Below are 56,730 nucleotides of genomic sequence, written 5' to 3' on the forward strand. Positions count from 1 at the left end.
AGGAGGAGATCGACTCGCATGCATTCCGCCCGGCGTGGACGGTGCTGGCGATCGACGACGCGACAGACCGCGTGGTCGGAGCCGCAATGAACTGCGCCTGGGAGCAGGACTGGGAACCACAGGGTTACACCGAGGGATACACCGACCAGCTCGGCGTCCTGAGCAGCCACCGCGGGCGTGGCGTCGCAAAGGCGCTGCTGGCCGAATCCATGCGCCGCTTCAAGGAGTCCGGCATGCAAGCGGCCGGGCTCGGCGTCGACACGGCCAACGCGTCCGGTGCGCTGGGCCTCTACGAAAGGCTCGGCTACCGTCCGTCTGCCAGCACCTGCATGCACCAGCTGACCCGGTGACCGCTCACTGAACGCGCTGCCCACCGTCTCGCCGCAGCGCGCGGATCAGCGGCCGGCCGCCGACGAGCAGACCCACGAGCCCGACCGCTCCGATGAGGAAGCCGCGGGTGCGGTGTTCGCGGTCCTGGTTGTGTGAGGGGTCGGACGGGTCGTACTTCACCGGCACCCGGTCGCCGACCTTCGCCTGACACGCAACGTCAGTCGGGTAGCGGACGCCGCCCACGGAGAAGACGCCGTGGCCACTCTTGGCCGCCTTGCTCCTGCAGACGCCCTTCGAGGTCACGGTGGCTGTGGCGGTCGCCGTCTCGTGCCCGACCCGCTGGGACGCCACGATCCCGGAGACCACTCCGCCGATCGCCACTCCACCGAAGAACAGGACGAAAACCGTCGCTGCGAACCACAGCAGGATCCGACGAGCCATGCGCGGACTCTAGCCGGGTCATATGAGCGCGACTGCCACACACCGCCCCGGTCGATCGGCGCGGACCTGCCCTCCGGGCATGATGGGCACATGGCTCGCGACGTGACCGGCACCTATCGGCTGCAGCTGCACGCAGGCTTCACGTTTGCGGATGCGGCGACACAACTGGACTACCTCGCGACCCTGGGTGTCTCCCACGTCTATCTCTCACCGATCCTGCAGGCGGCCCCCGGGTCGATGCACGGGTATGACGTGGTCGACCACTCGCGGATCAGCGACGAGCTGGGCGGACGTGGCGCGTTCGAGCAGTTCGCGACGGCGGCACACAGCCGGGGCCTCGGCATCGTCGTCGACGTCGTGCCCAACCACATGGCGATCAGCGCACCCGAGTCGCTCAACAAACAGCTGTGGGAGCTGTTGCGCGACGGGCGGGACGCGGCGACCGCGCACTGGTTCGACATCGACTGGAAGGCCGGCGGCGGCCGGATCGGCCTGCCGTTCCTCGGGAAACCGCTCGGGGAGGTGCTCGCCGACGGGGAGATCACCCTCGACCGGACCGGCGACGAACCGGTGCTGCGCTACTACGATCACAGCTGGCCGCTGTCGGTCGGCACCGACACCACCGACGATGTCGCCGAACTCCTGGAGCGACAGCACTACCGGCTCGCGCACTGGCGTGCCAAGGACGACGTCCTCAACTACCGACGCTTCTTCGAGGTGGACACGCTGATCGCGATCCGGGTCGAGCAGCAGGACGTCTTCGACGCCACCCACGCACTGCTCCTGGAGTTGAACGACAAGGGCCTGATCGACGGCTTCCGCATCGACCACCCGGACGGTCTCGCGGACCCCACCGGTTACCTGGAACGCCTGTCCGACAAGCGATCTCGCGGCACGAAGGTCTGGATCGAGAAGATCCTCGAGCCCGGTGAGACGCTGCCGCGCGGCTGGAAGTGCGCCGGCACCACGGGGTATGACGCGCTGCGCGTCATCCAGTCGGCGCTCGCCGATCCCGAGCCGGTGGCCACGCTGCGCTCGGCCTGGACGGCGGCCGGCGGGGATCCGGACTACACGCACGCAGTCGACGTGGCGAAGCGGCACGTGATCAGCCGGTCGCTGCAGCCCGAGGTGTCCCGGCTGACCCGCCGCGCGGCGGAGGCTCTGCCAGACCTGGAAGCGGGCCGGTTGCGCGAGGCGATCGTCGAACTCCTCGTCGCCAGCCCGGTGTACCGGGCCTATGTCCGTCCGGGACACCGCACATCGAGCGTCGCGCACGACCTGCTGGACGAGGCACACGCGACCGCCGTTGCGGCACGACCAGATCTGCGGGCCGAACTCGACGCACTGCAGCCGCTGACCATGCTCGGTGACGAGGGCGCGGCGGCCCTGGACTTCGCCGTCCGGCTCCAGCAGACCTGGGGCCCGGTGATGGCCAAGGGGATCGAGGACACGACCTTCTACCGCTGGGCCGAGTTCGTCGCCATGAACGAGGTCGGCAGCGACCCGAGCCGGGTGGGTGAGTCGGCGGCGGACGAGTTGCACACCTGGAGCACCCAGCAGCAGTCCAAGTGGCCGCTCACCATGACCACTCTGTCCACCCACGACACCAAGCGGAGCGAGGACGTTCGCGCACGGCTCATCGCGGTTGGGGGCGACCCCCAGTCGTGGCAGGCCATTTCGCGGGAGTCGCAGAAGGCCGCGAAGTCGGCCAAGGTCGACCCGCGCACCGCGCACTTCGTGTGGCAGACGCTCCTCGGCGTCGGCCCGATCGACGACGAGCGGCTGAGCGGCTATCTGCGGAAGGCGCTGCGCGAGGCGAGCCTGAAGACGACATGGACCGACCAGGACCCGGCCTACGAGCAGCAGGTCATCGATTTCGCGACGTCGGTGTCGGCCGGGGGCCCGGTGCGGGATGCGATCGATACAGCGATCGACCGTAATCGCAACAGCATTCGGGCGCTCACCCTCGGCGCCAAACTACTGCAGATGACGATGCCGGGAGTCCCCGACATCTATCAAGGGACCGAGCTGGTCGACCTTGCGCTGGTCGACCCGGACAACCGGCGGCCCGTCGATTTCGACGCACGTGCGGAGCTCCTGGTGGCTGACACGCCCACCGGCACCGACGCCGAGAAGCTGCACGTCGTCACGGCCGCACTGCATGCCCGACGAGCGCATCCACGCGTCTTCGGTCCGGAATCCTCCTACCGCCCGGCCGTTTCCAGCTCCGAGCACGTCGTGGGCTTCACCCGCTCCGCACCGCCGGGGCGGCTGACCGGGGCGATCGGCCGCGGCGGCCGGGAGACGTTCCTGGCCCTCGCGACTCGGGCGCCGGCACGCCTCGAACGGTCCGGCGGGTGGGCGGACGCAACCCTGGACCTGGCCTCCGGCGAGTGGCGCGACCACCTCTCCGACGTGACGCTGACCAGCGACGGCCAGCTCGCGGTCGCCGACGTGCTGCGTGACTGGCCGGTCGCGCTCCTGGAGCACCTGGTATGAAGCAGTTCCGCGTGTGGGCGCCGAATGCCCGGGACAGCGTCGAATTGGCGTTGGGCGACGCGCGGCTGCCGATGCGGCGCGAGGGCGACTGGTGGTGTCTGGAGGCGGATGCCCTCCCGGGCAACCGTTACGCCTTCGTACTCGACGGCGGCGATGAGCGGCCCGACCCGCGTTCGCTGTCGCAACCGGAGGGGCCGCACGCCCGCTCGGCCGTCGTCGACCTCGGCGCGCACGAGTGGACGGACGGCGACTGGACGGGCGTGCCGCTGCACGGCGGTGTGGTCTACGAGTTGCACGTCGGCACCTTCACCGCGGACGGCACGTTCGACAGCGCTGTCGAACGACTGGATCATCTTGCTGCACTGGGTGTTTCACTCATCGAGGTGATGCCCGTCGCGTCGTTCCCCGGCTCCCGCGGCTGGGGGTACGACGGCGTGGCGCCATACGCCGTGCATGAGGTGTACGGCGGCGCAGCTGCCTGTCAGCGCTTCGTCGACGCCTGCCACGCGCGCGGGATCGGGGTGCTGCTCGACGTGGTCTACAACCACCTCGGTCCGAGCGGCAACTATCTGCCGGAGTTCGGCCCGTACTTCACCGACCACTACTCCACGCCGTGGGGCACGGCGGTCAATCTGGACGACCGCGGCAGCGACGAGGTGCGCGGCTACTTCATCGACAATGCGCTGATGTGGTTGCGGGACTTCCATTTCGACGGTCTGCGGCTCGACGCGGTGCACGAGTTGCACGACGGTCGCGCCGAGCACCTCCTGGAGGAGTTGGCGCGGCGGGTCGACGCCCTTTCCGGTGAGCTCGGCCGATCGCTGACCCTGATCGCCGAGTCCGACCGCAACGACCCGCGCACGGTCGCACCCCGTGACGACTCGGGCGCCGGACTCGGCCTGACCGGTCAGTGGTCGGACGACGTCCATCACGCGTTGCATGTGGCACTGACCGGTGAAACCCAGGGCTACTACGCGGATTTCGCCGATCCGGATGCGTTGGCGAAGGTGCTGCGGACGCCGTTCTTCCACGACGGCACCTGGTCGAGCTTCCGCGGCCGGCACCACGGACGACCGGTCGACCTGGACCGCACACCGGCGTGGCGGTTCGTCGCATCGCTGCAGACGCACGACCAGGTCGGCAACCGCGCGACGGGCGACCGCCTCGCGCAGCTGGTCAGCCCGGGTCGGCTCGCCGCCGGTGCCGCGTTGCTGCTGACGGCGCCATACACACCGATGCTCTTCATGGGCGAGGAGTGGGGAGCGTCGACCCCGTGGCAGTACTTCACCGACCACCAGGAGGCGGACCTCGCGCGCGCAGTCTCCGAGGGACGACGCCGCGAATTCTCTTCCCATGGATGGGATTCGGATGTGCCTGATCCGCAAGCGGTTTCGACATACACCGACTCCAAGCTGAACTGGGCCGAGCTGCAGGACGCCGAGCACGCACGGCTGCTCGACTGGTATGCCGCACTGATCCGGTTGCGACGTGCGGTGCCGGACTTCACCGCCGCCGACGCGCCACGGGTGTACCGCAACGGCGCAGCGATCCGGGTGCACCGCGGCAACCACGTCGTGGTGGCCAATCTGGGGTCCTACGAGGCGGCCATGCCCGGCGAGCTGGTGCTCGCCTTCGGCGCGGTGACCGGCGGCGACGACACCCCCGTGAACATCGGCCCGGACTCCGTCGCCATCGTGAGAACGGCTCCATGAGAACGCTGCTCGTCCTGCATCACTCCCCCACGCCGCGGTTGCGCTCGCTGCTCGACGCGGTGCTCGCGGGCGCACAACACGAGGATCTACCGCCGCTCGAGGTGCACGTGGTCGAAGCGCTCCAGGTCACGATCGACGACTTCCTGTCCGCGGACGGCTATCTGCTCGGCACGCCGGCCAACTTCGGTTACATGTCGGGTGCGATGAAGCACGCGTTCGACTCGACCTACGACGACACCCGGGGCAAGGTGTCGCGCCGGCCGTACTCGTTCTGGATCCACGGCCGCTCCGACACCACCGGCGCGCGCCGGTCGCTGGAGTCCATCACGACCGGGCTCGAGTGGCGGCTGGCCGCGCAACCGGTGGAGATCCTGCGGGTCGAATCCGACGAGCAGCGCGAGGCGCTCACCGAACTGGGCGGCACCATGGCAGCCCTCGTCGCCGACCTCGGCTGACGCCGCACCCGCGACACCCGGGCACCCGCACAGCCGAAACTCAGGTGACGGTTGTCGGTCCCTCGTGGTCGACTGGCAGTTGTGTCTTTTACCCGCGTGCGCTCCGGACTCCGGCAGCTGATCCCACCGACTCCGCTGTCGCAGCGGCTGGCGCTGCAGTCCCTGCTGTTCGCGACCGGGGAAGGGACATTTCTCACCGGCAGCGCGGTGTTCTTCACCCAGGTCGTCGGCCTGTCGGCCGCGCAGGTGGGCCTGGGCCTGACCGTCGCCGGCGTGGTGTCGTTCATCGTGGCCTATCCGGCGGGTCGCGTGGTCGACGTGCTCGGCCCGAAGCGCATGTGGTCGGTGGGCGCACTCGTGGGGGCGTTGATGTTCGGGCTGTGGCCGTTCATGAACGGCTTCGCGCCATACCTGCTCATGGTGGTGGCCTTCGAGATCATCGGTAACGCGGGCGGCGCGGGCCGCAACGCCTACATCCTCGACGTCATGCCCGAGGCGGAGCGCGTCGAGACGCAGGCGTACATGTATTCCTCGCTCAACGTCGGTTTCACCCTCGGCGCCATCATCGGCGGCGTGGCGCTGGCCTTCGACAACCTCACGGTCATGCGCTGGCTCCCGTTGCTGACGCTGGCGATCGGAGTGCTCAACGCCTATTGGATCTCCCGGCTGCCACGCGCGTCGCACGACCTGCGGGTCGCCAACCGGGCGAAGCGAGCGGACCGCGATCCCACTGCGCGCCGCGAACGGATCCCGGGGAGAGGGCCGCTGCAGAACGTCGGGTGGATGGTCCTGAACCTCTTCGCCGGGACGATGTTCACCAACCAGGTGCTGCTCAACGTGGTGATCCCCTTGTGGCTGGTCGAGGCGACCGACTCGCCGCACTGGCTGCTGGCCTGGCTGTTCGGCACCAACACCGTCCTGTGCATCTTCCTCCCGGCATACACCTCGCGCGGGGTGCGCACGGTCGACCACGCGATCCGGGCGATCTGGATCTCCGCCGCCTTCTTCGTGCTGTCCTGCCTCATCACGATGGTCACGCACAGCACCACCGGGCTGCTCACGATCTTCCTGGTCTGGCTCGGGCACGTCGCCGTGACGGGCGCGGAACTGGCGAATTCGGCCGGCAACTTCGCGTTCGCGTCGCTGCTGATGGACCCTCGCCGGCGCGGCGAATACGGTGGGGTCGCAGAGGTTTTCGGGACGCTCGGCGGGCGCTGGGCACCGGCGGCATACACCTTCCTGGCGCTGAGCTGGGGTGGCCCCGGCTGGCTGGTCATCGCGGGCATCGTGGTGGTCGCCGCCCTCGGCACCGGGCCCGCAGCACACGCTGCGGAACGCTTCATCCAGCGTGAGCTGCCGGGGACCAAGGCGGCCACCGTCAGTGCTGCCGACGGCCCGCTCCCGGCGACCGACGATCCCCTCGTCGACTGACGATGTGGCTGGGCCGTCGCTCGCCGAGGAAGCCGTCACCGGCGGGCAAGGGGTGATGCGCGAAGATGGCAGGCGTGAACCCTTCCACCGCCATCGCGACCGTGCTGCTGGACGAGCTCATCCGACAGGGTGTGCGGGATGTCGTGCTGGCGCCGGGCTCTCGCTCCGCGCCGCTGGCGTATGCCGCCGAGGCGGCGGAGCGGGCCGGGCGGGTCCGGCTGCACGTCCGGGTGGACGAACGGTCCGCGGCATACCTCGCTCTCGGGTTGGCGAAGACCGCCCGTATGCCGGTCCCGGTCATCACCACCAGCGGCACCGCGGTGGCCAACCTGCACCCGGCCGTGCTCGAGGCGTCCCAGGGGTATGTGCCGCTCATCCTGCTGACGGCCGATCGACCGCAGGAGCTGCGGGGCACCGGTGCCAACCAGACCACCGACCAGGTCAAGATCTTCGGCTCGGCAACCCGGTGGTTCCACGAGTTCGGCACCCCCGAGCGTCGCGCCGGGCAACAGGGCATCTGGCGTTCGGTCATCGGCCGCGCCGTCGCGGAGTCGCGCGGTTACCCGTCCGGCGACCCGGGGCCGGTCCACCTCAACGTTCCGCTCCGCGATCCGCTCGTGCCGGATCAACTCGACGAGACCGACGTCGACTGGCCCGAGGGCCTGGACGGCCGGCCGCACGGTGAGGCGTGGCTCAGCCTGCGGCAGCCCGACTCGCACCCGCGTGGCGTGGTGACCGGTCCGGGCATCGCACCGGTGCCGCGCACCCTCGTGCTGCTCGGCCACCTGCCCACCCCCCACCACTCGTCCGAGCTGGCCGAACTCGCCGACGCGGCGGGCTGGCCGATCATGGCCGAGCCGTTCGGCGCCTACCGACGTGGCCGGGTGACGCCTAACGGGCCGCTGGTGTTGCGCGCACACGACTGGGTCGACCAGCACCTCCCGGAGCGGGTGCTGGTCGGCGGGCGCGTCACATTGGACCGGGAGGTGGCGCGGCTGTTGCGCAATCCCGCCGTCACGGTCGAGTCCGTCACGCCGCTGACCTCGTGGGCGGATCCAGGACATGTGGTGCGCCGCGTCCACGACTGGGACGACATCGAGCGGAGCCATCAGGCCGTGGCGTCCTGCGTGGATCGCGCGTGGGCGTCGCAGTGGCGGACCGCCGGACAGGTCGTCGCCGCGGCGGCCGAGCCGCTCATCGAAGGCAGCTGGCCGAGCGGTCCCGCGATCGCACGCACCGTCGTGCACAACCTGCCCGCCGAGTCGGGGCTGTACCTCGGGTCGTCGAACACCGCACGCGACGTGGACCTGGCCCGCGACCCGCGCGAGATCATGCCCGGCGTCGTCGCGGTCGGCAACCGCGGACTGTCCGGCATCGACGGAGTCGTGTCCTCGGCAATCGGCTTCGCACTCTCCCGCGCCCCGCATCCGTCGTTCGCGCTGATGGGCGACCTGACCTTCCTGCACGACACCAACGCGCTGCTGATCGGCCCGCGCGAGCCACGCCCCGACCTGACCATCATCGTGATGAACGACAACGGCGGCGGCATCTTCGGAACACTCGAACCGGGTCGCGAGTCACTCGCCGGGCCGTACGAGCGTATCTTCGCGACGCCGACCGACACCAACGTCAGTGAGCTGTGCGCCGCACACCACATCGAGCACGAGTATGTCGCTCAAGCCGACGTCCTGGCCGAGCGGATCTCCCGGCCCGCCAAGGGGATCCGGGTGTGCGAGGTGCCGATCGATCGGGCCGGTCAGCGGGAGTTCCGCGCCGAACTCGCCGCCGCAGCGGCAGCAGCGCTCACCCCCTGACCCCTCTTCACCGACAGGACACGAACGCACTCGAGAGGACACGAAAATCGGCTTCACGGGGCCGGTGCTTCGTGTCCTGTGGATGTGTTTTTGGTCCGTTCGGTCAGCCATGTGTCCGTTCGGGACAACTTCGACCGGCTTTTTGACCACGACCGCCACTTGTTCTGATCCCACTCGACCCGGCACCGTATATGAGAGATGATTCAGATAGCAGAAAGGTGAGTCGTGAGCGCCGTGCCTTCGTATTCGGCTCCCGAACCGGCGCTCGGTCGCATGATCGATACGTATGCCACGCTGTCGCCCGCCGCTCGCCGCGCGCTGGTAGCGATCGCGGATCATCTCGAGCCCAGCAGTGACGAGATCGCCGACGTCATGGTGATCAGCTACGTGCGGGAGATCCCGCAGTACGCGACCATCACCGACGAAGGCATGTTGGCCGATGTGCACTCCGTCTCCTCCGTGCTGGTGCGGTGCTGGCTGCGTATGCTGCGCAGCGGCAGCCCGGCCGACCCGGATCTGATGGCCCTCATCCAGGACGGTGCCCGCCGCCGAGCCGCGCAGGGCATGGACCTGAGCGCACTGCTGCGCGCCTACCGACTCGGCGTGCGCTCCATGTGGACCCAGATGACCGAGAGCCCGGACTGGCGGGCGTCCTCGAGCCTGCGCAAGTCGGCCGACCGCGTGACGGCGTGGGTGCTCGACTACAGCGACCTGCTGTGCACCCAGGTGGAGTCGTGCTACCTGGAGGAGTCCCACCGCGTCGCGCAGCAACGCGAGTACCGCCGCTCAGCGCTGCTGAACGCCATACTCACCAACACCGGTGACTCCGAGACGCGGAACTCCGAACTGTGCCGGCCGCACGTGCTCGCGGTGCTCGAGGTGGCCAACGATCGCAGTCTGTGCCAACTCGAGAGCCTCGGCCACACCATGGAGCGATCGGCCGGCGCGACCTTGTGGACCGTGCGCCACACCAGCGTGGTCGCAGCCGTCCCGATGACCTCTGTCGTGCATCGCAGCACGCTTCGTCAGCAACTGGAACACATTGTCTCGCAGGATGATTCACTGGCAGCAGGCCTTGGCGGCAGCGCCCGCAGCGGTCGCGACTCGCGCAGCAGTTACGTCGAGGCCACCGACGCGATCCGGGTGGGCCGTGCGGCCGACAACACCTCCCGTCGCGTCTACGACTACCTGGAGCTCGCGCCGCTGATCGAGTTGCTCCGCCATCCCGAACGCGCTCGACGCTTCGCCAGCGCAGTGCTCGAACCGTTCGGGCCGATCTCGCACCGGTCCTGGATGCTGCCGACGCTCGAGGCCTACCTCGTCCACAGCGGGCGACAACGTGACATGGCCGAAACACTCTCCGTGCACGTCAGCACGGTGAAATACCGCCTCAGCGAGATGCGCGCCTCCTGTCACGTGCAGCTCGAGGACGGGCGGCAATCGGGCAACCTGCTGCTCGCCATACGACTCCAGCAGGTGCTCAACACCGACAACTCCCCCTAGAAGACACGTACGCCACCGCCGCACGGGAGCGTCCCGTCCGGCGGCGATACCCCACGCCCTCCAACACCCTCGAAAGACAAGGCGAAAGATCATGATGCGCAAGAACCTCACCGCCGTGCTGGCTGCAACCCTGCTCGTCGGTCCGCTCGCAGCGTGCGGTAGCAGCGGCGGATCCGGAAGTGGCGCAGGCGGATCCGGCGGAAGCGTCACTGTCGGCGAGTCGACGTCACTGAGCGGGTCGATCGCGAACCTCGGCCAGACCGGCCTGCAGGGCCTGCAGATGGCGGTCGACGACATCAACGCCAAGGGCGGCCTGCTCGGCAAGAAGGTCAAGGTGGTCAGCGCCGACGACAACGCCCAACCGGCGACCGGTGCTGCCAACGCACGCTCGATGATCACCAAGGACAAGGCTGTTGCGCTCTTCGGCCCGGTGTCGAGTGCGGTCGCGTCGGCCGAGGAACAGGTCGCCGAGCAGTACAAGACGCCGATCTTCTTCCACACCTCCAACGACGTCAGCCTGATGACGAAGACCTTCACGCCGTACGCGTTCCAGAACGTCCCGAACACCACGATGGAGCCGCGCGCCGTCGCCGACTACCTCGCCAAGAAGGTCGGCAGCAAGCAGATCACCATCGCCACCTTCGCGCCGGACTACAGCTTCGGCCACGACACCGTCGACGGCTTCCTGCAGGCGCTGAAGAAGCTGCACGTCAACTACAAGCTGGTCAAGCAGGAGTTCCCGCCGCTGGGCGCGAGCAACATCAGCTCCTACCTGTCGGCGCTGGTGTCGGCGCACCCGCAGTACGTCTTCAACGCGCAGTACGGCGGTGACCTCGTGGCGTTCACGAAGCAGGCGTCGCAGTTCGGATTCTTCAAGGACACCACCGTGATTGCGATGTACGCCTATGCGCCGCTGGATGCGCTGGGCAGTGCCGCACCCACCGGCGCGATCGGGTTCGACCGGGCGGCGTTCTGGGCGATCAAGAACCCGGAGATGAGCAAGTTCGTCACCGCCTACAAGGCGAAGTACAAGAAGTATCCGACCGAATGGGCGATCCTTGCGTACGCTTCGGCCCAGGAGTGGGCGTATGGCGTCAAGAAGGCCGGCAGCTTCGACTCCGACAAGGTCATCAAGGAGATCCCGGGCGCGACGGTGCCGACGATCATCGGCGACATGAAGATCCGCGAGTGCGACCACCAGGCCGAAGTGCCGGAGTATGTGGGCACGATCAGCAAGACGGCGAGCTCGCAGTACGGCGGACTGCACCTCTACGACAACATCTTCACGGCGCCGTTCAACGACATCGCGCTGACCTGCGACGAGGCGAAGGCACTGCAGCAGTGACCCGGCGTCCGGACGACCGCCTCGCGAGGGGGTCCTGACATGGACAGTGGCTCGATCATCACCAACCTGATCGGCATCCTGACCACGGCGGGAACGCTCTTCATGGTTGCCGCCGGCCTGACCCTCGTGTTCGGGGCATTGCGGCTGATCAACATCGCACACGGCAGTTTCTACATGTACGGCGCGTACTTCGCGACGACGCTGAGCGCGCACCTGGCAGGAGCCGGGTTCTGGGTCGCCCTCGTGGTGTGTCCACTGGCGGTCGCCGTGATGGGCGCGCTCGTCGAGGTGCTCGTCCTGCGTCGGCTGTACCGCAGGGAGCACCTCACCCAGTTGCTGGCGACCTTCGCGCTGCTGCTCATCTTCGCGGACATCGCGCTTCGCCTGTGGGGCAAGGACGTCCGTAGTATCAAGCCGCCGAGCGCGCTGAGCGGGCACTTCCAGTTCGCCGGTGCCGCTGTTCCGATCTACAACCTCTTCGTGATCGGTGTCGCCGTCCTGGTGGCAGTGGGACTGTGGGCGCTGATGAGCCGGACCAAACTGGGCTGGCGCATCCGGGCCGTGGTCGACGACCCCGAGGTGCTCGCATCGTCCGGCACCAACGTGCCGCTGATCCTGACCGGTGTGTTCGCCCTCGGTGCGTTGCTGGCAGGACTCAGCGGAGTCGTGATCGCGCCGCAGCAGGCCGTGCAACCGGGCATGGACGCGGAGATCATCGTCGCGGCGTTCATCGTGGCGGTGATCGGTGGCCTGGGCTCGATCGTGGGCGCCGCCGTCGGATCACTGGTCATCGGCGTCGTGGAGACCCTCGGCGCGGTCTGGACCCCCAGTTGGGCCTCGACGTTCATCTACGCGTTGATGATCCTGGTGCTCGCGATCCGCCCCTGGGGCCTGTTCGGGGAGGCGGAACGATGACCACCAACGGCACACCCGCGTCCACTACGACGTCCGAGGACGCCACGGTGGAGTCATCGAAACCTGCTGCCACTCGGCCGGGTCCGACACTTTGGCGAAACATCGCCACACCGGTCGTGCTGACCGCCCTGATGGTCGTGCTCGGCTTCGTCGTCGGCGAAGACACGCTCACGACACTGGAGGAGGTCCTGGCGCTGGTGGTCTTCGCCACCGCGACGAACCTGCTCCTCGGGCAGGGCGGACTGGTCAGCTTCGGCCAGGCGGTGTTCTACGGAATCGGCGCGTACACCGTGGCGCTCGGCTGGCTGCACTGGCACCTGTCGTTCTGGCTCACCTTCTTCCTCGCACCCGTGGTGAGCGCGCTGGTCGCCATACCCGTCGGGCTAGTGGCACTGCGCGCCCGGCGGCTCTACTTCGCTCTGTCCACCCTGGCGTTCTCCGAACTGGCGTACCAGCTGGCCGAATCCAGGTACGACTTCACCCAGGGTGCCAACGGCGTGTTCGGACCGTTCGTCCCGAGCGCCCTCACCGACCCGATCAGGGGCTATCTCTTCCTGCTCGCGATCACCGTGATCAGCTTGCTGCTCATGTGGAAGGTGACGAGGTCGCCGTTCGGGCTGGTGTTGCGGTCGATCCGGGAGAACCGGGAGCGGATGCAGGCACTGGGCGTGAACGTCTACTGGCACCAGCTCATCGCCTTCGTCGTGTCCGGCTTCTTCTGCGGACTCGCCGGTGCCATGTTCGTCATCTACAGCCAATCCTCTTATCCGGAGCTGCTGGACTGGACGACCTCCGGATCGCCGATCTTCATGGCGGTGATCGGTGGCATGGGCACCTTCCTGGGCCCTGCGCTGGGTGCGTTCATCTACCAGTTCGGCCACGACGAACTCGTGCGCTACGTCAGCGACTGGCAGCTCGTACTCGGCGGGGTGCTGTTGCTGATCGTCATGTTCTGGCCGGACGGCATCCTCGGCTCGCTCACCAAGGTGAAGTGGTCCGAGTTGCGAAAGTCATTGAAGAGAGGCGGATCCGATGAGTGACCTCCTGGTCGCATCAGGCCTGGTGCGCGCCTTCGGCAGCTTCCATGCGGTGGACGGCGTCGACCTCACGGTCGCCGAGGGCACCATCCATTCCGTGATCGGCCCGAACGGCGCGGGAAAGACCACGTTGTTCCGGCTGCTGACCGGCATCCTCCGACCGACGTCCGGCAGGCTGGACTTCGACGGCGACCAGATCGGCGGGAAACCGCCGGACGTGGTTGCCCGGCTCGGCCTGGCGCAGGCCTTCCAGACCACGAACATCTTCCCCCGGATGACGGTGCTGGAGTCGGTTCGCGCTGCACTGGTCAGCCGGCATCGACGAACGAGAGACATGTTGAGCTGGTTCCACTCGCGACTGACCGACGAAGCGATGGAAGTCATTGACCGCGTGGGCCTCTCGGAGTTCGCCGACGTCGAGTCGCAGACCCTGTCGCACGGTGACCAGCGCGCGCTCGAGGTCGCACTCGCTCTCGCGATGCGGCCGCGGCTGCTGTTGCTCGACGAGCCCACGGCCGGGATGTCACCCTTCGAATCCCAGAGGATGGTCGCGCTCGTCCAGGGCCTCACCCGTGACATGGGCCTGACCGTCATCCTCTCCGAGCACGACATGGACACCGTGTTCGGAATCTCGGACGAGGTCACCGTCATGCACCAGGGCAAGGTCATCGCCGACGGTCCCGCGGCCGAGGTCCGTGCCAACGACGAAGTGATGGCCATCTACCTCGGGAGCGAAGCATGACCCTGTCGGTGCAGGACGTTCACACCTACTACGGCAGAAGCCATGTGTTGCAAGGTATCTCACTCGATGTCGCCGACGGGGAAACGGTTGCCCTGCTCGGCCGCAACGGCGCCGGCAAGACCACGACGATGCGCAGCATCGTCGGGCTCACCCCGGCGCGTCGTGGTCGGATCACCCTGGACGGCACGGACATCACCGGTCTGACGACACATCGGATCGCGCGACACGGGATCGCGTTCGTTCCCAGTGGCCGCCGCGCCTACGCGTCCCTCACCGTCCGGCAGAACCTTGCGCTCTCGATACGCCGGAGCAGCGACTCGGGCGGCTGGACACTCGACCGGGTGCTGGAGACCTTCCCGAAACTTCAGCAGTTGAGCGACCGCCGCGCCGGGCACCTTTCCGGTGGCGAGCAACAGATGTTGAAGCTCGGGCGAGCACTGCTCAGCGTCCCCAGGATCCTATTGCTCGACGAGCCCACCGAGGGCTTGTCGCCGGCCATCGTGTCCGATCTGGGCCGATGGTTGGGCATCCTCAAGGAGGAGAAGATCACTGTGCTCATCACCGAGCAGAACGCCTTGTTCGCATTGAAATACGCCGATCGCGGTTACATCATCGAGAAGGGACTCGTTCGCCACGAAGCCCCCGCCTCGGAGCTGAGGGAGAGCACCGAGATCCAGCGCTACCTGGGGGTGGCCGCCAGTGCCTGAGACGCTGCGGGGAAAGCACGCGATCGTCACCGGCGCCGCATCGGGGATCGGGCTGGCCGTCACGCAGCAGCTCGCGGCCGACGGGTGTGCGGTGACGGCTGTCGACCTCGCGGGACCGCCGCTGGACGAGCTCGCCAGAGCCCACCCGCGGGTCCGGATCGCGCCGTGCGACCTGGGGCATCCGTCGGAGATACACCGCCTGGTCGCGCAGGTCGACAACGCCGACATCATCGTGAACAACGCCGGCATCCAACGGGTTCACCCGGTCGAGGAGTTTCCGGAGGAGGAGTGGGACACGATGATTGCGGTCATGCTGACCGCGCCATACCTCCTGACGAAGCTGTGTCTGCCGGGCATGTACGAGCGGGGTTGGGGCCGGGTGATCAACGTGTCATCGGTGCACGGGTTGGTGGCTTCGCCGTACAAGAGCTGTTACGTCGCGTGCAAGCACGCGCTGATCGGCTTCACCAAGGCGCTCGCGCTGGAGGCGGGTGCCCGTTGCTCCGACGTGACCACACACGCGATCTGCCCGAGCTATGTGCGAACACCGTTGGTGGAGAAGCAGATTGCCGATCAGGCGAAGGCGCACAGGCTCGACGAGTCGGAAGTCGTAGAGCAGGTCATGCTGTCCTCCAACGCGGTCCGTCGTCTGATCGAGCCGGAGGAGGTCGCCGAGGCGGTGCGCTACGTGTGCAGGGACGGCGCCTGGTCGATGAGTGGCGCGGCGCTCACCCTCGACGCCGGCTGGCTCGCGCACTGACCTCTTCACCGAGAGGCCCAGAAAATGCCCACAGGCTCACGTATACGTCCGGGTTTGCCCCCGTATACGTGGGCCTGTCGGTCGTTGGTGAGCCTCTCGGTGGGTTGGTCAGCCGTCGTAGGAGATGCCCCAGGACGCCGACCAGGTGTCCCCCGGCTCGAGCACCACGAGCGCCTCGCCCGTGACGAATGCGTTGGCCGGACAGGTCATCGGCTCGACCGCCACTCCGGTATGCCGGGCACGGTCGCCAGGCAGCGAGTCGCCGGTGAAGAGCTGTGTGTAGGGGAACGAATCCGCTTCTGCCCACAGTGTTGTCGAGCGTCCTTCGCTGCTGATACTGATCCGCCACCGGCCGTCGTCGTCGGCTGTCAGGTCGGTGAACGCCGTGTCCAGCAGGGTGCCGGCGATCGGCTGAGGGGTCCGGAAATCGACGTCCGCGCCGTCGACGGGCTCGACCCCGGTCGGCAGCAACCGGTCGTCGACGGTGCAGTAGCTCCGCGCCGGCAGCGACAAACTGAGCTCGTCCACCGCCCCTTCCCCGACCGTCAGGTAGGGGTGTGCACCGAAGCCGAACGGCACCGCAACCGTCCCGACATTCGTCGCTGACGGCGTCACTGTCAGGCCGCCGTCGTCGAGCACGTAACGCACCGTCAGGTCGACGATACCGTCCCAGCCCGGCCCCGGCATCAGCCGAAACCCCACGGTGGCAGCGGATTCGGACCGCTCGACCAGCGACCACTGCTCCCACCGCACCAGCCCGTGCGACGCGTTGCGTCGTGCCGGCTCGGTCAGCGGCAACTGCTGGGCCTTCCCGTTGAAGGTGTACTTGCCGTCCGCGATCCGGTTCGGCCACGGCATGAGCAGCTGTCCGCGGCCCGCGTCGGCGCGCGCGTCGTCCGGGTAGCCGTGCAGGACGGGACGCGTGCCGGCGACATACGACCTGATGCCGCCGCCGACGCTCACCACGGTCAGTCGCTGGTCACCGTGGCCGATCTCCCATTGCTCACCGGACGGTGAAATGCGTTGTGTGTCAGTCATTGGCGAGCAGTTTAGTGGCTGCTTCCCGCATCTCCACCTTGCGGATCTTGCCGGTGACGGTCATCGGGAACTCGTCGGTGACGTGCACGTAGCGCGGGACCTTGTAGTGAGCCAGCTTGCCGTCGCAGAACACCCGGATGTCATCGGCCGTCAGCGGCTGCTCACCGGAGCGCATGATGACCCACGCCATGAGTTCCTCGCCGTACTTCTCGTCCGGGACGCCGATCACCTGGACGTCGGCGATCTTCGGGTGCGTGTAGAGGAACTCCTCGACCTCTCGGGGGTAGATGTTCTCACCGCCGCGGATGACCAGGTCCTTGATCCGGCCGACGACGTTGACGTAACCGTCGTCGTCCATCGTCGCGAGGTCACCCGTATGCATCCAACGCGCCCGGTCGATGGCCTCCGCGGTCTTGTCGGCCTGCTCCCAGTAGCCGAGCATCACACTGTAGCCGCGGGTGCACAACTCGCCCGTGCCACCGCGAGGGGCCGTCAATCCCGTTGCCGGGTCGACGATCTTGACCTCCAGGTGCGGCATCACCCGGCCGACGGTCTCGGTCCGGCGGGCCAGGTTGTCATCATCCCGCGTCATCGTCGAGACCGGTGACGTCTCGGTCATCCCGTAGCAGATCGCCACCTCTGCCATGTTCATCTCGGCGATCACCCGCTTCATCACCTCGACCGGACACGGCGAGCCGGCCATGATCCCGGTGCGCAACGTGCTCAGGTCGTAGCTGTCCTCCCCCTTGTCGATGAGGGCGAGCTCGGCGATGAACATCGTGGGCACGCCATACAGCGACGTGCAGCCCTCCGCCGCAACGGCTTCCAAGGTCGCAGCAGGCTCGAACGACGGCGCAGGGATCACCATGCAGCATCCATGGGAGGTAGCCGCCAGGTTGCCCATCACCATCCCGAAGCAGTGGTAGAAGGGCACCGGCAAGCAGATGCGGTCCTGCTCGGTGTAGTTCACCAACTCGCCCACGAAATAGCCGTTGTTGAGGATGTTGTGGTGCGAAAGGGTGGCACCCTTGGGGAATCCTGTTGTGCCCGAGGTGTATTGGATGTTGATCGGGTCATCGGCCGACAGCCCTTCGGACCGCTGCACCAGCTCCTCCGCCGTCGTCCCGGGCGCGCCAGCCACGAGCGCGTCCCAGGTCGGGTCACCGATGTAGACGACGTCGGTCAGCGAGCGGCATTCGCCACGCACCTGCTCGACCATCGAGCGGTAGTCGGACGTCTTGTGGGTCTGCGCGCTGACGAGCATCCGCATGCCCGACTGGTTGACGACATACGACAGCTCGTGGGAGCGGTATGCCGGATTGACGCACACCATGATCGCGCCGATACGTGCAGTGGCGTACTGCACCAGCGTCCACTCCGGACAGTTGGGTGACCAGATGCCGACGCGATCGCCCTTGTCGATGCCGGCAGCCATCAGACCGCGCGCCACCTCGTCGACGGCCGCGTCGAACTCGGCATACGTCCACCGACGTCCACTCGGCAGGTCGACCATGGCGTCACGCGCCGCGAAACGCTCGACGGTGCGCCGGAGGTTGTCGCCGATCGTGTCGCCGAGCAGGGGCGCACCGGACGTGCCGCTGCTGTATGACGGGTGGCTGGTCTCGGACATCGATGACCTCCTGGAGCTGGCGATGTGTCGCCTCTCACATTAGGTCAGTGACCGCCGGGACGGCATCGCCTTGTCCAAGGTCCGCGCCAACCGGGCGGCGTGACGGGTGCCGATGACGTAGACCCCGAGGTCCACGGCGGTGTTTCGGGTGTCGCTGACGCTGTAGCCGTTCAGGATCACCGACGGCATGGCCGCGGGCACGCGGGCCGGATCCACCCGGACGACGAGGACGGTGCGCACGCCGATCCCGGTGAAGTTGCCCCAGTTGCCGACCCGTTTGCCGGGCCGTGCGGGCAGCTCGAAGTCCCCTTCCGGGAAAGGAGACCGAGGAACCGCGACCCGCGCGCGGGTGCGGGGACACACCGTCCACGCGACCACCTCCTCCAACGGTATGTCCTGCCGTTTCCAGCCCCGGCCGATCCGTGGTGCGAGGATCGCGCCGATCGTGAGGACTCCGCCGCGCAGTTCGATCCCGTACGGCACGAAGATGAGGATCGCGACCAGCAGGAAGATGATCACGATCAGCGGGACCATCAGGACACCCACCCAGCCGCCGCCGAGGCGCGCCATACCCCAGATGACGGCAACCCCGGCCAGGACACACCCGGTGAGCAGCAGCCAGGGCACTTCACTCAGCTGCTCGGAGTAGCCGGCGGAGCGATCGACCGGCGCGCGCACCCAGGACGGCGTCGTGAACAGGCGCGGGTCCGGTGGGCCGACCACCGATCCGACGATCGGCTGGACGCCCTGCGACACGGCCCGGGCCTGCGCGCCGAGCACCCGCGCCCGCTGCGCGGCACTCGGGGTCCGGGACATGTTCACCCCGAGGATCCCCACCCCGGCGCACATGGCCGCACCGGTCAACCCGGCCCCTGCACCAGAGGTGTCGCCGCGTATCAGGCCGGTGGTTTCGACGCAGAGGATCACGGCCGCCAACCCGAGGAACACGATCGCCACTGTCACGCCGCCTGCTCGACGGGCGGTCGAGACCACCGGAAGCCCGGGAAGCGTCTCGGGCACACCACGGCGGCGGGCGGCGCGACCTGCGCGGGTCGCGAGCCAGGTCACCAGCACGATGACGCAGCCACTGACGACGAGCCCGCCGACCTTTCCACCGGTGTCGGTCGTCCTGTCGAACACCCCGGTGATGAAGACCAGCACCGCGAACAGGTCGAGCAGGACGAGCACCACAGCGGCCGTGATGAACGGCCACCGACGGCGACCTCGATCCAGTGCTTGCATGCTCCCCCTCGTGTCCGACTCGGCCCGGCGGGCTGCATTGTGCACCGTCACACTGAATGCCGGCAGAAGAAGACCCCTGTCAGTGGACGGGGCGCAGCCGCCGACCGTTCCCGGGCAATGGGCCACCTCGGGTGCGCCGGGCTCGACATATCCTTGGGCAGTGCCGAGATCCGCACGCAGTTTCGCCGATGACCTTCGCGCGCGCAGCGATGAGCAGCTGCGCGTGCTGCTTGCTGCGCGCCCGGATCTGATGCGCCCTGCAGCCGCCGATCTGACCGGGCTTGCTGCACGCGCCGGTACCCGTGGCAGCGTGCAGCGCGCACTGGATCACCTGTCGGCCGACCGGCTCCGCGTGCTCGAGGCGGTGCTGGTCGGCGGCGCCGACAACGCAGCGCAGCTGCTCGCCGCGCCGAAACGGCAGGTGCAGACGATCTGTCGAGCGCTGTGGGACCAGGCGCTGCTGTGGCGCAGCCCCGAGGGATACCGAGCCGTGCGTGCCGCAGCCGAGATCCTCAGCGCGCCCGCGCGGCTGGGTCCGACCGGCCGGGAGCTCGGCGTGCCGGATCGCAGTGCGGGAGCGGTGACGTCATACGAACAGCTCAGCGCGGCAGGCCGGTCCGCCATAGACCGGTTGCGGTGGCAGCACCCTCGCGCAAGTTTCGAGGGCGCCTCGGCCTCCGGGGTGCTCGATGAACTCGTCGCCGCCGGCTTGGTCGTGCGCACCGAGGACGGCGGCATCCTCCCGCGGGAGGTCGGCCTCGCGCTGCGTGGCGGCCGGCTCTACCAGGACGGTCTCAGCGCGCCGACACCGCCGACGCAACGGTTGGTGGCTCGGGACGTCGATGCCGATGCGGCACGGGCCGCACTGGACATCCTGTGGCACGTCGAATCCCTTGTGCGGCTGTGGGATCAGGCCCCTCCGCGGGTGTTGCGCTCCGGTGGCCTGAGCGTTCGCGATCATCGTGCCGCGGCTGCTGCACTCGATGTGGACAGCGGGCTCGCGGCGTTCGTCATCGAGCTGGCGTATGGCGCGGGCCTGGTCGCCAACGACGGCGACTTCGAACCGAGCTGGCTGCCGACGAGCACGTATGACGACTGGGTCGACCGTGACCCCGCCGATCGTTGGGCGGCGCTGGCGGCGGCGTGGTGGACCAGTGGGCGCGCGGCGTTCCTGGCGGGGACGAGCTCGGAGCAAGGGACGATCAACGTGCTCAGCGGCGACGTGTCCTGGCCGATGATGCGTGCCCGGCGCCACGACGTGTTGCAGATCCTGGCCGAGGTCGAGCCGGACATCGCGGTCTCCGTCGAGTACGTCGACGCCATGCTGCACTGGCGTCGCCCGCTGCGCCTTCCTCTGGGGGCTCCCACGCGCGTTGCCGAGGTGCTGCGTGAAGCGGCGTGGATCGGGGTGACCGGTCGCGGTGTCCTCGCCGCGCCGGGCCGTGCGCTGGTGGGCGGCGACGGTCTCGCCGCCGCGATGAGTGGTTCGTTGCCTGCACCGGTGGATCACCTTCTGCTGCAAGCAGATCTGACCGCGGTGGCGCCGGGACCGCTCGCCGACGAGCTGGCGCACCTGATGCAGGACGCCGCCGAGGTCGAGTCGCGCGGCGGGGCCACGGTCTATCGGTTCACCGACGCCAGCATCCGGCGCGCGCTGGACGCCGGGAGGTCGGCGTCCGATCTGTTGGAGCGCCTGACGGTCGCCAGTCCGACGCCGGTGCCGCAGCCGCTGGAATATCTCGTCCTCGACGTCGCGCGGCGGCACGGGCAGACCCGCGTCGGCACCGCAGGCTGCTACCTGCGCAACGACGACGTGGCGACCCTGGACGCGATGACGAGCGACCGCAACCTGTCCGCTCTGCAGTTGCGCAAGATCGCCCCGACCGTTGTGATCTCGCCCGCCCACCCCACCACAGTGCTGGAAATGCTGCGTCAGCACGGCTATTCACCGGTGGCCGAGGGCCAGGACGGTCACGTGGTGCACGTCGGCCATGACCGCCCACGCGCGACGGCCGCACGCTCGGGTGCGCCCCCGGAGGTTCCGGCGGTGACCGACCAGGCGCTCGAACAACTGGTGGCGCACCTGCGTCGCGGCGAGGCGGCAACGGCCGCGCGCACCGCTTCGAGCGTGCCCGGCCCGCGGATCCCGTCCACCGACCCGACGGTCACGCTGGCGATGCTGCACGATGCCGCCGCCGACCGGGCGCCGGTCTGGATCGGCTTCTCCGACGTCGACGGTGAACTGCACCGGGCGCTGTTCCGCCCGGATCGCGTCGACGGAGGACGGGTCACCGGCGTGGTCGACGACGGCAATCAGATCCGGACCTTCTCGATCCACCGCATCTCCGGCGTCGTGCCGGCCTGAGAGAGCGCCATACCCACTAACCGCAATGCCGCGCAGTTAGTGGTGTTGCTGGTGTTACCAGTGTGACGTGGTTGTCGGCGTGTCGCGGGATGAAGCAACGGGACTCCCGGTAGTGAAGAGCTGTCCTCACAAGACGCTCTGCTACCAAATGGAGTCCCGTTGCGCGCTCAGTCTGTCACGTCCGAATCGTTTGATGTGCCCGAGGATCCGTTCACAGCGGGCCACCTGGGCGAGTTGACCCGTGTGGTGTCCACCGACTTGGTCGACGCGGCCATCGATGCCGCGGGAGCAGCACAGAAACGGTTGCGGCGGCTACCGACCCGGGTCGTGGTGTACGTGCTGCTGGCCGGGGTGTTGTTCGCCGATGTCGGCTACCGGCAGGTCCTGACACGGTTGACCACCGGTGCCGGTGCGGCGATGAGGGTGCCGGGCAGTTCCGCACTCTCGCAAGCCTTCCGGCGGATCGGGGTGCGGCCGTTGGCCGAACTGTTCGACCTGGTCCGTGGCCCAGCGGCTGGCTCACCCCGCTGGCGCGGGTTGCGGGTGTGCGCGATCGACGGCACCAGCATGTTCGTACCCGACACCACCGCCAACGCGGTCGCGTTCGGCCGGCAGACCGGCCGGCCCGGCGCCCCGGGCGGGTATCCGATGCTGCGTTTGCTGACGATCGTGGCGTGCGGGTCCCGCACGATCATCGATGCCGCCTTCGGGTCCTACCGGATCGGGGAAACCAGCTACGCACCGCATCTGCTGGACAGCCTGGCCCCGGGCATGGTGCTCCTGGCCGACCGCAACTTCGCGTCCGCGGCATTGATAACCCAGATCGCCGACACCGGCGCGCAGCTGCTCATCCGGTGTAAGAACGGTCGTCGATTCACCGTCGTGGAGTCCTTGGGCGACGGCACGACGATCGCCTTGATCGGCGCCACTCGGGTGCGTGTCATCGACGCGGTGATCCGCGTCGAGTTGGCGCCTGGATCCGGCCGCTACCGGACCGGCACCTACCGGCTGATCACGACCCTGACCGACGCCGAGCGGTACCCGGCGCTGGCGGTGGTCGAGCTGTACCACCAGCGGTGGGAGATCGAAACCAGCTTCCGGGAGACCAAGGCCACCCTCTTGGACGGGCGCGTGCTGCGGGCACACACTCCGGCCAGTATCGCCCAGGAGGTCTATGCCGTGCTGATCGTGGCCCAGTCGCTACGGACCGCGATCGCAGACACCGCGCTGGCCAGCGCCGGCACCGAACCCACCCAACTGAGCTTCACTATCGCGCTGAACACCGCGCGAGACGGAATCTGTTGCGCGGCAATCGTACTCACCGAACCGGTCACCGACCTGATCGGGCGGATCGGAACCGCCCTGCTGGCCAACGTCCTCCCACACCGTCGATCACGATCCAGCCCCCGCATCGTCAAACGGGCGATCTCCAAACACCGGGCCAAAGGATCCGTCGACAGGACGAACTACACCACCACCATCACGACACGCATACACACCACCAGTTCCTTGACACCCGGACACACCGGCTAACTGCGCGGCATTGCCACTAACCGACAGGCCCACTTACCACCGACAGGCTCAAAACGACGCCTCGGAAAGCCCCGAAACCGCGGCGATTACTGAGCCTTTCGATGCATTTGTGAGCCTGTCGGCAAGTGTCAGATGTCGTGGCCCGCTTCACGGGCGGCATCCAGGATCGGGCGCCCGGTGGCCCAGAGCGCCTCGAACGCATAGCTCAGCGACCTGGCCAGGTCGGGATGCTCGACGAGCACATTGGTCGCGGTGAGGCCACCCGCGACCGGATCGGTGAGGGAGAAGAGCGCATAGCTGTCATCGACCAGGCACAGCTTCATCGGCACCGACGCGACGATCCGGCCACGCTCCCCCGCCGCGTCGAACTGCGCTATCTCCTGGATGGATTCGGCCGAGTCGAGGATGTCGGCCTCGTAGCAGCACCGGACATCGCCGCCCGCCTCCGCGATCCGGCGAGTCGCCTCCAGCCCGATCGTGTTGTCCTCCACCACATAGGGGCGACGGGTGAACAACAACATCGACTTCGTCGCGCGGCGCTGCAGGTCGACGAAGCGCGCGCCCAGGCTGGCCGGGTCGCGCAGGAACTCCACGAAGGCCAGCGGCGCCTGCTCCTGCTGCCCGCTGTGCCAGAGACCAGAAAGCGTCTCGGACGCCTCGTCGGCGTTGCGGGCCAGCCTGCTGAAACGCTCCCGGTGTTCGGCGATGAGACCGGCGATCGCGACACGGGGGTCGGTGGCCGCGAACGACGCGACGTCACCGCTGATCGGCCGCACCAGGCCGCGTTGCACCAGTCCGTCGACGACGTCGTAGATGCGCTGCCGCGGGATCACGGCACGTCGCGCGAGCTCGACCGCGGTTGCCGAATTGCGCTGCACCAGAACGGCATACGCCTTCGCCTCGTATGACGTAAGGCCCAGCTCCCGCAGCGCAGTCTGGATGTCGGCAAGGTCCGTGGGCATCGGAGACGTCACGCGCCGGCCCGCAGAATTGACCAAATCCTTGCCATCCCTTTGCCCCTCGCTGAGCGTTCCCGGCAGTAACTTCGGCTGCCACCACTAACCAGTGGTGACACTCAGAATGTTACGCGAAAGGACATCTGATGTCGTCATCAACGCGACGTGGGCCACGGCGAAAAGCCGCTGGCGTCGCACTCCTGGGGGTTGTCGCCGCACTGCCACTCGCCATGACCGGTGGGATGGCGTACGCACATCCGCTGCACGGCACAGCCGCGCACCAGGCGCACCGGACGGCGAAACACACCTCGCCGTCCCCGACGATGACCGGCACCCCGATCAAGGGCGCCGTCAAGGTGGAGCACACCTGCTCCCAGTCGGTCCAGAAGGGCTGGGCGACCTGCTTCGCCCTGAAGCAGACCAACCCGGTCGAGCCCAACAAGATCGTCCCTCACGCCGTCACCCCGAACGCCACCCCGTCCGGCTACGGCCCGAGCGACATCCAGTCGGCCTACAACCTGCCGAGCAGCACCGCCGGATCCGGCACGACGGTTGCCATTGTCGACGCGTATGACGACCCGAATGCAGCGTCCGACCTCGCGGCCTACCGCAGCCAGTACGGCCTGCCCGCGTGCACGACCGCGAACGGCTGCTTCACCAAGATGAGCCAGAGCGGTTCGACGACGAGCCTGCCGAGCGCCGACAGCGGCTGGGCCGGCGAGATCTCGCTCGACCTGGACGCGGTCAGCGCGGCCTGCCCGGCATGCCACATCCTGCTGGTCGAGGCCGACTCGGCGAGCATGGACGACCTGGGCGCGGCTGTGAACCAAGCGGTTTCGCAGGGTGCGAAGTACGTCTCCAACAGCTACGGAGGCGATGAGGACAGCAGCGTCACGAGCGCCGACAACTCCTACTTCAAGCACGCAGGCGTCTTCATCACCGCCAGCGCCGGCGACAGTGACTACGGCGCCGAGTACCCGGCGACGTCGGCGTACGTCACCGCTGTCGGAGGCACCTCGCTCTCCCGCGCGAGCGGGACGAGCCGCGGCTGGACCGAATCCGTATGGAAGACAAGCTCTTCCGAGGGAACCGGTTCGGGCTGCTCGGCATACGTGGCCAAGCCGTCCTTCCAGAGCGGCGTCAGCACGAGCTGCAGCAAGCGCGCCGAAGCCGACGTCTCGATGGACGCCGACCCGGCCACCGGCCTCGCGGTCTATCAGACCTACGGCGGCAGCGGCTGGAGCGTGTATGGCGGCACCAGCCTGGCGTCACCGCTGCTCGCGGCGACCGCCGCGCTCGCGGGCGCAGCCGGCAACTCGACCTACGGCAACGACCTGTCCTACTCGCACACCAGTGGCTTCAACGACGTGACGAGCGGCAACAACGGCAGTTGCGGCACGGTCCTGTGCACAGCAGGCACCGGCTGGGACGGCCCGACCGGTAACGGAACCCCCAACGGCGTGGCAGGATTCGGCGCCGGTACGACCGCCGGTGTCACGGTCACCAACCCGGGCAGCAAGAGCAGCGCGGTCAACACCGCGGTCTCGCTGCAGCTCGCCGCGAGCGGCGGCACCGCGCCATACACCTGGAGCGCGAGCGGCCTGCCGACCGGACTGTCCATCAGCAGCTCCGGCCTGGTGTCGGGCACCCCGACCACCGCGGGCAGCTACTCGGTGACGGTCACCGCGAAGGACTCGGCCGGCAAGACCGGCACCGCGACCTTCAACTGGACGATCACCAGCAGCGGTGGCACCGGCGGCTCCTGCTCCGGTCAGCTGGTCAAGAACACCGGCTTCGAGTCGGGCACCGCCAACTGGACCGAGAGCAACAGCAACATCATCGGCCAGTGGGGTTCGTACGAGGCCACGCACGGCGGTTCGTACGACGCGTGGTTCGACGGTTACGGCCAGTCGCACACCGACACCCTGTCGCAGAGCATCACGATCCCGTCGGGCTGCACCGCGAAGCTGGCGTTCTACCTGCACATCGACACGTCGGAGTCCGGCTCGACCGCCTACGACAAGTTCACCGTGAAGGCGGGCTCCAAGACCCTGGTCACCTACTCCAACGCGAACGCGGCCAGCGGTTACACCAAGCACACGATCGACCTGTCGGCCTACGCCGGACAGACGGTGAAGCTGACCTTCACTGGCACCGAGGACTACTCGCTGCAGACGTCGTTCGTGCTGGACGATGTGACGACGACCCTGTCGTGACAGGCACCGCGATCAACTGATCGAGCGGCGCACCGTTCCATTGAGCGGCATACGGATCAGGCTTGAATCCGTATGCCGCTCAATGCGTGGGCATGCCGGTCAATGACGGGACCGCCACTCCTTGCGGGTGATCTGATACAGCACCTCACCCTGGTCGGTACCGGGTAGCGGGTCGTCGAACTCCACGAAATGCGTTCTCACATAACGCATCCCAACCCTCGCCAGGACCGCGCGTGAGCCTGTGTTGACGGCCATCGTGTCCGCGACGACCCGCGGCACGCCGACGGTTTCGAAGGCGTGCCGCAACAGTTCGCCCGCCGCCTCGGACGCGAAGCCCTGTCGCCAGTGCTTGCGGGCAATGCGATAGCCGAGGGCCGCTGCGTCCGCAGTCACCGGCCGGTCCTCCGGATGGTCGGGTGGCAACATCATCAATCCGATGAACTCCGCTCCAGCCGTGTCCTTTCCGTCGGTGCGACGGAACGCGACCCAGTAGCCGAGCCCGTCGACCTCGCGCCCGAGCTGCATACGCTCGCCATGTGAGGCAGTCACCTCGGCACGCGAGCGCGGGCGTTTCCAGAGGTACTTCAGCACCTCAGCATCGGCGTCGAGTTGCACCTCGAGTTCGAGATGCCCGTCCGAGAGCGGCACCATGACCAGGCGTTCGGTCCGCAGGACGGGCTGTGGCATCAGAAGATGCGCACCTGTTCGTCCTCGGCGAGGAACATGCCGTCCTCCTCGGAAACACCGAAGGCGTCGGCGAATTCGCGCAGGTTACGTGCCACGTTGGCGCGTGCGTCAGCCGGCGAGTGCGGGTCGATGGTGAGCAACCGCTTCGCCTCGGCTTCGCGCGCCCTGCTGCACCAGACCTGCGCCCAGCCGAGGAAGAAGCGCTGCTCGGGGGTGAATCCGTCGAGTTCCGGCGACTCCTGGCTCTCCCGGGCGATCTGCAGCGCCTGGTAGCCGATCGTCACGCCGCCCAGGTCGCCGATGTTCTCACCGATCGTGAGGGCACCGTTGATCTTGTTGCCGGGGGCATCGCGCCCTTCGAGGCCGTTGAACTGCTCGATCAGCTTCTGCGACAGCGCGTCGAAGCGTTTCCGGTCGTCGTCGGTCCACCAGTCGACGAGGTTGCCGTCGCCGTCGTACCGCGACCCCTGGTCGTCGAAACCGTGCCCGATCTCGTGACCGATCACGCCCCCGATGCCGCCGTAATTGACCGCGTCCTCGGCGTCCACGTCGAAGAACGGCGGCTGCAGGATCGCGGCGGGGAAGACGATCTCGTTCATGACCGGCATGTAATAGGCATTGACCGTCTGCGGGGTCATGAACCACTCCTTCTGATCCACCTCGTCCCCGACCCGTCGCAACATCCGGTCGACCTCCCAGGCGGTCGCTGCGGCGACGTTCCCGATCAGATCGTCCGGCCGGATCTCGATGGCGGAGTAGTCCTTCCACTCCTCCGGGTAGCCGATCTTAGGTGTGAACTTCGCGAGCTTCTCCAGCGCCTTCGCGCGGGTCGCCTCGCTCATCCACGACAGCGTCTCGAAGTCACGCCGGTAGGCCTCGACCAGGTTGGCGACCAGCTTCTCCATCCGCTCCTTCGCGCGCGGCGGGAAGTGGCGCTCGACATACAGCTGGCCCGCGGCCTCGCCGATCAGCGACTCGACGAGGGCGACCCCGCGCTTCCACCGCTCGCGGTTCTCCGGGATGCCGGACAGCGTCCGCCCGGCGAAGTCGAAGCGCTCGTCGACCATCGCCTCGTGCAGGTATGGCGCCCGGTCCGACACCAGCCGCCAGGTGAGCCACGCCTTCCACGACTCGAGCGGTTCCTCACGCAACGCTTCGGCGAATCCGGTGAGGAACGACGGGTGTTCGACGTTCGCCGGGTCGAGGATGCGTGCCTCGCCACCGACGCCGTCGAGCCAGGCGTCCCAGTCCAGGCCCGGCGTCAACTCGTCCAGCTGCGTGCGGGACAGCTTGTTGTAGGTCTTGACGGCGTCGCGAGCAGCGACCCGGTCCCAGTGCGACTTCGCGATGCGCGTCTCCAGGGCCATGATCGCGTCGGCCTGTGTGGCGTCGAGCCCGGCGAGCCCGAGCAGCCGGCCGATGTGGGCGACATACTTCTCGCGCACCTCGGCGTGTTCGTCCTCGCGGTAGTAGGACTCGTCGGGCAGCCCGATCCCGGACTGCATCACGTAGAGGATGTTGCGTGTCGAGTCCTTCGCATCCGCAATGGAGTAGAAGCCGATGAAGGTGTCGACGGCGCGTCGGCTCAGCTGACCGCACACCCGGGCCAGATCGGATGTCGATGCCACCGCATCGATCAACGCGAGATCGTCGGCCAGTGCACCGACACCCAGTTGCTCGATGCGTTCGGTGTCCATGAAGGATGCGAACAGGTCACCGACCTGGCGGCGTGGCGTGCCCGGCTCGGAAGCCGACTCCGCGGCCTCCTCGATGAGGTGGTGCACGGCTTCCTCGGCGTCCTCCCGGAGCCGGTCGAAGGTTCCGTACCGCCCACGATCCGAAGGGATCTCGGTCGCCTTGACCCAGCCCCCGTTGACGTGACCGAAGAGATCGTCCTGCGGCCGGACGCTCTGGTCGAAGTTCTCGGCGATGACACCTGACTTCATGTGTGCACTCCTCATGGTTCGATCCGCCCCTGCTGCCACCCATGGTCGCATCCTGTGAGCCACGACACGCAGGGCGGCCTGCGTCCCGTCGTTAGGGTGGCGCCATGGCTGACACACCCGACGGGCGCGGCACGCTGGACTGGCTGCCTGCGACCGAGCACCTGGACCTCCTCGCCGATCCGGTGGCCGCGGCGCTCGGGGCCGTTCCGGGCCTGGAGGTCAGCGAGATCGATCCGGAGCTCGCCGACACCGCGGCCTTCTGCGAGCGCTATCGCTCGGCGCCGGAGCTGTCCGCCAACTGCGTCGTGGTCGCAGGCCGCCGCGGCGACCTCACGCGGTATGCGGCGGTCGTCATACTCGCGACCACCCGCGCCGACGTGAACAAGGCGGTGCGCAAGTTCCTCGATGTGCGCAAGTGCTCGTTCGCTCCGATGGACGACGCCGTCCGCCTCAGTGCGATGGAGTACGGCGGCATCACGCCGGTCGGCCTGCCCGCCGACTGGCCGGTCCTGGTGGACGAGCGCGTGGCGGATGCGCCCGCTTCGGTCGTGATCGGCTCCGGTCTGCGGCGCAGCAAGTGCCTGGTGCCGCCGGACGAACTCATCGCGCTCCCCGGCGCCGAGGTCGGCCCGTTCTCGGGCTGACGACCCCACCACCCGCCTCCCTCCACCCACGCGCAAAACCAACCGCCACCTTCACCGAGAGGCCCACCTATCGCCGAGAGGCCCAGTCCCAGCGCGCCAGAACCGGCGCATAACTGAGCCGGTCGATGCGTTTGTGAGCCTGTCGGCGAAGGGGCTGGGCGGGGTATGGCGGAAGAAGTGACCCGGCGATGTCGTTACCGTTGATCGGGCGGCTGTGCGGACCGCCCGCAACTTCTCGAAGGGACACTGAGTGACCGACGGACCCCTGATCGTCCAGAGCGACAAGACCGTGCTGCTGGAGGTCGAGCACCCACTGGCGACCGAGGCACGGCGCGCGATCGCGCCGTTCGCCGAACTTGAGCGCGCTCCGGAGCACATGCACACCTATCGGGTGACCCCGCTCGGCCTGTGGAACGCGCGCGCCGCCGGGCACGATGCCGAGCAGGTGGTCGACGCCCTGATCCGGTACAGCCGTTACCCGGTGCCCAACCCGCTGCTGATCGACATCGCCGAGACGATGGATCGCTACGGCCGGCTGCGGCTGAGCAAGGACGACGACGGGCGCCTGGTGCTCACCACCACCGACACCGCGGTGCTCGCGGAAGTGTTGCGGCACAAGAAGATCGCCCCGATGATCGGCGAGCGCCTCGACGACTCCCGGGTGCTCGTGCACCCTTCCGAGCGCGGCGCGATCAAGCAGCAGCTGATCAAGGTCGGCTGGCCGGCCGAGGACGACGCCGGGTATGTCGACGGCGAGGCGCACCCGATCGCGCTGGTGCAGGACGGCTGGTCGCTGCGCCCCTACCAGCAACAGGCCGTCGACGGCTTCTGGCACGGCGGCTCGGGCGTCGTGGTGCTTCCGTGCGGTGCGGGCAAGACGCTGGTCGGTGCCGGCGCGATGGCCGAGGCGAAGGCGACCACCCTGATCCTGGTGACCAACACCGTCTCGGCCCGGCAGTGGCGCGACGAGCTCATCGCCCGCACCACCCTCACCGAGGACGAGATCGGCGAATACTCCGGTGCCCGCAAGGAGATCCGGCCGGTCACCATCGCGACCTACCAGGTGCTCACCCACAAGCGCAAAGGTGTCTTCCCGCACCTGGAACTGCTGGACGCCCGCGACTGGGGCCTGATCCTGTATGACGAGGTGCATCTCCTCCCCGCGCCGATCTTCCGGATGACGGCCGACCTGCAGGCCCGTCGCAGACTCGGCCTGACCGCGACGCTGGTGCGCGAGGACGGCCGCGAGTCCGACGTCTTCTCGCTGATCGGCCCGAAGCGGTATGACGCCCCCTGGAAGGACATCGAGTCGCAGGGTTACATCGCACCGGCCGACTGCGTCGAGGTGCGGGTGACCCTGTCGGACAGTGACCGGATGGCCTACGCGACCAGCGAACCGGACGACCGTTACCGGTTCGCGTCGTGCGCCCCGGTGAAGGAGTCGGTCGTCGAGGAGCTGGTCCGCCAGCACGACGGGCAGCCGACGCTGGTCATCGGTCAGTACCTCGACCAGCTGGAGGCGCTGTCGGAGCGACTCGGTGCTGACCTGATCACCGGTGAGACCCGCGTTTCGCAGCGACAGAAGCTGTTTCAGCAGTTCCGGGACGGCGAGATCAACAAGCTGGTGGTCAGCAAGGTCGCGAACTTCTCCATCGACCTGCCCGAGGCGAGCGTCGCGATCCAGGTGTCCGGCACGTTCGGCTCCCGCCAGGAGGAGGCCCAGCGGCTCGGCCGGGTGCTGCGGCCGAAGGGCGACGGCCGCACCGCGCACTTCTACACGGTGGTGACAAGGGACACCGTCGACGCGGAGTTCGCTGCGCATCGGCAGCGCTTCCTCGCCGAGCAGGGTTACGCCTACCGCATCGTCGACGCCGACGACCTGCCCGCCGTCGACTGAACGGTCTCAACCCCGCAGGAACGCCAGCACGGCGAGCACCCGTCGGTGACCGGCGGTGTCGTCGGGCGAGAGGTTGAGCTTCGCGAAGATCCGCTGCGTGTGCTTCTCCACCGCGCCCGAGGTGACGACCAGCCGCTGGGCGATCGCGGCGTTGGACATGCCCTGCGCCATCAGCGAGAGCACCTCGCGCTCGCGAGGAGTCAATGACTGCAACGGATCACGGCGCCGGGTCATCAGCTGCCCGATCACCTGCGGATCGAGCACGGTGCCACCACCGGCGACCGAGTCGACCGCCGCGAGGAACTCGTCGATGTCGCCGACGCGGTCCTTGAGCAGGTAACCGATGCCGCCGGTGCCGGCAGCGAGGAGCTCGTCGGCATACGCCTCGACGACATACTGCGACAGCACCAGGATCGGTGCGGCCGGCCACTCCTCCCGGATCTGCACCGCCGCCCGAAGACCCTCATCAGCGCCGCTCGGCGGCATCCGGACATCGGTGATCACCAGGTCGGGGCGCTCCCGCAACGCGGCCTCGACGAGTGCCGTGCCGTCGCCGACGCCGGCCACCACCTGGTGGCCGGCGTCGGACAGGATCAGTTGCACACCCTCGCGCAACAAGGCGGAATCATCCGCCACCACAACCCGCATCCCTCACCCTCACGATGTTCTCCGCTCGTCCCTCGCTCCGATACTCCGCGGGGACCCGAGTCCGGATACGAGATCCGTCGAATCAGGTTAAGGGAAAGACCGCCAGCAGCGTCGTCGGACCACCGACCGGGGACTCGAGGGTCAACGTGCCGCCGACCGAACGCACCCTGTTCTGCAGGCCGACGATGCCGCTGCCCTTCGACGCGTGTGCACCGCCCTGCCCGTCATCGGTGACGGACACCGACAGCTCCGCGCCCACCACCTGCAACGACACCAACCCGCTGCGGGCGCCACTGTGCTTGGCGACGTTGGTCAGCGCCTCGGACACCACGAAGTAGGCCGCCTGCTCCAGATGTGGCGGGAGGATCACCGCGCCCAGGTCCGCCTCGACCGTGACCGGGATCGTCGCGCGTCCGGCCGCCTCGCGCACGGCCGCGAGCAGACCGCGGTCGGCGAGCACCGGCGGCGCGATCCCCTTGGACAGCGCGCGCAACTCGTCGAGCGTCTCCTGCGTCGACGCGATCGCGGCGCGCAGCCCGAGGATGGCGTGCGAATCCTCACCGACCTGCCGCTCCATGCGTGCGAGGTCCATCTTGAGCCGCACCAACCGCTGCTGCGGTCCGTCGTGTATGTCGCGCTCCAGCCTTGACAGCTGGGCGGATTCGGCCTGCCGCGCCGCTTCTCGGGCCTGCGTCAGCTCGGCGATCCGCGCCTCCTGCTGAGCCCGCCCGAGCAGCGCGGTCGAGATGAGGCCCTGACCGCGGGCCATCCCGATGATCACCAGCGGCATCGTCACCAGGAAGATCAGCCCGACGCCGACGTTCAGGATCACCGCAGCCCCGAAGGAGTGCATGCCCATCAGGTCCGAAAGGTCCTGGTTTCCGTTGCGGCCGTGGATCATCCAGCCGTACACCGGCCAGGTGATGCCCGCGAACGCTATCGACCACCAGGTGATCGTCAGCACCCAGGTGATCGTCGACACCACCCAGGCGACCAGGCTCCAGGCGACCTCGAGCCAGACCGCCGGGCTCTTGACGACCCGCACCGCGTAGTCGGTCCACGGCTCCTGCGGCGCCCGCGCCAGCCGCCGCGCCGGTGGTGCGTCGAGGCCGACGTACTTGCCGACCATGCGGCGCTCGACCGCGGCGGCACCCGCGGCGACCGCGATCGACAACGGAATCGCCAACGGCGCCAACAGGATCGAGAACGCCGTCGAGATGAGCGTGACGTTGACGATGAACACCGCGAGCTGGAACGGCCATGCGATGAGCAGGTAGAGACTGCAGTTCAGGGTCTGCTGCAACAGACCGGGCAGCAGACCTCTGCCTGACCGGCCGGCCGGCCCGGGCGTCGTCACCGACTCGTCACTCATCACCATGGAATATGCCATGTCCACAACGCTAGGAAGAAGCGACTTCGGAGCCGATCCCGTCGGCAGGCCAATACGATGTCGGGCTAGCCCGACTGTGCCCTCAGAAGATCCTGTCGAGGATGTCCTGGACCGGGGCGATCGCGAAGTAGATGGCGAACAACGCTGCGATCAGCCACATCAGCGGCGGCACCTGCCTGGCCCTGCTGCGCGCGACCTTCACCACGACGAAGGCGATACAGCCCGCGCCGATGCCGACCGTGATGGAGTAGGAGAACGGCATCAGCACGATCGTGAGGAACGCCGGTATGGCGATGTCCCAGTCGTGCCAGTCGATCCCGCCGACCTGCTGCATCATCAGGAAGCCGACCAGCACGAGCGCGGGTGTCGCCGCCTCGTACGGGACCACCGCCACCACCGGCGACAGGAACGTCGACAGCAGGAAGAGCACACCGGTGACGATCGAGGCGAACCCGGTGCGGGCGCCCTCGCTGACCCCCGCGGACGACTCGATGTAGCCGGTGTTGGAACTCACCGAGGCCAGCCCGCCCGCGGCGGCCGCGACCGAGTCGACGACCAGGATCGTCTGCGCTCCCTCGGGTGTGCCTTCCTTGTCCAGCAGGTCCGCCTTGCTGCCGATCGCGACCATCGTGCCCATGGTGTCGAAGAAGTCGGCGAGCACCAGCGAGAAGATCAGCAGCAACGCAGTGATCACGCTGATCTTGCTGAACGAACCGAACAGACTGATGTGACCCACCAGTCCGAAGTCGGGTGTCGCGATCCAGTCGGACGGCAGCTTCGGCACGTTGAGGCCCCAGCCGGTCGGGTTCTTGTCGGTCAGCGCGCCCTGCCGGCCCATCGCCTCGACGATCACCGCGAGCGCCGTGGTCACCAGGATGGCGATGAGTATGGCGCCCTTGAGTTTCCGCACATAGAGGGCGATCACGAGGATCAGCCCGAAGCAGAACACCAGCAGCGGCCAACCGTTCAGCTCACCGTTGACACCCAACTGCACCGGGGTCCCCGCACCGGCCCGGATGAACCCCGAGTCGAAGAACGCCACGAACGTGATGAACAGGCCGATGCCCACACTGATCGCGGTCTTCATCGGCGGCGGCAACGCCTTGAACGCCGCGACCCGGAAGCCGGACAGCACGAGCACGAGCATCACGATGCCCTCGAGCACGACCAGTCCCATGGCGTCCGCCCACGTCATACCCGGCAGCGCAGCGATCGAGAACGTCACAAAAGCGTTGAGCCCCAGGCCTGTTGCGATCGCCATCGGGAAGTTGGCGATCGCACCCATCAGGATCGTCATCACTCCGGCGACCAGCGACGTGGCTGCTGCGACCTTCGCCAGGTGCGGATCGGTGCCGCCACCGAGCACGTGGCCGTGACCGCCGTCGTCGCGAACGGTCCCGATGATCAACGGGTTCAGCACGATGATGTAGGCCATCGCGAAGAAGGTCACGAAGCCACCGCGGATCTCCCGCGCGATGGTCGAGCCTCGCTCGGTGATCTTGAAGAAGCGATCGAGGGAACCGGCGGCAACGGCGGGTGTCGTCATGGGCATGAGCGTAGAGGCAACCGGCGCCGATCCCGTGGCGATTAGGCTGTGTCCGTGAACGAATCCACCCCTGACGAGCCCGCCGAGATCTCGGCCGACGACCTGCTGCCGGTGAAGGTCGACGTGTTGCGGGTGCTGGAGATCGGGATCGGTTGCTGGGTGGTCGCCCTGGTGTTGACGCTCGTCACACCAGCGCTGCACGGCGACGGACGCGACTGGTGGCCGTGGGCATGCGTCTCCGGCCTCATCGGCGGGTCGGTCGGCTGGATCTACGTCCGCCGGGGGCGCGGCAACGCCGCCGCCGCCTGAGGTCACCGCACGACGACACCCCGGGAAACCGCGCCGCGACTTTCCTCAGGACGCTACAAGGGTAGAAGGTGGGGGTATGACGGCAGATGCTCTGCAGGACTCGACCACCTTCGTGCTCTTCGGTGCGACCGGAGACCTTTCACGACGCAAGCTCCTCCCGGGGCTGTTCCACCTGTTCGACACCCACTTGCTCGCCGACCTGCGGGTGATCGGCACCTCGCTGGAGGACATGACCCGCGACGAGTTCGTGGAGTTCGCCAAGAAGGCCATCACCGAGTTCGGGAAACACCCGACCGACGGCAAGGTCTGGGCCGCGTTCGCCAAGCGCCTCTACTACGTGCCGGGCGCCGCCGGCCCCGCGGCGCTGCGCAACGTCGTCACCGAGGCGGAGAAGGACATGGCGCCGCCGATCCAGCGGCTGCACTACCTCAGCGTGCCGCCCAAGGCCGCGCTGGACGTCATACAGACCCTCGAGGCCGCGGACCTGGTCAAGGGTTCCCGGGTCATCATGGAGAAGCCGTTCGGCACCGACCTGGCCAGCGCGGTGAAGCTGAACGCTTCGGTGCACAAGGTGTTCGACGAGGATCAGGTCTATCGCATCGACCACTTCCTGGGGAAGGAAGCGGCGCTCAACATCCTCGCGTTCCGCTTCGCCAACGGCCTGTTCGAGCCGATCTGGCACCGCAACTTCATCGACCACGTGCAGATCGACGTGCCCGAGACGCTCGGCCTGGAAGGACGTGCGGGCTTCTACGAGGGCACCGGCGCCTACCGCGACATGGTGGTCACCCACCTGTTCCAGGTGCTGGCGTTCACGGCGATGGAGCCGCCGACCTCGCTGGATCCGGGCTCGATCACCGAGGAGAAGAACAAGGTCTTCCGGTCGATGCTGCCGCTGGACCCGGCGGATGTCGTCCGTGGGCAGTACCAGGGATATCGCGACGAGAAGGGCGTCGGCGGCGAATCCGAGACCGAGACGTTCGTGGCCCTGAAATGCCGGATCGACAACTGGCGCTGGGCGGGCGTTCCGTTCTACTTGCGCACCGGCAAGAAGCTCGCCGAAGGACAACGGATCATCTCCATCGCGTTCAAGGAACCACCGAAGTCGATGTTCCCGAGCGGCTCGGGTGTGGGTCAGCAGGGCCCCGACCACCTGACGTTCGACCTCGCCGACGAGGCGCGAGTTTCGTTGTCGTTCTACGGAAAGCGGCCGGGGCCCGGCTTCCGGATGGACAAGGTCTCGATGCAGTTCGCGGTCCAGGACACCGACTGGGCGGGGTCCGTCCTCGAGGCGTACGAGCGGCTCATCTACGACGCCGTCCGCGGCGATCACACACTGTTCACCACCGCGGACGGCATCGAACGGCTCTGGGAGATCAGTCAGCCGCTGCTGGACAACCCGCCGCCGGTCCGCCCCTACGCGCCCGGGTCGTGGGGGCCGAACCAGATCCACCAGCTCATCGCGCCCAACGCCTGGCGGCTCCCGTTCGAGCGCAGGTGGCGCGAGCCGAGCTGAGTCCGGTATGCCGAACGCGGGAGCCGGGAGTATGCCGAACGCGGCGTATACCACGCGCTTGGCATACCGGACGTACCGGCAACCCGCGGCTCAGGAGAAGTCGAGGGCCAGCTCGTCCAGCACGGGTGCCTCGACGGTCTCCGGCGGTGTCGCGGGAGCGTCGGTCTCGCTGTGCGCACCGCAGCCGTGGTCCAGCGAGACGACGTGCCCGTCGGACGGTGACCACTCGCCGGCACAGACACCGAACAGCTGGCGGAGGACACCGGGCAGCGGCAGGTAGAAGCCGCAGGTCGAACAGTGTGCCTTCGCCTGCCGGGCGACCTCCGAGTTCGGGCCGCCGGCTGCGTCATACCACCGCTGCGCGGCGGCCTCCCGGCCTTCGGCCGACAGCACCCGCGGACGGCCGAGACCGAGTTCGAAGAGTGCGACCTGGTCGACGTCCTCCTCGCCCGTCGCCTCGAAACCCTGCTCGAGCAGCGGGTCGTCGGCGACATACGGGCGTTCGTCGCCCGCGCCGATGTCACCGGGCGCGAGGCGCTCGACATACGGCACCCAGTCCGGTGCGAGAACGGCGGCGTCGGTGGGCAGCAGGTTGGTCTCGCAGACCGTCGCGAACTTCTGCCGCGGTGCCCGCGCGACCGAGATCGCCCAGTGCCAGCCGACATACCCCGGCGAGGTGCACTCGAAGTAGTGCATGGCCAGCCGCTCGCCGAGCATCACGGCTCCGGCGTGCCCGCCGACCGCGCCGCGCTCGGCGATCGCAATCGCGGCCTCGTGCGCCAGGTCGGTCGCCTCGAGCAGCACCTTGTCCGGCTTGGCGGCCTTTGGCCGGACGGCCTTCTTCGCAGCCTTCTTGGCGGTTTTCTTCGCAGTCGCGGGCATGTCAGACCTCGAGATCGTCGGCGACGGCGCGCAGCACGGAGACGACCTTGGCCGCGTGTCGCTTGTCGGGGTAGCGGCCCCGGCGCAGGCCGTTGCCCAGGTCGTCCAGGAGTTTGATCAGGTCCTCGACGATGACCGCCATGTCGTCGGCGGGCTTGCGGTGTCGGGCTGCCAGCGACGGCGAGGACTCCCGCAGGCTGACGCTGAGCGCTTGGGCTCCGCGTCGGCCCTCGGCCACCGAGTAGTCGATGCGGGTGCCGCTCTTGACCGAGGTGACACCCGCCGGGAGCGCACTCGCGGGCAGGAAGACGTCCTGTCCGTCGTCGCCGGAGACGAAGCCGAATCCCTTGTCGGAGTCGAAGAACTTGACCTTGCCGGAAGGCACCGTGACACCTACTTGATCGTTGCGGGGATTGTGCGTGGGAGCGTCGGCGGCGGTCCGGGCCGGCCGAGTGCTCGCGGCGCAAGATTAACCCGTCAGCCGCCGATCCATCGAATCGTTCCGCCGAATGATCGCCGGCTCAGTCGGCCGCGAGCTCGGCGAGTCGTGGCACCAGCTCACAGAGGTCGTCGACGACGAGGTCGGCACCGGCGGTGCGCAACGCGTCGGCGTCCGCGGGGCCACTGGTCACGCCGACCGCGGTGACGCCAGCGGCGCGCGCCGCCTGGATGTCCCCCACGTGATCCCCGACGTATGACGTGGCGCCGTGCTCGCGCAGCGGAGCCGACTTGTCGTGGCCGAACAGGTCACCCACGACGACGTCCGGGCTGATCCCCACATGCTCCAGGGTTGCCGTGACCGCCGGCGGGTTCTTGGCGCTGACCACCAGCACGGTGCCGCCCGCGCCGTGGATGGCCTGCACCAGCTCGCGCGCGCCGGCCAGCGGAACGGTCATCTCGATCGCCCGGACCAGGTAGTCAGCGCGATAGTCGTCCGCGGCTGCTTCGACCTGGTCCGCGGGCAGGAAATGCGCCAGGTTGTCCAGCAGTGGCGCGCCGATCAGCGGCCACAGCTGCTCGGGCGTCGCCGTGACACCGCGGCTGCCGAGCGCACTCTGCATGCACGCGACGATGCCGTCGCGCGAGTCGACCAGCGTCATGTCCAGGTCGAACCCCACGACGAGGCGGTTTGCGTCATACACACCGTGCAGGCTATCTAGCGGCCGTAGGGGCCCTTGGACTGCGGTCCGTATGGCGGGGGCCCGCCGTACGGGCCCGGATAGGTGGCGGCGATGCGGGCCTGATTGCGCTCCCGCCCGGAGTTGACCAGCTTGACGATGCCGACGATCAGCAGGATGACACCCACCAGGAAGGCCAGCGCCCCCAGACCGACGCCGATGCCGAGCGGGACCAGCACCCGGCGGGCGATGTCGTTGGCGATGTCGGAGTCGAGCACCTTGGTGCGCAGGCCGTCGCAGTCGATCCGGTAGTCACCGTCACCCTCGGGGAGGAACGTGCCGGCGCGGGTGAAGGCGGTGCCGCCCCAGTCCATGGTGAGTCGGCCCGACCCGCGGTCGATCGGGACCTGCTGGCCGTCCGGGCCCGTGATGTCGCAGACCGGCAGCGGATCCGTGCTCTCGTAGGTGCCTTCGACGAGGATCGTCTGGCTGTTGTGGTCGGTGACGTGGACCGTGCTGTTGGCGGAGATCCAGGGCTGGTCGTCAACGGCGCTCATGCCCTTGGACACGCCCTGCCAGACGCCGATGCCGGCCGCGGCGGGCGCGAGGATCAGCATCAGGACGGCACCGATGATGGTGAGCGCCAGGCCGCGGCGCTTGGGCAACTGCATGGTGGTCTCCCCCGATTCCCTATGGCGACAAGGTCAGCAGACCACGCCGCAGCGGACCGCGTCCAACCGGACGCGTCAACTCACGACGCTGACGGCGGAAGTGCCCTGGGAGTTCCACAGCCGCGCGTAGCGGCCGTCGGCGGCCAGCAACTCCTCGTGGGTGCCGCGCTCGACGATCCGGCCGTGGTCGAGCACGACGATCAGGTCGGAATCCTGCACGGTCGACAGCCGGTGCGCGATGGTCAGCGTGGTCCGGCCGCGGCTGACCTCGTCGAGCGCTCCCTGGACGGCACGCTCGGTGGTGTTGTCGAGCGCGCTGGTCGCCTCGTCGAGCACGAGCACTGCGGGGTCGCGAAGGATGGTGCGGGCCAACGCGATCCGCTGCTGCTCGCCACCGGAGAAGCGGTGCCCGCGAGCCCCCACGAGGGTGTCGTAACCATCGGGGAGCGCCTCGATCAGGTCGTGCACCTGGGCGGCCTTCGCGGCTGCCTCGATCTGCGCGTCGGTCGCGTCCGGCCGCGCGTAGCGCAGGTTCTCCCGGATGGTGGTGTGCAGCAGGTAGGTCTCCTGGGAGACGACGCCGACCAGGTCCGCGACGTTCTGCAGGGTCAGGTCACGCAGGTCGACACCGTCGATCGCAACGGATCCGGAGGTCGGATCGTGCAGTCGGGACACGAGGCCGGCGAGGGTCGATTTGCCGGACCCGGTCGCGCCGACGAGGGCGACGTGGCCGCCCGCCGGCAGTGCCAGGTCGATGGCGTCCAGCGCGTCGCGGTCGGCCCCGTCATACCGGAAGGAAACGCCGGTGAGGGTCACTTCGCCGCGCGCGGTCCGCGGGGCGATCCGCACGGGGTCGTCCGGGTCGTCGATGGTCACGGGCAGGTCGAGGAACTCGAAGACCCTGCTGAACAGTGCCATCGAGGTCACGACCTCGGCACCGACGTTGAGCACCCCGAGCATCGGCCGGAACAGCGCCGCCTGCAGCGCGGTGAAGGCGACGAGCGTGCCGATCGTCATACCCCCGCTGGTGGCCGGCAGTCCCGCCGCGAGGTAGATGAGGGCGGGTATGGCGGCGAACACGATCGCCATGGTGCCCATCCGCCAGCGCCCCGCCATCTGTGACTGGAGCTCCAACTCGGTGAGTTCCGAGGAGGTTTCGCGGAAGCGTTGTGACAGGGCCGGGCCGGAGCCGACCGTCTTGGCCAGCAGCACCCCGCTGACCGACAGCGACTCCTCGATCTGGGTCTGCATGTCGGCGAGGGCGCGCTGGGCGCGGGACTGGATGCTGCGGCGCAGGCGGGCGACGCGACGCGTCAGCCAGATCGCCGGCGGCAGCACGAGCAGGCTCAGCAGCGACAGCCGCCAGGACAACACGACCATCGCGGCGGCGGTGCCCACGGCGGTGGTGATGTTGGTGGCGACGGAGGTCGCGGAGTTGGTGACGACGCCCTGCATCGCGTTGACGTCGTTGGTCAGCCGCGATTGCACCTCGCCGCCGCGCGTGCGGGTGAAGAAGCCGAGCGGGAGTCGCTGCAGGTGGGTGAACAGGTCGGTGCGCAGTCCGTGCATGACCTGCTGACCGATCTTGGTGGACATCCAGGTCTGGATGACGCCGAGCGCCTGGCTGACGACGGTGACGGCGAGCATGCCACCGACGAGCAGGAGCAGCAGGTGGACGTTCTGCTGCGGGATGGCGTCGTCGATGAGGTGCTTGGTGAGGAACGGTGTCGCCAGGCCGATGAGCGAACTCACCACGATGATCGCGATGACGATCGCGAGCGGGGTGCGGTGGGGTGTGAAGAGGGCGGCGATGCGCCGCAGCGGGACGGGGTGCTCGCGCAGTTGCGCGACGTCGGCGGGGCTCTTGCGGCGGGGTCCGCGTCCGCCGGGGTGGCCGCCGCTCGTCTCGTTGCCGTGCGGGCCGGAGGGGCGCGTGCTTGGTGCTTCGGGAGCTGTCGTGGTGGCTGTCATAGGGCAGCACCTGCCTTTCGGTAGAAGTCATTAGTGAGGTTACCTCACATTGGTGTAACCACTGCACTCGCCATACCATTCCCGTATGCCGTACAGCCCCCGCCACGCGGCCGCCCCCGGCGGCCCGGACGACCAGCCCTCGCTCAGCCACCTGGTGATGCACGCCGCCCGCGCGCTGCGGCGGTCCAGCAGGAGTGAACTGGAGCCGTTCGGCCTCACCCCGAGTCAGGGGCGAGCCCTCGGCGTGGTGGCGCGGTACGGCGCCACGCCACCGCGGTTGGGCGACATCGCCGCGCGGCTGGACATCGCGCCCCGCTCGGCGACCGAGGTGGTCGACGACCTGCAGGAGCGCGGCCTGGTCGAGCGAGCACCCGACCCCGCCGACCGGCGCGCGGTGACGATCCGATTGACCGACGAGGGCAGGGTGCTGCGGCAGCGGATCGAGCAGGTGCGCGCACGGCGCGGCGACGAATTCTTCGGGCACCTCTCCCCCGAGCAGCGCGACACGCTGCGCGACCTGCTGCAGCAGGCGCTCGCGCCGCACGAGGCGTCACGCCACCCGGGCCCGCACCGCCACCACCACTGACGCACGTCACCCCTGACGCAACCGCACCCCCACCCGCGCACCCCCACGCCTTCTGATCGAGCGGCATACCCCTGCATCGACCGGCATACGGATCAGGTTCAAATCCGTATGCCGGTCAAAACATTGGTATGCCGGTCAATCAGGAAGGGAGGGCCGCCAAATGTCATTTTTTCGTCGATTTGACGTTAATTGCTTCGATGTTTTATCATCATTGCGACGACAATAGATCACCAAGGAGGTCGCCATGGCTGACATCGCCCGCTACCCGTTCGTCCGACACCTGCGCGGGTCGGGCACCGCACACGTCCAACAGATCCGGGACGGCAAGACCGTCCGCTCGAGCACCGGAGCGTCGTTCTGGTTCCGCCCGCTCTCCGCGGTGCTCAACGAGGTGCCGGTCGACGACCGCGAGCTGCCGCTGCTCTTCCACGCGCGCACCAGCGACTTCCAGGACGTCACGGTGCAGGCGACGATCACCTACCGGGTCACCGATCCCGCGACCGCCGCGGGCCGGATCGACTTCTCGATCGACCCCGACACAGGGGTATGGCGGGGTACGCCGCTCGACCAGGTCGCGGGGCTGCTCGTGGAGTCGGCGCAGCAGTACGCCATCGACCTGCTCGCCACGGTCGACCTGCCGACGGCCATGGCCGGCGGCGTCGGACCGGTGCGCTCGGTGATCGCGGGCGGGCTCGGCAACGACAGCCGCCTCGCCGAGACCGGCATCACCGTCGTGGGTGTCCGCGTCGTCGCCCTGCGACCCGAGCCCGACGTCGAGAAGGCGCTGCGCACCCCGACGCGCGAGCAGGTGCAGCAGGATGCCGACAAGGCGACGTTCGAGCGGCGCGCGGTGGCCGTCGAGCGCGAGCGCGCGATCGGCGAGAACGAGCTGCAGACCCAGATCGAGCTCGCCCGGCGCGAGGAGCAGCTGGTCAGCCAGCGCGGTGCCAACGCCCGGCGCGAGGCGCAGGAGCAGGCTGCCGCCGGCGCGATCGCCGCCGCGGCGGAGGCGCGGCGGACCGTCACCCTGAGCGAAGCGACCGCCGAGGGCACCCGGCTCGCCGGTGCCGCCGAGGGAGACGCAGAGGCGGCACGCGTTGCGGCATACCAGGACGTCCCGGAGGCGGTCCTGCTGGCGCTGGCCGTCAAGGAACTGGCCGCCAACCTGCCGCAGATCGACACCCTCGTGCTGAGCCCGGACCTGGTCAGCAAGGCGCTCGCGCAGCTGGGCGGCGGCGCAAAATGAGTGCGACCCCACGGGTCGTCGTCGTCCACCGGCGCACGGAGTATGACGAGCTGCTCGCCACCCACGGCACCCGCGGGCAGGCAGCGTTCTTCCTGCGCAGCCGTGGCCGCGACATCGCCGAATTGGAGGAGCGGCACCGGGTGACCCAGCGGGCGCTGGAGGTCGTGACGGCCGCAGTACCGGTGGACTGGCGACGCGGCTCGGTCGAACGCGCGGATGTCTCACGTTTCCTGTTCGCACCCGACGACGTGATCGTGGTCGTCGGACAGGACGGCCTGGTCGCCAATGTGGCGAAATACCTTGAGGGACAACCGGTTGTCGGGATCGACCCGGAGCCGGGTCGCAACGCCGGTGTGCTCGTGACACATTCGCCCCGCGACCTCGGCGAACTACTCCGGTCCACCGACGACGTCGCCGAGCGCACGATGGTCCGCGCCGGCCTCGACGACGGGCAGGAGCTGCTCGCACTCAACGAGATCTTCGTCGGGAGCCCGAGCCATCAGACCGCGCGCTACGACCTGTTCGCGCCGGGCGCACGACCGGAGTCGCAGGCGTCGTCGGGCGTCATCGTCTCGACCGGGACGGGCGCCACCGGCTGGTGCCGCTCGATCGCCCTGGAGCGGCACACTGCGCTGCCACTGCCCTCGCCATACGAACCCCGGCTGGTGTGGTTCGTCCGCGAGGCGTGGCCGTCGCCCGCGACGGGCGTCGGCGTCACCGAGGGCGAGCTGGTCGGCGGCGAACTCGCACTCACGGTCGCTTCGGACCGGCTCGTCGCGTTCGGCGACGGCATCGAGGCGGACGCGCTCACCCTCACCTGGGGGCAGACCGTGCGGATCGGGCGCGCCGACCGCGCCCTGCGGCTCGTGGTATGACGAAACCGCAACACCTCCAGGGCTGTTCGATCACTCCTGCCATCCCCACCCGAAGGTCCAGATGCGATCCTCCGGCGCTGTCGCTGACAACCGATGGACGATCTCTCCGGCCGCTCGGTGCGGATCGGCGGTGTCGCACGGGATGCGCAGCAGCACCTGTCGCGGGCCCGATCTCGGCCGGGTGTCCACCGGCTCGAACGCCAGATCCACACCGTCCGCCTGCCGGGCCGGCGACACCCAGCCCAGCCTGAAGTCCGGTGTCAGCCCGAGCCCGCGGTCGCGCATCCGTTGCTCGACAAGGCGCGCCATGACACGGCGAGGTGTCTCCCACGATCGATCGGCCGCTGCTCTCCGCACCTCGGCTTCGTACTGCTCCGCAGCGAAATGTATGGCGGGCAACTCCCACGGCTCGCCGTCCTCGCCCGTCACATCGTCCCTCACCGGCCCACTGAAGACGCCGACGTAGTCACGGAAGTCCGACCAGCTGATGCGCCGTCCATCCGCCGAACGAGTGATGTACGGCGCGATCACACCGCATCCCGGTTCGCCGCACGAGCAGCGATGGACGGCGACCCGACGACCGATGTGGATCGGCAGCAGTGGCTGCTCCGGGCCGAACATGTCGGCCGGATCGAAACCCCGCCAGCCCGAGGCCACCGCCTCGAACGGATTCCTGCCGTTGACCTCGATGCCCACGGTCGGCCAGTCGGGGCGGTCCTCGTCGACGTCGAAATGAATTGAGAGAGCGGCAATTTCAGCGACTCGTCGCGACATACGAGCGGTGTTTGGCGGCACACCGGAGCCATCACCACGAGGCCGCTGGACGCGGCCTTCCCCAACGGGAAGTGTACGACCTGGACTTCGCTCGGTGTCGTAGTTCGCACTGACGACGTGCTACTCGGCCGACGACAGCGACTCTGCCCAGTCCGCAACGGTGGTGACGGCGGCCTGCCGCGGGAAGACCTTCTCGGTCAGCACGCGGTGCACCTCCGGGTCGCCGTCACCGCACGCGTCGGCGAGGACGGTCAACCGGTAGTCGAGATCGGCCGCCTGCCGGACCGTCGACAACACGACACCGCTGGTGGAGAGTCCACCGAGCACGAGCGCATCGACGCCGAGACCGCGCAGCAGCATTTCGAGGTCGCTGCCCGCGAACGCGGAGATGCGCTTCTTCACGACCACGTGTTCGTCGTCGCGAGGACCGAACCTGTCGATGATCTGCGTCGGTGGCTGATCGTGATGCATGCCGTTGCCGCCGGCGGCCAGCGCACTGAACGCCAGGTTGGACGCCGGGACCTCCGGGTAACCGGGGCGGAATGCCACGCGCACGAAGATGACCGGAATCCCTTGCGCACGGGCGGCTTTCAGCGCTTCGTCCGCTGCGTCGACCACGGGCTCGAAGCCCGGTCGGCCGGCGATCCCGTTCTGGAAGTCCATGAGCAGCAGCGCGGTCGTCATACGAGGGTCCTTCCGGAGGCGAAATTAGACAGTCCAAACTGTACAGTTTAACCTGTCCATATGACGAAACAGGCTGCGCCCACCACACCGTTCCAGGTGGCGATCGACCTTCGCGCCGTCGTCGCGCGCCTGCTGCGCAAGCTGCGGGAGACCACGCCGGTCGAATCCATCACTCCGTCCCAGGCGTCGGCGCTGTCCCGGCTGAGCAAGGGCGGCGTGTCGACGGTGAGCGCCCTGGCCATCGCCGAACGGGTCCGCCCGCAGTCGATGGCCGCCACCGTCGAGGCACTCCAGGCGCTCGGCCTGGTCACCCGCAGCAAGGACCCGAACGACGGCCGCCGCCAGATCGTCGACCTCACCGCAGACGGCTGGGCTCAGGTCGAGGGGCAGAAGGAGGCCGGTGTCGCCTGGCTCGAGGACGTGCTCACCGAGCAGGTCACGCCGGCTGAATTGGAGACGCTCGCCGCGGCGACCGCGATCCTCGAACGGGTCCTCGATTGATGGCGGCACGGCCAGCACCCGCCGATCGTTTCGACACCCGGTTGCTCGCTCCGATGATGCTCGGGGCTGTCCTCAACCCGATCAACACCGCGATCATCGCGGTCGCGCTCACGCCGATCGGGGTCGCCCTGGGCGCACCCGCCAACGAGACGGTCTGGCTCATCTCGGCGCTCTACCTCACGACCGCGATCGGGCAGCCGCTCGTCGGCCGACTGGTCGACATCTTCGGCGTGAAGCCGCTCTTCCTCACCGGCGGCGCGCTCGTCGCCGTGGCCGGCCTGATCGGGCTCGTCGCCCCCAATGCACACAGCGGCCTGTGGTGGCTCGTCGTCGCTCGCGTCATTCTGGGCCTCGGCACCTGTGCCGGATACCCCGCGGCCATGCACATGATCCGGGCGGAGGCGGAGCGCACCGGCATACGGTCACCCGCCGGGGTGCTGACGACCCTGTCGGTCACCACCCAGACGGTTGCCGTGATCGGCCCCACCCTCGGCGGGCTGCTCGTGGGCGCCTGGGGCTGGCGGGCCACCTTCGCGGTCAACCTGCCGCTGGGCCTCGCGAGCCTGGTCCTCGGCTGGATCTTCTTCCCACGCCGGACCGGGCTCGAACCACCGGCGGGTCAGCGGCCGCACATCGACTGGACAGGCATCGTGCTGTTCGCCGGCTCGATGCTCGGCTTGCTGGTCTTCCTGCAGGACCTCTCGGCCCGACTGAGCTGGCTGCTCGTCGTGGCACTCCTCGCCGGTGCCGGCCTGGTTCGGTGGGAGTTCCGCGCGGCCGAGCCGTTCATCGACGTACGCGTGCTGGTCGGGAACGGGCCACTGTTGCTGACCTACCTGCGCGCGACGCTCACCGCCATCATTTCCTACACGTTCATCTACGGGTTCACCCAGTGGCTCGAGGACGGGCGCGACCTCGACGCCACGGCCGCCGGCCTGGTCCTCTTGCCGATCTTTCTGTCGGGGATCGTGTTCGCGATCGCGTTCGGGCGCCGCGCAGAGGTCAAGTGGAAGCTCACCATCGGCTCGATCGCGCAACTGGTCGCCGGGGTGCTGGTGGTCCTGATGACCGGCGGCTCGCCGATCTGGTTCCTGGTCATCGGCATGGTCGTGCTCGGCATCCCGCAGGGTCTGAACAGCCTCGCGATACAGAACACGCTCTACTTCCAGGCCGACCCCGAGCGCATCGCGTCCTCCGCCGGGCTGCTGCGGACGTTCATGTACCTCGGCGCGATCATCTCCAGCGTCATCTACGGCAACGTGTATGGCGCCCGCGCCACCACCGGCGGGCTGCACATCCTCGGCTCGGTCGTCATCGGCGTCGCGGCGGCGTTCCTCCTGATCACCGTGTTCGACAGAACCCTGGACAAGATCGGACGTACGACGGTCAGCGTCGCGGATGCGCAGGAGCACCAGCAGCTTTCCAGCTGATCCCTCCACTGATCGAGCGGACCCGGTCTGCCTCGAGAGCTACCAGTGCCCGGCATACAAGAAGGTCCGCTGGGTGGGTTGTGGGTCCGTTCGATGAGAGACACAGGGGCCGGCAGCTAACTCAACGTCCCCGCGAACGCGTTCTGTGGAGGCGCGTCGTGCTGTCGCCAGGACCAGATACCTTGCTGGTATGGCGGGGGGCGCGTTCGGCAGGTCGGAGGCAGACACATGCCGCAATTTCGTGCTGCCAGCGCTCGCCGGCTCCGGGTGGCAGGACGACCAGATCCATGCGGAATATCCCGTCAAAGCACGACAGGTGTGTCTGCAGGCAACACCGAACGCGAGCTTCCCGACGGCCGAGTCGACTACGTGCTCGACGCAACGCCCGGCATCGTCGACGCAGCGCAGGGCTACGTCTATCTGAATGCCAGAAAAAACTTTAGTTTGACGAACCATTCACACATGAAACTAAAATTTTCATATAGTTCATTCTGCTATGGTGGGCGCGTGCCCGGGCCAAGTCAGGATCTACGACGCCAGCTCCACAAGGTCGCCTTCGGCCAGTCCGGCTACTTCTCCGCGGCTCAGGCAAAAGAGGTCGGGTACAGCTACCAGGCGCAGAAGTACCACGTCGATCACGGCAACTGGCTGCGCGTGGATCGCGGTCTCTTCCGACTACCGGAATGGCCGAGCGGGCCGGCCGACACCTACGCACGGTGGGTCCTGTGGAGCGGCGGCGTGGGTGTGATCTCCCATGATTCGGCCCTAGCCGTCCACGGACTGTCGGATGTCAACCCAGCCCGCGTGCACCTGACCGTGCCAGTCGGATTCCGGGCACGCGACGATGCGGTCATCCTGCACACGGGTCGGCTCGCCGACCGCGACATCGAAAGACGCGGCTCATGGCAACTCACCTCCGTGGATCGCACCCTGCTCGACATTGCGGACGGCGATACGTCCCAGGAGATCGTCGACCAGACAGTCTCCGACGCGCTCGAGCGCTCCATGACGACGCCGCGCCGCCTGCTGCGCCTCACCGCGAACGCAAGTGACCGGGCAGCCCTTCGACTGGAGCGCGCACTCACGCGAGCGAAGGCATGAGCACCTCCTCGCGGCGCACGCAGGCCGTGAATGACCACATCCGCCGACTGGCCGCCGAGCAGGACCAGGATGCCAATCGAGTGCGGCGGAGTCTCGTATTCCAGCGGTTGATCGCCCGGCTGGCACCGGCAGGGCTCATCCTCAAGGGCGGCTTCTGCCTGGAGGTTCGGCTTCCTGGCACAGCGCGCTCGACACGTGATGTCGACTTCGTCGGTCAACTGGCACTCGTCGCCGATCCCACAGAGCTGCGAGAGGAGCTCGACGATCTACTCGACTCGGCCGATATCGACGACGGCTTCACTTTCGAGGTCGGTGCCGCGACCCATCTGCGCGGCGACGACGCAGAGGCCAACGCATGGCGCATATCGGTCGCCGCGCTTCTGGACGGCACTCGTTTCGAGCAGATCAAGCTCGATCTGGTCGGCCAGGTGCAGGAAGTGATGGGGGCGACCGAACAACTCGTGGTGCCACTGCCGGTGCAGGTCGACGGCGCAGGACCGGTGACCATCGAAGCAGTCGATGTCTACCAGCACGCGGCCGAGAAGTTCCACGCATTCGCGCGGCTCTACGCACACGACCGCCCGTCGTCTCGGGTGAAGGATCTCGTCGACCTGGTACTGCTGATCGAGGCCGGCTTCGTCGACGACCCACGCCGACTGCGACACCGTCTCGATGCGGTGTATTCGCAACGCGATTCGGCAACTCCGGCCACCCCGCTTCCCACACCGCCGGCCGACTGGCAACGGTCATACGAAGCATTCGCAACCGGCTTGGGCCTCTCCGCCCAGACCGTGCCTGCGGCATACGCCCTCGTCTCCGACACCTATGTCAACGCTCTCACCGAGAGATCACCACAGTGACACCATCGTGGACCGCTTCCAGTGGTCGCACTGGGCCGAAAGCATCTCACCGGCGATCCGCTGCTGAAGTTCGTCAATGGCGAGTTGCTGCCCTACCTTCGCGAGTTCAAGGGCTCGGGACGTGTGGGAGATACCGAGGACACGCTCGCGTCGATCTTCGCGCATGTGAACAACCGGTTGCTCAGCGGTTACCTGCTGAGGGATCTGGTCGACCAGCTGAGCAAGGTCGACTTCGCCAACTCCGACGACGTCCACACCATGGCTTTGCTCCCGGCTCTCGAGTCAGAAGCGGTCGGGCTGGAAGATGCGCTCCGAGTTGAAGTCGACTTCCGCGAGCGTCCGCGCCATCGACCCGGACTCGTACACGGGGCGACGCCGGTAACGCCACCACCGTCCGGTGCGCCACGCGTACGAGTAGAGCCGCCACAGCCGCTCCTCCTCGTCGTACCGCAGTTGGAAGAACTTCCGGTGCCGCCAGCCGCCGTCGCCGCCCCAGTTGGGTCGCGATTCGCACAGCGTGACGTGCGTGCCGCGGATGTGGCACTCGATCCGCACCTCGTGCCGCAGGTGCGGCGCCACCTTCGACTCACACCAGCGCTGCAACCGCACGAAGTCGGTCTCCGGGATCTTGCGCCGCCACGCCATACGGCTCAGAAGTACCAGGGGAACGGCGACCAGTCGGGGTCGCGCTTCTCCAGGAACGAGTCGCGGCCCTCGACGGCCTCGTCCGTCATGTACGCCAGCCGCGTCGCCTCGCCGGCGAAGACCTGCTGCCCCATGATCCCGTCGTCGGTCAGGTTGAACGCGAACTTCAGCATCCGCTGCGCCGTCGGGCTCTTGCCGTTGATCTCGGCCGCCGCCTGCAGCGCCTCCGCCTCCAGCTCCGCGTGGTCGGCGACGATGTTGACCGCACCCATCCGGTACATCGCCTCGGCGTCATACGTCCGGCCGAGGAAGAAGATCTCGCGGGCCTTCTTCTGCCCCACCATCTTGGCCAGGTATGCCGAGCCGTATCCCGCGTCGAACGAGCCGACGTCGGCATCGGTCTGCTTGAAGCGCGCGTGCTCCCGCGACGCGATCGTGAGGTCGCACACCACGTGCAGACTGTGCCCACCACCGGCCGCCCAGCCGTTCACCACCGCGATGACGACCTTCGGCATGGTCCGGATCAGCCGCTGCACCTCCAGGATGTGCAACCGTCCGCCCTGCGCCTTCACCCGCGCCGCGTCCACGGTGTCCGCGGTCTCGCCCTCGGCGTACTGATAACCCGACCGGCCGCGGATGCGCTGGTCGCCGCCGGAGCAGAACGCCCAGCCGCCGTCCTTCACGCTCGGACCGTTGCCGGTGATCAGCACGACACCCACGTCGGGCGTCATCCGCGCGTGATCCAGCGCGCGATAGAGCTCGTCGACCGTGTGCGGCCGGAACGCGTTGCGCACCTCCGGCCGGTCGAACGCGACCCGCACGGTGCCCTTCTCCGGGCCGGGCCGCACACACCGGTGGTAGGTGATGTCGGTGAAGTCGAAGCCGTCGACCGGCTCCCATGCACTCTCGTCGAAGATCTCACTGATCACGCGCCCGACTCTATGGCTACGGTCGTATGCCGTGACCGCCACACCACCCCTCGACGAACTCCTCGCCACCATGCACGTCGTCAGCATCCCGATGCGGGTGCGTTTCCGCGGGGTGCTGCACCGCGAGATCGCCCTGTTCGCAGGGCCGTCGGGGTGGGGCGAGTTCTCACCCTTCCTGGAGTATGACGCCCTCGAGGCGTCCCGCTGGCTCGGCGCCGCGGTGGATGCGGCGTGGGGCTCCTGGCCTGCGCCCGTGCGCGCGGCCGTCCCGGTGAACGCCACCGTGCCGGCGGTCGCCGCCGCCGAGGTCGCGCCCGTGCTCGCCCGGTACGACGGCTGCCGCACGGCCAAGGTCAAGGTTGCCGAGCGCGGCCAGGCCCTGGCCGACGACGTGTCCCGGGTGGCGGCGGTCCGTGACGTCATGGGGGCGAACGCACATCTGCGCGTCGACGCCAACGGCGGCTGGTCGGTGGACGATGCGGTCTCGGCGATCACGGCGCTGGCGCCATACGACCTGGAATACGTGGAGCAGCCGTGCGCGAGCGTCGACGAGCTCATTGACCTGCGGAAACGACTGGCGCACAACGGGATTGACATACGGATCGCCGCCGACGAGTCGATCCGCAAGGCCGAGGACCCGCTGCGGGTCGCGCGGCTCGGCGCGGCGGATGTCGCGGTGGTCAAGGTCGCGCCGCTCGGCGGTGTGTCGGCTGCGTTGCGGATCGCGACCGAATCCGCTCTCTCCACAGTGGTTTCCAGCGCCATCGACTCCTCGGTCGGCATCGCTGCCGGTGTCGCGCTCGCCGCAGCGTTGCCGGAGCTGCCCTTCGCCTGCGGCCTCGGCACGCTGGAGCTGATGGCCGGTGACGTGGTGCTGGATCCGCTGGTCCCGCAAGGCGGTTCGCTCGGAGTACGGCGGCCGCAGCCCGACCCGGCACTGCTCGAGCGGCACCGCGCCACCGCGGACCGCGAGCAGTGGTGGCGCGAGCGCGTGACCGCCTGTCACGCGGAGCTGTCCGCGCGCACGGCATAGTCACGGGGACGTCAGGAGCACCCGGGACCAGAGGTCGTACAGCGCGTCGGCGTACTCCGCCGCGCTCCAGCCGCGCGAGGTCACCAGGTCGAACCACTGCGGCGAGTTGGTGGACCAGATGAGGTCGGCGACGCGGTCGTCGTCCAGCTCCTCCCGCACCTGCCCGGCGGTGCGCAGCTCGGCCGCCAGCAGCCGCATGTTGGCCGCACGTCGTTCGGAGATGTGCCGATCGAGCGCAGCACACTCCGGGTCGGCGGGCGCCGCCTCACGCAACGCGGCGAACAGCGGTGCCGCCCGCGGCATCAGTGTGCCGAGCGCGTCGGCGTAGGTGCGCAACTTCTCCCCCGCCGTCGCCGCAGCGCGGACGGCGATCACGTAGTCGCGCTGCTCCGCGGGCACCGGCTGATCGGACGAGCCGAGGATCTGGTCGATCGCCGCCAGCAGCAACTGCGGCTTGCGGCCCACCGCGCGATACACGGTGTCGAGGTTGACGCCCGCTCGCCGGGCGACCTCGCCGACACCGACCGCGACATACCCCTTCTCCTCGAACAACTCCCGCGCGGCCACCAGCACCGCGCGACGTGTCTCTGCGGCCTGCTGCGCACGTTGCGCCGAGCTGTATCGACGCTTGACCTGCTTCGCCATGGTTCTTACGCTATCAATTGATACGAAGTAACTTCGGATGAATTGGAGCGAGTCATGAGCGATCGGGTAGTGGTGCGCAGCCCGGGTTCCGGGCCGGCGACGTGGGCCATGGGCGGACTCTTCGAGCACCTGGCCGCAGCGGCGGACACCGACGGCCGCCTCGGCATCTCCCTGGTGACCCAGCCGCCGGGCATCGCGACGCCGCTGCACCGCCATACCAAGGAGTCCGAGGCGTTCTACCTGCTGGAGGGCGAACTCAGCTACCGAGCGGGCGACGTGACCTACGAACTCGCGCCGGGATCGTTCATCTACCTGCCGCAGGGCCTTCCGCACGCGTTCCGGATCCGCGGCTCCGCCCCGGCACGGTTCCTGGCCCTCACCACGCCCGGTGGCCTGATGAGCCTGTATGACGAGGTCGGCATCCCCGCTCTCGAACGCCGCCTGCCCGGCCCGGACGGGCAGACCCCGGAGGTCGAGCTGCCGAAATGGGCGGACGTCGGGCCGCGCTACGGGCTCGAGGTCGTCGGACCGGGGATCCCCGAGTAGCCCCGGCCGGCCCTCTCGGGCACCGGCTTCCATGAATGTATAAGCACTGTTATATTTGCCGGATGCCCGACATCGACCTGCTCGACAGCAGCTACTACCGGCCCCTGTTCCAACTGCTGCACACGATGGATCAGGACATCGAGCGGCTCTACACCTCCCGCGGGAAGACCATCCGCAGCCGCTTCGTCGGTCCGCTCATCACCCTGTCCCGACGCGGACCGCTCACCGTCAAGGAGCTCGCGAGCGCCCAGGAGGTGTCCCACTCGGGGATGAGCCAGACGGTCGCGTCCATGGCCAAGGCGGGCCTGGTGCGCAGCGAGCCGGGTGAGGACGCCCGGTCGCGCATCGTCACTCTCACCGAGGAGGCCAACGACCTCATCCCGTTGTTGCGGGCCGAATGGCGCTCGACCGAGTCCGTCGTGCGCGCCCTCGACGAGGAGATCGCGCACCCGATCATGCAGGCCGTCGACGCGATCAAGGCCGCGCTGGCGAAGCAGCCGTTCGCCGAACGCCTCGAAGAAGCGCTCGACAAGCACCTGCGGGAGGACTCGTGAAGGTCCTCGCCGACGTCACCCCCCTGCGCACCAGCCCCGCCTTCCGGAACCTCTGGCTCGGCGGCGCGATCTCCGCCGTCGGCGGGCAGTTCAACAGTTTCGCCGCGATGTATGCCGTCTGGCACCTCACCGGGTCATCACTGATGGTGGGCCTGCTCGGCCTGGCATCCGGGATCCCCATGGTCGCAATCGCATTGGCCGGATCGATGTTCATCGACTCAGTCGATCGGGCGGCCCTCGCCCGGCGAGCGACCATCGGCATGCTGTGCTGCAGCCTGCTGATGGCGTGGGCGGTGCTCGAACACTGGGTGACCGTGCTCATCCTGTTCACCGCGGTCGCCGCGGCGCTCAGCTCGTTGGCGGGGCCCGCCCGCCGGGCACTGACCCCGACCGTCGTGGGATCGAAGGAACTGGCCGCGGCATACGCCTTGACGTCGTTGGCGTTCCAGCTGTCGATGCTCATCGGGCCCGGGCTGGCGGCGCTGGTCGCGACCCGCTTCAGCCTGCCGGTGTGTTTCCTGCTGGACGCCGCGAGCTTCCTGGCCGCCCTCGCCGGACTGCGCGGCCTGCACCGGCCACCCGAGGCGGCAACGGCCGATCGTGGAGTGGGCGCCGCGGTTGCCGGATTCCGTTTCGCTGCAACACAGCCCGTGGTCCGTGGTGCGTTGCTGTGCGACCTGGCGGCCACCCTGCTCGCCATGCCGTTCGCCCTCTTCCCGGCGCTCAATCACGACAACTTCGACGGCACCGCGCAGACGCTTGCGTGGCTGACGACGGCGGTCGCGGTCGGCGGTGTGACCGGGTCCGTGTGCAGCGGTGTCATCACGCATCGCGCCCATCCCGGCCTGGTGATGGTCGTCTGCTCGATGTCCTGGGGCGTCGCGTTGATCGTCGCCGGCGCATCGCACCTGCTCGTCGTCACGTTGGCCATGCTGGCGATCGCCGGCGCGGCGGACACCTGGGCGGTCACCAGCCGCACGACCCTGGTCCAGTCCGCAACACCGGACCGGTTCCGCGGCCGGCTGAGCGCGCTCGAGCAGCTCGTCGGCATCGGCGGCCCCAACCTCGGCAACTTCCGGGCCGGCGCAGTCGGCAACGTGATCGGCGCCGGGCCGGCGATGTCGCTCGGGGGTGTGACCTGCGTCGCCGCCGTCGCCGGAATCATCGCCACCGGGCGGCAGTTGCGCGGTTACCAGCTGCCCGCGAGCGCGGCCGACAACGTGTCGGCCGGCACGTGACCCGGCGCTACTCGACCGGTGCGCCGTCGAGCGCGCTCAGGACGGCCTGCGAGACACCGGCACTCCCGGCCACGATCAGCGGTGACCTGGTGGTCGTCGGGTCGTAGGGTCGGCCGTCGTCATACGTCGTCACGCCACCCGCCTCCGCGACGATCAGTGATCCGGCGGCGTGGTCCCAGGGCAGCGCGCCGTTGTAGAACAAGTAGTCGCAGGCGTTCTCGGCGAGTTTCGGGTAGTCGATGCCGCAGCTCACCCAGGTGAGCTCCATCGGTGGGAGTTCGCCGAACGACGTCCCGATGAGCGACCTGCGCGACGTGCGGCCCCGCGGGTCGGCGGTGTCGCGCTCGGTCACCTGCAGCCGGCGGTCGCCGCACCAGGTGCCGGCGCCGCGCTCGGCGACATACGCGAGTTCGTGTTCGGGCTGCCAGATCCAGCCGCGGACGACCTCGTTGCGGCGCAGCTCGGCGACCATCACCGCGTAGTCCTTCGAGCCGTGCACGAAGTTGCGGGTGCCGTCGACGGGGTCGATGGTGAACCAGTGGTCCGCATCGGCGGCGGCGTCCAGCCGGCTCCAGTCCGCGGAGACCGCTTCCTCGCCGATCATCAGGGCGTCGGGGTATGCCGCCCGCAGCGCCTTGGTGATCTCGACCTCGGCCTCCCGGTCGGCGACCGTCACCAGGTCGCCGGGCTTCTTCTCCATCACCTCGCCGTCGGCGAGCGCCCGGAACCGCGGCTCGATGACGGCCTCGGCGACTTCTTGCAGCAGGTTCAGGACCTCGTCAGTCTGCACACCGCCACTATGCCGGGTACGCCGACCGTCCGCCCACGCAGGTCCACCGGACCCCCGCCCACCCACCGATCGACAGGCTCAGCAACGTCCCAGAGGCTCAGTAATTCCTCCCCGAATCGCGCCAGAACGGGTCGGATTTCTGGGCCTGTCGACCGTTTGTGGGCCTCTCGGCAAGGAGGGTGCGGCTACGCGTCCTCGCGGACCAGCTTGTGCGCGGCGGCCTGGGCGCGCGGGCGCACGACCAGCTGGTCGATGTTCACGTGTTCCGGGCAGGTCGCGGCGAAGGCGATGCAGTCGGCGATGTCCTCCTGGGTGAGCGGGGCGCGGACCCCGGCATACACCGCGGCGGCCTTGTCGGCATCGCCCCGGAAACGCACCAGCGAGAACTCGTCGGACG

At 68.3% G+C, this 56,730-nt stretch carries 54 protein-coding genes (2 of these 54 only partly in view); 31 read left to right on the forward strand and 23 right to left on the reverse strand.

Annotation, left to right across the window (positions count from 1 at the left end; genetic code table 11):
• Positions 1-350, forward strand: partial view of a GNAT family N-acetyltransferase gene (locus tag FHU39_RS14065; RefSeq protein WP_183321238.1) — the final stretch only. The gene continues 661 nt to the left of window position 1, outside the view; only the last 350 of its 1,011 coding nucleotides appear in the window; its start codon lies off the left edge, out of view; the stop codon is at positions 348-350.
• Between the two features lie 4 nt (positions 351-354).
• Here FHU39_RS14065 and FHU39_RS14070 read toward each other — a convergent pair whose 3' ends face one another.
• The gene (locus FHU39_RS14070) at positions 355-771 is read right to left on the reverse strand and encodes a hypothetical protein (protein ID WP_183321239.1); all 417 of its coding nucleotides are present in this window, start codon (positions 769-771) and stop codon (positions 355-357) included.
• Positions 772-861: 90 nt separating this feature from the next.
• On the opposite strand from FHU39_RS14070, the gene treY reads away from it, so the two are divergent.
• The 12 genes from treY to FHU39_RS14130 all read left to right on the forward strand — a co-directional run bounded on the left by treY (position 862) and on the right by FHU39_RS14130 (position 15,691).
• Positions 862-3,270, forward strand: a complete 2,409-nt coding sequence (treY, locus tag FHU39_RS14075; protein ID WP_183321240.1) for a malto-oligosyltrehalose synthase — start codon at positions 862-864, stop codon at positions 3,268-3,270.
• Positions 3,267-4,982, forward strand: a complete 1,716-nt coding sequence (treZ, locus tag FHU39_RS14080; protein ID WP_183321241.1) for a malto-oligosyltrehalose trehalohydrolase — start codon at positions 3,267-3,269, stop codon at positions 4,980-4,982. Before treY ends, treZ begins: the two co-directional genes overlap by 4 nt.
• A complete protein-coding gene (locus tag FHU39_RS14085) occupies positions 4,979-5,437 on the forward strand; it encodes a flavodoxin family protein (protein WP_183321242.1) in 459 nt (152 codons plus the stop codon). Before treZ ends, FHU39_RS14085 begins: the two co-directional genes overlap by 4 nt.
• 81 nt (positions 5,438-5,518) lie before the next feature.
• A complete protein-coding gene (locus FHU39_RS14090) occupies positions 5,519-6,868 on the forward strand; it encodes an MFS transporter (protein WP_221185538.1) in 1,350 nt (449 codons plus the stop codon).
• 65 nt (positions 6,869-6,933) lie between these two features.
• Positions 6,934-8,682: a 2-succinyl-5-enolpyruvyl-6-hydroxy-3-cyclohexene-1-carboxylic-acid synthase gene (gene menD / locus FHU39_RS14095; RefSeq protein WP_183321243.1), complete on the forward strand. Its 1,749-nt coding sequence runs from the start codon at positions 6,934-6,936 to the stop codon at positions 8,680-8,682.
• Between the two features lie 225 nt (positions 8,683-8,907).
• On the forward strand, positions 8,908-10,185 hold the full coding sequence (locus FHU39_RS14100) for an RsbRD N-terminal domain-containing protein (protein ID WP_183321244.1): 1,278 nt from the start codon (positions 8,908-8,910) through the stop codon (positions 10,183-10,185).
• Between the two features lie 91 nt (positions 10,186-10,276).
• Positions 10,277-11,530: an ABC transporter substrate-binding protein gene (locus FHU39_RS14105; RefSeq protein ID WP_183321245.1), complete on the forward strand. Its 1,254-nt coding sequence runs from the start codon at positions 10,277-10,279 to the stop codon at positions 11,528-11,530.
• A 39-nt stretch (positions 11,531-11,569) separates the two neighbouring features.
• Positions 11,570-12,445 (forward strand): branched-chain amino acid ABC transporter permease, encoded by an 876-nt coding sequence (locus tag FHU39_RS14110; protein WP_183321246.1) that lies wholly within the window; start codon positions 11,570-11,572, stop codon positions 12,443-12,445.
• Entirely contained in the window at positions 12,442-13,485 is a 1,044-nt protein-coding gene (locus FHU39_RS14115; protein WP_183321247.1) for a branched-chain amino acid ABC transporter permease, read from the forward strand. Before FHU39_RS14110 ends, FHU39_RS14115 begins: the two co-directional genes overlap by 4 nt.
• Positions 13,478-14,224, forward strand: a complete 747-nt coding sequence (locus FHU39_RS14120; RefSeq protein WP_183321248.1) for an ABC transporter ATP-binding protein — start codon at positions 13,478-13,480, stop codon at positions 14,222-14,224. Before FHU39_RS14115 ends, FHU39_RS14120 begins: the two co-directional genes overlap by 8 nt.
• Positions 14,221-14,931, forward strand: a complete 711-nt coding sequence (locus FHU39_RS14125; protein ID WP_183321249.1) for an ABC transporter ATP-binding protein — start codon at positions 14,221-14,223, stop codon at positions 14,929-14,931. The genes FHU39_RS14120 and FHU39_RS14125 overlap by 4 nt, the downstream gene beginning before the upstream one ends.
• Positions 14,924-15,691 carry a 3-hydroxybutyrate dehydrogenase gene (locus FHU39_RS14130; protein WP_343065901.1) on the forward strand — a complete coding sequence of 256 codons (768 nt, stop codon included), beginning with the start codon at positions 14,924-14,926 and terminating at the stop codon, positions 15,689-15,691. Before FHU39_RS14125 ends, FHU39_RS14130 begins: the two co-directional genes overlap by 8 nt.
• A 108-nt stretch (positions 15,692-15,799) precedes the next feature.
• On the opposite strand, the gene FHU39_RS14135 is transcribed toward FHU39_RS14130, so the two are convergent.
• Genes FHU39_RS14135 through FHU39_RS14145 form a run of 3 tightly spaced genes read right to left on the reverse strand, consistent with a single transcriptional unit; the run spans position 15,800 to position 19,601 of the window.
• Complete coding sequence (locus FHU39_RS14135) at positions 15,800-16,729, reverse strand: aldose 1-epimerase family protein (protein ID WP_183321250.1); 930 nt, start codon at positions 16,727-16,729, stop codon at positions 15,800-15,802.
• Complete coding sequence (locus FHU39_RS14140; RefSeq protein WP_183321251.1) at positions 16,722-18,359, reverse strand: AMP-binding protein; 1,638 nt, start codon at positions 18,357-18,359, stop codon at positions 16,722-16,724. Before FHU39_RS14140 ends, FHU39_RS14135 begins: the two co-directional genes overlap by 8 nt.
• A 39-nt stretch (positions 18,360-18,398) precedes the next feature.
• Complete coding sequence (locus tag FHU39_RS14145; protein ID WP_183321252.1) at positions 18,399-19,601, reverse strand: hypothetical protein; 1,203 nt, start codon at positions 19,599-19,601, stop codon at positions 18,399-18,401.
• 160 nt (positions 19,602-19,761) lie between these two features.
• Here FHU39_RS14145 and FHU39_RS14150 point away from each other — a divergent pair, with 160 nt between their 5' ends.
• Both FHU39_RS14150 and FHU39_RS14155 read left to right on the forward strand, forming a co-directional pair.
• Positions 19,762-21,966, forward strand: coding sequence for a helicase-associated domain-containing protein (locus FHU39_RS14150; protein ID WP_183321253.1), 2,205 nt, complete (start codon positions 19,762-19,764; stop codon positions 21,964-21,966).
• 195 nt (positions 21,967-22,161) lie between these two features.
• On the forward strand, positions 22,162-23,499 hold the full coding sequence (locus tag FHU39_RS14155) for an IS4 family transposase (protein WP_183321254.1): 1,338 nt from the start codon (positions 22,162-22,164) through the stop codon (positions 23,497-23,499).
• Positions 23,500-23,627: 128 nt separating this feature from the next.
• Here the strand turns inward: FHU39_RS14155 and FHU39_RS14160 are convergent, their stop codons facing one another.
• Positions 23,628-24,461, reverse strand: coding sequence for a TrmB family transcriptional regulator (locus tag FHU39_RS14160; protein WP_183321255.1), 834 nt, complete (start codon positions 24,459-24,461; stop codon positions 23,628-23,630).
• Between the two features lie 140 nt (positions 24,462-24,601).
• Between FHU39_RS14160 and FHU39_RS14165 the strand changes: the two genes are divergently transcribed.
• The gene (locus FHU39_RS14165) at positions 24,602-26,671 is read left to right on the forward strand and encodes a putative Ig domain-containing protein (protein WP_246336576.1); all 2,070 of its coding nucleotides are present in this window, start codon (positions 24,602-24,604) and stop codon (positions 26,669-26,671) included.
• A 99-nt stretch (positions 26,672-26,770) separates the two neighbouring features.
• On the opposite strand, the gene FHU39_RS14170 is transcribed toward FHU39_RS14165, so the two are convergent.
• Positions 26,771-27,358: a GNAT family N-acetyltransferase gene (locus tag FHU39_RS14170; protein ID WP_183321256.1), complete on the reverse strand. Its 588-nt coding sequence runs from the start codon at positions 27,356-27,358 to the stop codon at positions 26,771-26,773.
• Positions 27,358-29,304 (reverse strand): M13 family metallopeptidase, encoded by a 1,947-nt coding sequence (locus tag FHU39_RS14175; RefSeq protein WP_183321257.1) that lies wholly within the window; start codon positions 29,302-29,304, stop codon positions 27,358-27,360. The genes FHU39_RS14170 and FHU39_RS14175 overlap by 1 nt, the downstream gene beginning before the upstream one ends.
• A 104-nt stretch (positions 29,305-29,408) precedes the next feature.
• Between FHU39_RS14175 and FHU39_RS14180 the strand changes: the two genes are divergently transcribed.
• Positions 29,409-29,948, forward strand: a complete 540-nt coding sequence (locus tag FHU39_RS14180) for a YbaK/EbsC family protein (protein ID WP_183321258.1) — start codon at positions 29,409-29,411, stop codon at positions 29,946-29,948.
• A gap of 250 nt (positions 29,949-30,198) precedes the next feature.
• A complete protein-coding gene (locus FHU39_RS14185) occupies positions 30,199-31,845 on the forward strand; it encodes a DNA repair helicase XPB (RefSeq protein WP_183321259.1) in 1,647 nt (548 codons plus the stop codon).
• Between the two features lie 6 nt (positions 31,846-31,851).
• Here the strand turns inward: FHU39_RS14185 and FHU39_RS14190 are convergent, their stop codons facing one another.
• The 3 genes from FHU39_RS14190 to FHU39_RS14200 form a co-directional block, all read right to left on the reverse strand.
• Complete coding sequence (locus FHU39_RS14190; protein ID WP_183321260.1) at positions 31,852-32,493, reverse strand: response regulator; 642 nt, start codon at positions 32,491-32,493, stop codon at positions 31,852-31,854.
• Between the two features lie 82 nt (positions 32,494-32,575).
• The gene (locus tag FHU39_RS14195; RefSeq protein WP_183321261.1) at positions 32,576-33,883 is read right to left on the reverse strand and encodes a sensor histidine kinase; all 1,308 of its coding nucleotides are present in this window, start codon (positions 33,881-33,883) and stop codon (positions 32,576-32,578) included.
• An 82-nt stretch (positions 33,884-33,965) separates the two neighbouring features.
• A complete protein-coding gene (locus FHU39_RS14200) occupies positions 33,966-35,435 on the reverse strand; it encodes an NCS2 family permease (RefSeq protein ID WP_183321262.1) in 1,470 nt (489 codons plus the stop codon).
• A gap of 48 nt (positions 35,436-35,483) precedes the next feature.
• Here FHU39_RS14200 and FHU39_RS14205 point away from each other — a divergent pair, with 48 nt between their 5' ends.
• Positions 35,484-35,738 (forward strand): DUF2530 domain-containing protein, encoded by a 255-nt coding sequence (locus tag FHU39_RS14205; RefSeq protein ID WP_183321263.1) that lies wholly within the window; start codon positions 35,484-35,486, stop codon positions 35,736-35,738.
• A gap of 76 nt (positions 35,739-35,814) precedes the next feature.
• Complete coding sequence (gene zwf / locus FHU39_RS14210) at positions 35,815-37,254, forward strand: glucose-6-phosphate dehydrogenase (RefSeq protein ID WP_183321264.1); 1,440 nt, start codon at positions 35,815-35,817, stop codon at positions 37,252-37,254.
• Positions 37,255-37,344: 90 nt separating this feature from the next.
• On the opposite strand, the gene FHU39_RS14215 is transcribed toward zwf, so the two are convergent.
• The 5 genes from FHU39_RS14215 to FHU39_RS14235 all read right to left on the reverse strand — a co-directional run bounded on the left by FHU39_RS14215 (position 37,345) and on the right by FHU39_RS14235 (position 41,896).
• Positions 37,345-38,136 carry a DUF3027 domain-containing protein gene (locus FHU39_RS14215; RefSeq protein ID WP_183321265.1) on the reverse strand — a complete coding sequence of 264 codons (792 nt, stop codon included), beginning with the start codon at positions 38,134-38,136 and terminating at the stop codon, positions 37,345-37,347.
• Position 38,137: 1 nt separating this feature from the next.
• Entirely contained in the window at positions 38,138-38,521 is a 384-nt protein-coding gene (locus FHU39_RS14220) for a cold shock domain-containing protein (RefSeq protein WP_183321266.1), read from the reverse strand.
• 136 nt (positions 38,522-38,657) lie between these two features.
• Entirely contained in the window at positions 38,658-39,278 is a 621-nt protein-coding gene (locus tag FHU39_RS14225; RefSeq protein ID WP_221185541.1) for an HAD hydrolase-like protein, read from the reverse strand.
• Between the two features lie 14 nt (positions 39,279-39,292).
• Complete coding sequence (locus tag FHU39_RS14230; protein ID WP_183321267.1) at positions 39,293-39,925, reverse strand: hypothetical protein; 633 nt, start codon at positions 39,923-39,925, stop codon at positions 39,293-39,295.
• A 75-nt stretch (positions 39,926-40,000) separates the two neighbouring features.
• Positions 40,001-41,896, reverse strand: coding sequence for an ABC transporter ATP-binding protein (locus FHU39_RS14235; RefSeq protein ID WP_183321268.1), 1,896 nt, complete (start codon positions 41,894-41,896; stop codon positions 40,001-40,003).
• An 85-nt stretch (positions 41,897-41,981) separates the two neighbouring features.
• Here FHU39_RS14235 and FHU39_RS14240 point away from each other — a divergent pair, with 85 nt between their 5' ends.
• From FHU39_RS14240 to FHU39_RS14250, 3 genes are all read left to right on the forward strand, one after another.
• Positions 41,982-42,482 carry a MarR family winged helix-turn-helix transcriptional regulator gene (locus tag FHU39_RS14240; protein ID WP_281379737.1) on the forward strand — a complete coding sequence of 167 codons (501 nt, stop codon included), beginning with the start codon at positions 41,982-41,984 and terminating at the stop codon, positions 42,480-42,482.
• Positions 42,483-42,726: 244 nt separating this feature from the next.
• Positions 42,727-43,728, forward strand: a complete 1,002-nt coding sequence (locus FHU39_RS14245) for an SPFH domain-containing protein (protein WP_183321269.1) — start codon at positions 42,727-42,729, stop codon at positions 43,726-43,728.
• A complete protein-coding gene (locus tag FHU39_RS14250; protein WP_183321270.1) occupies positions 43,725-44,603 on the forward strand; it encodes an NAD(+)/NADH kinase in 879 nt (292 codons plus the stop codon). Before FHU39_RS14245 ends, FHU39_RS14250 begins: the two co-directional genes overlap by 4 nt.
• Before the next feature lie 30 nt (positions 44,604-44,633).
• Here FHU39_RS14250 and FHU39_RS14255 read toward each other — a convergent pair whose 3' ends face one another.
• Both FHU39_RS14255 and FHU39_RS14260 read right to left on the reverse strand, forming a co-directional pair.
• Positions 44,634-45,377: a hypothetical protein gene (locus FHU39_RS14255; protein WP_183321271.1), complete on the reverse strand. Its 744-nt coding sequence runs from the start codon at positions 45,375-45,377 to the stop codon at positions 44,634-44,636.
• Positions 45,378-45,497: 120 nt separating this feature from the next.
• Positions 45,498-46,061 carry a cysteine hydrolase family protein gene (locus FHU39_RS14260; protein WP_183321272.1) on the reverse strand — a complete coding sequence of 188 codons (564 nt, stop codon included), beginning with the start codon at positions 46,059-46,061 and terminating at the stop codon, positions 45,498-45,500.
• 60 nt (positions 46,062-46,121) lie between these two features.
• On the opposite strand from FHU39_RS14260, the gene FHU39_RS14265 reads away from it, so the two are divergent.
• The 4 genes from FHU39_RS14265 (at position 46,122) to FHU39_RS14280 (ending at position 49,953) form a co-directional block, all read left to right on the forward strand.
• Entirely contained in the window at positions 46,122-46,562 is a 441-nt protein-coding gene (locus tag FHU39_RS14265; RefSeq protein WP_183321273.1) for a MarR family winged helix-turn-helix transcriptional regulator, read from the forward strand.
• Positions 46,562-47,992, forward strand: coding sequence for an MFS transporter (locus FHU39_RS14270; protein ID WP_183321274.1), 1,431 nt, complete (start codon positions 46,562-46,564; stop codon positions 47,990-47,992). The genes FHU39_RS14265 and FHU39_RS14270 overlap by 1 nt, the downstream gene beginning before the upstream one ends.
• A gap of 318 nt (positions 47,993-48,310) precedes the next feature.
• Positions 48,311-49,093: a type IV toxin-antitoxin system AbiEi family antitoxin domain-containing protein gene (locus tag FHU39_RS14275; RefSeq protein WP_221185542.1), complete on the forward strand. Its 783-nt coding sequence runs from the start codon at positions 48,311-48,313 to the stop codon at positions 49,091-49,093.
• Positions 49,090-49,953, forward strand: coding sequence for a nucleotidyl transferase AbiEii/AbiGii toxin family protein (locus FHU39_RS14280; protein ID WP_183321275.1), 864 nt, complete (start codon positions 49,090-49,092; stop codon positions 49,951-49,953). Before FHU39_RS14275 ends, FHU39_RS14280 begins: the two co-directional genes overlap by 4 nt.
• Here the strand turns inward: FHU39_RS14280 and FHU39_RS14285 are convergent.
• The 3 genes from FHU39_RS14285 to FHU39_RS14295 are packed head-to-tail and all read right to left on the reverse strand — an operon-like array spanning position 49,942 to position 51,527.
• Positions 49,942-50,208 carry a hypothetical protein gene (locus tag FHU39_RS14285; protein ID WP_183321276.1) on the reverse strand — a complete coding sequence of 89 codons (267 nt, stop codon included), beginning with the start codon at positions 50,206-50,208 and terminating at the stop codon, positions 49,942-49,944. The genes FHU39_RS14280 and FHU39_RS14285 overlap by 12 nt on opposite strands.
• 27 nt (positions 50,209-50,235) lie before the next feature.
• Entirely contained in the window at positions 50,236-50,598 is a 363-nt protein-coding gene (locus tag FHU39_RS14290; RefSeq protein WP_183321277.1) for a DUF3024 domain-containing protein, read from the reverse strand.
• A 5-nt stretch (positions 50,599-50,603) separates the two neighbouring features.
• Positions 50,604-51,527 carry a 1,4-dihydroxy-2-naphthoyl-CoA synthase gene (locus FHU39_RS14295; RefSeq protein ID WP_183321815.1) on the reverse strand — a complete coding sequence of 308 codons (924 nt, stop codon included), beginning with the start codon at positions 51,525-51,527 and terminating at the stop codon, positions 50,604-50,606.
• 31 nt (positions 51,528-51,558) lie between these two features.
• Here FHU39_RS14295 and FHU39_RS14300 point away from each other — a divergent pair, with 31 nt between their 5' ends.
• Positions 51,559-52,560, forward strand: coding sequence for an o-succinylbenzoate synthase (locus FHU39_RS14300; RefSeq protein WP_343065902.1), 1,002 nt, complete (start codon positions 51,559-51,561; stop codon positions 52,558-52,560).
• Here FHU39_RS14300 and FHU39_RS14305 read toward each other — a convergent pair whose 3' ends face one another.
• Positions 52,561-53,205, reverse strand: coding sequence for a TetR/AcrR family transcriptional regulator (locus tag FHU39_RS14305; RefSeq protein WP_183321279.1), 645 nt, complete (start codon positions 53,203-53,205; stop codon positions 52,561-52,563).
• 54 nt (positions 53,206-53,259) lie between these two features.
• Here FHU39_RS14305 and FHU39_RS14310 point away from each other — a divergent pair, with 54 nt between their 5' ends.
• From FHU39_RS14310 to FHU39_RS14320, 3 genes are all read left to right on the forward strand, one after another.
• A complete protein-coding gene (locus FHU39_RS14310; RefSeq protein WP_183321280.1) occupies positions 53,260-53,751 on the forward strand; it encodes a cupin domain-containing protein in 492 nt (163 codons plus the stop codon).
• A gap of 62 nt (positions 53,752-53,813) precedes the next feature.
• A complete protein-coding gene (locus tag FHU39_RS14315; RefSeq protein WP_183321281.1) occupies positions 53,814-54,305 on the forward strand; it encodes a MarR family winged helix-turn-helix transcriptional regulator in 492 nt (163 codons plus the stop codon).
• Positions 54,302-55,543: an MFS transporter gene (locus tag FHU39_RS14320; protein WP_183321282.1), complete on the forward strand. Its 1,242-nt coding sequence runs from the start codon at positions 54,302-54,304 to the stop codon at positions 55,541-55,543. Before FHU39_RS14315 ends, FHU39_RS14320 begins: the two co-directional genes overlap by 4 nt.
• Positions 55,544-55,550: 7 nt before the next feature.
• Here the strand turns inward: FHU39_RS14320 and FHU39_RS14325 are convergent, their stop codons facing one another.
• Complete coding sequence (locus tag FHU39_RS14325) at positions 55,551-56,333, reverse strand: inositol monophosphatase family protein (protein ID WP_183321283.1); 783 nt, start codon at positions 56,331-56,333, stop codon at positions 55,551-55,553.
• Positions 56,334-56,518: 185 nt separating this feature from the next.
• Positions 56,519-56,730 carry the 3' end of an SDR family NAD(P)-dependent oxidoreductase gene (locus FHU39_RS14330; protein WP_183321284.1) on the reverse strand. Its footprint extends 532 nt past the window's final position, so the window shows 212 of its 744 coding nt (coding positions 533-744); its start codon lies off the right edge, out of view; the stop codon is at positions 56,519-56,521.

It is taken from the genome of Flexivirga oryzae, from assembly GCF_014190805.1.
GTDB lineage: Bacteria > Actinomycetota > Actinomycetes > Actinomycetales > Dermatophilaceae > Flexivirga > Flexivirga oryzae.

What these genes read in the sequence shown, in the direction of transcription:
- FHU39_RS14070 (WP_183321239.1), bottom strand. Translation starts at nt 771, where the DNA reads ATGGCTCGTCGGATCCTGCTGTGGTTCGCAGCGACGGTTTTCGTCCTG.
- treY (WP_183321240.1), top strand. Translation starts at nt 862, where the DNA reads ATGGCTCGCGACGTGACCGGCACCTATCGGCTGCAGCTGCACGCAGGC.
- treZ (WP_183321241.1), top strand. Translation starts at nt 3,267, where the DNA reads ATGAAGCAGTTCCGCGTGTGGGCGCCGAATGCCCGGGACAGCGTCGAA.
- FHU39_RS14085 (WP_183321242.1), top strand. Translation starts at nt 4,979, where the DNA reads ATGAGAACGCTGCTCGTCCTGCATCACTCCCCCACGCCGCGGTTGCGC.
- menD (WP_183321243.1), top strand. Translation starts at nt 6,934, where the DNA reads ATGGCAGGCGTGAACCCTTCCACCGCCATCGCGACCGTGCTGCTGGAC.
- FHU39_RS14105 (WP_183321245.1), top strand. Translation starts at nt 10,277, where the DNA reads ATGATGCGCAAGAACCTCACCGCCGTGCTGGCTGCAACCCTGCTCGTC.
- FHU39_RS14110 (WP_183321246.1), top strand. Translation starts at nt 11,570, where the DNA reads ATGGACAGTGGCTCGATCATCACCAACCTGATCGGCATCCTGACCACG.
- FHU39_RS14115 (WP_183321247.1), top strand. Translation starts at nt 12,442, where the DNA reads ATGACCACCAACGGCACACCCGCGTCCACTACGACGTCCGAGGACGCC.
- FHU39_RS14120 (WP_183321248.1), top strand. Translation starts at nt 13,478, where the DNA reads ATGAGTGACCTCCTGGTCGCATCAGGCCTGGTGCGCGCCTTCGGCAGC.
- FHU39_RS14125 (WP_183321249.1), top strand. Translation starts at nt 14,221, where the DNA reads ATGACCCTGTCGGTGCAGGACGTTCACACCTACTACGGCAGAAGCCAT.
- FHU39_RS14135 (WP_183321250.1), bottom strand. Translation starts at nt 16,729, where the DNA reads ATGACTGACACACAACGCATTTCACCGTCCGGTGAGCAATGGGAGATC.
- FHU39_RS14140 (WP_183321251.1), bottom strand. Translation starts at nt 18,359, where the DNA reads ATGTCCGAGACCAGCCACCCGTCATACAGCAGCGGCACGTCCGGTGCG.
- FHU39_RS14145 (WP_183321252.1), bottom strand. Translation starts at nt 19,601, where the DNA reads ATGCAAGCACTGGATCGAGGTCGCCGTCGGTGGCCGTTCATCACGGCC.
- FHU39_RS14160 (WP_183321255.1), bottom strand. Translation starts at nt 24,461, where the DNA reads ATGCCCACGGACCTTGCCGACATCCAGACTGCGCTGCGGGAGCTGGGC.
- FHU39_RS14165 (WP_246336576.1), top strand. Translation starts at nt 24,602, where the DNA reads ATGTCGTCATCAACGCGACGTGGGCCACGGCGAAAAGCCGCTGGCGTC.
- FHU39_RS14170 (WP_183321256.1), bottom strand. Translation starts at nt 27,358, where the DNA reads ATGCCACAGCCCGTCCTGCGGACCGAACGCCTGGTCATGGTGCCGCTC.
- FHU39_RS14175 (WP_183321257.1), bottom strand. Translation starts at nt 29,304, where the DNA reads ATGAAGTCAGGTGTCATCGCCGAGAACTTCGACCAGAGCGTCCGGCCG.
- FHU39_RS14180 (WP_183321258.1), top strand. Translation starts at nt 29,409, where the DNA reads ATGGCTGACACACCCGACGGGCGCGGCACGCTGGACTGGCTGCCTGCG.
- FHU39_RS14190 (WP_183321260.1), bottom strand. Translation starts at nt 32,493, where the DNA reads ATGCGGGTTGTGGTGGCGGATGATTCCGCCTTGTTGCGCGAGGGTGTG.
- FHU39_RS14195 (WP_183321261.1), bottom strand. Translation starts at nt 33,883, where the DNA reads ATGGCATATTCCATGGTGATGAGTGACGAGTCGGTGACGACGCCCGGG.
- FHU39_RS14200 (WP_183321262.1), bottom strand. Translation starts at nt 35,435, where the DNA reads ATGCCCATGACGACACCCGCCGTTGCCGCCGGTTCCCTCGATCGCTTC.
- zwf (WP_183321264.1), top strand. Translation starts at nt 35,815, where the DNA reads ATGACGGCAGATGCTCTGCAGGACTCGACCACCTTCGTGCTCTTCGGT.
- FHU39_RS14215 (WP_183321265.1), bottom strand. Translation starts at nt 38,136, where the DNA reads ATGCCCGCGACTGCGAAGAAAACCGCCAAGAAGGCTGCGAAGAAGGCC.
- FHU39_RS14230 (WP_183321267.1), bottom strand. Translation starts at nt 39,925, where the DNA reads ATGCAGTTGCCCAAGCGCCGCGGCCTGGCGCTCACCATCATCGGTGCC.
- FHU39_RS14235 (WP_183321268.1), bottom strand. Translation starts at nt 41,896, where the DNA reads ATGACAGCCACCACGACAGCTCCCGAAGCACCAAGCACGCGCCCCTCC.
- FHU39_RS14240 (WP_281379737.1), top strand. Translation starts at nt 41,982, where the DNA reads ATGCCGTACAGCCCCCGCCACGCGGCCGCCCCCGGCGGCCCGGACGAC.
- FHU39_RS14245 (WP_183321269.1), top strand. Translation starts at nt 42,727, where the DNA reads ATGGCTGACATCGCCCGCTACCCGTTCGTCCGACACCTGCGCGGGTCG.
- FHU39_RS14250 (WP_183321270.1), top strand. Translation starts at nt 43,725, where the DNA reads ATGAGTGCGACCCCACGGGTCGTCGTCGTCCACCGGCGCACGGAGTAT.
- FHU39_RS14255 (WP_183321271.1), bottom strand. Translation starts at nt 45,377, where the DNA reads ATGTCGCGACGAGTCGCTGAAATTGCCGCTCTCTCAATTCATTTCGAC.
- FHU39_RS14260 (WP_183321272.1), bottom strand. Translation starts at nt 46,061, where the DNA reads ATGACGACCGCGCTGCTGCTCATGGACTTCCAGAACGGGATCGCCGGC.
- FHU39_RS14265 (WP_183321273.1), top strand. Translation starts at nt 46,122, where the DNA reads ATGACGAAACAGGCTGCGCCCACCACACCGTTCCAGGTGGCGATCGAC.
- FHU39_RS14270 (WP_183321274.1), top strand. Translation starts at nt 46,562, where the DNA reads ATGGCGGCACGGCCAGCACCCGCCGATCGTTTCGACACCCGGTTGCTC.
- FHU39_RS14280 (WP_183321275.1), top strand. Translation starts at nt 49,090, where the DNA reads ATGAGCACCTCCTCGCGGCGCACGCAGGCCGTGAATGACCACATCCGC.
- FHU39_RS14290 (WP_183321277.1), bottom strand. Translation starts at nt 50,598, where the DNA reads ATGGCGTGGCGGCGCAAGATCCCGGAGACCGACTTCGTGCGGTTGCAG.
- FHU39_RS14305 (WP_183321279.1), bottom strand. Translation starts at nt 53,205, where the DNA reads ATGGCGAAGCAGGTCAAGCGTCGATACAGCTCGGCGCAACGTGCGCAG.
- FHU39_RS14310 (WP_183321280.1), top strand. Translation starts at nt 53,260, where the DNA reads ATGAGCGATCGGGTAGTGGTGCGCAGCCCGGGTTCCGGGCCGGCGACG.
- FHU39_RS14315 (WP_183321281.1), top strand. Translation starts at nt 53,814, where the DNA reads ATGCCCGACATCGACCTGCTCGACAGCAGCTACTACCGGCCCCTGTTC.